The 57,671-nt window shown below is 34.2% G+C and carries 53 protein-coding genes and 2 pseudogenes; 35 read left to right on the forward strand and 20 right to left on the reverse strand.

All coding sequences use genetic code 11. The features are described 5' to 3' along the window. Positions 1 to 353 precede the first annotated feature (353 nt). Positions 354 to 512 (reverse strand): type II toxin-antitoxin system RelE family toxin, encoded by a 159-nt coding sequence (locus BBB02_RS06100; RefSeq protein ID WP_007302132.1) that lies wholly within the window; start codon positions 510 to 512, stop codon positions 354 to 356. Positions 513 to 650: 138 nt separating this feature from the next. Here BBB02_RS06100 and BBB02_RS02055 point away from each other — a divergent pair, with 138 nt between their 5' ends. Continuing rightward, the gene (locus BBB02_RS02055) at positions 651 to 1,052 is read left to right on the forward strand and encodes a hypothetical protein (protein WP_127463814.1); all 402 of its coding nucleotides are present in this window, start codon (positions 651 to 653) and stop codon (positions 1,050 to 1,052) included. On the opposite strand, the gene trhO is transcribed toward BBB02_RS02055, so the two are convergent. Further along, positions 1,049 to 1,897, reverse strand: a complete 849-nt coding sequence (trhO, locus tag BBB02_RS02060; protein ID WP_127463815.1) for an oxygen-dependent tRNA uridine(34) hydroxylase TrhO — start codon at positions 1,895 to 1,897, stop codon at positions 1,049 to 1,051. The genes BBB02_RS02055 and trhO overlap by 4 nt on opposite strands. A gap of 130 nt (positions 1,898 to 2,027) precedes the next feature. On the opposite strand from trhO, the gene BBB02_RS02065 reads away from it, so the two are divergent. Continuing rightward, a complete protein-coding gene (locus tag BBB02_RS02065; protein WP_127463816.1) occupies positions 2,028 to 3,626 on the forward strand; it encodes an ABC transporter permease in 1,599 nt (532 codons plus the stop codon). Between the two features lie 202 nt (positions 3,627 to 3,828). On the opposite strand, the gene apaG is transcribed toward BBB02_RS02065, so the two are convergent. Beyond that, positions 3,829 to 4,233, reverse strand: coding sequence for a Co2+/Mg2+ efflux protein ApaG (apaG, locus tag BBB02_RS02070; RefSeq protein WP_010402892.1), 405 nt, complete (start codon positions 4,231 to 4,233; stop codon positions 3,829 to 3,831). A 106-nt stretch (positions 4,234 to 4,339) separates the two neighbouring features. Between apaG and BBB02_RS02075 the strand changes: the two genes are divergently transcribed. After that, complete coding sequence (locus BBB02_RS02075) at positions 4,340 to 5,416, forward strand: 5-(carboxyamino)imidazole ribonucleotide synthase (RefSeq protein ID WP_127464292.1); 1,077 nt, start codon at positions 4,340 to 4,342, stop codon at positions 5,414 to 5,416. Between the two features lies 1 nt (position 5,417). On the opposite strand, the gene BBB02_RS02080 is transcribed toward BBB02_RS02075, so the two are convergent. Beyond that, positions 5,418 to 6,440, reverse strand: a complete 1,023-nt coding sequence (locus tag BBB02_RS02080; RefSeq protein WP_127463817.1) for an aspartate-semialdehyde dehydrogenase — start codon at positions 6,438 to 6,440, stop codon at positions 5,418 to 5,420. Positions 6,441 to 6,578: 138 nt separating this feature from the next. Between BBB02_RS02080 and BBB02_RS02085 the strand changes: the two genes are divergently transcribed. After that, positions 6,579 to 7,004: a hypothetical protein gene (locus BBB02_RS02085; RefSeq protein WP_015587974.1), complete on the forward strand. Its 426-nt coding sequence runs from the start codon at positions 6,579 to 6,581 to the stop codon at positions 7,002 to 7,004. 28 nt (positions 7,005 to 7,032) lie between these two features. Here the strand turns inward: BBB02_RS02085 and BBB02_RS02090 are convergent, their stop codons facing one another. Then, complete coding sequence (locus BBB02_RS02090; protein ID WP_127463818.1) at positions 7,033 to 8,319, reverse strand: APC family permease; 1,287 nt, start codon at positions 8,317 to 8,319, stop codon at positions 7,033 to 7,035. A 70-nt stretch (positions 8,320 to 8,389) separates the two neighbouring features. Then, positions 8,390 to 9,664: an APC family permease gene (locus BBB02_RS02095; protein WP_127463819.1), complete on the reverse strand. Its 1,275-nt coding sequence runs from the start codon at positions 9,662 to 9,664 to the stop codon at positions 8,390 to 8,392. Positions 9,665 to 9,809: 145 nt separating this feature from the next. Here BBB02_RS02095 and BBB02_RS06360 point away from each other — a divergent pair, with 145 nt between their 5' ends. From BBB02_RS06360 to surE, 3 genes are all read left to right on the forward strand, one after another. Beyond that, complete coding sequence (locus BBB02_RS06360; RefSeq protein WP_245970166.1) at positions 9,810 to 10,247, forward strand: hypothetical protein; 438 nt, start codon at positions 9,810 to 9,812, stop codon at positions 10,245 to 10,247. A 38-nt stretch (positions 10,248 to 10,285) separates the two neighbouring features. Continuing rightward, positions 10,286 to 11,239 (forward strand): hypothetical protein, encoded by a 954-nt coding sequence (locus BBB02_RS02100; protein WP_245970167.1) that lies wholly within the window; start codon positions 10,286 to 10,288, stop codon positions 11,237 to 11,239. A 103-nt stretch (positions 11,240 to 11,342) separates the two neighbouring features. Beyond that, positions 11,343 to 12,113, forward strand: a complete 771-nt coding sequence (gene surE / locus BBB02_RS02105; protein WP_127463820.1) for a 5'/3'-nucleotidase SurE — start codon at positions 11,343 to 11,345, stop codon at positions 12,111 to 12,113. On the opposite strand, the gene hisS is transcribed toward surE, so the two are convergent. Together hisS and BBB02_RS02115 are read right to left on the reverse strand one after the other, a co-directional pair. Continuing rightward, positions 12,110 to 13,333, reverse strand: coding sequence for a histidine--tRNA ligase (gene hisS / locus BBB02_RS02110; protein WP_127463821.1), 1,224 nt, complete (start codon positions 13,331 to 13,333; stop codon positions 12,110 to 12,112). The two genes, surE and hisS, sit on opposite strands and share 4 nt — an antisense overlap. Further along, the gene (locus BBB02_RS02115) at positions 13,330 to 13,902 is read right to left on the reverse strand and encodes a NifU family protein (RefSeq protein ID WP_006015115.1); all 573 of its coding nucleotides are present in this window, start codon (positions 13,900 to 13,902) and stop codon (positions 13,330 to 13,332) included. Before BBB02_RS02115 ends, hisS begins: the two co-directional genes overlap by 4 nt. A gap of 169 nt (positions 13,903 to 14,071) precedes the next feature. Here BBB02_RS02115 and BBB02_RS02120 point away from each other — a divergent pair, with 169 nt between their 5' ends. The 14 genes and pseudogenes from BBB02_RS02120 to BBB02_RS02190 all read left to right on the forward strand — a co-directional run bounded on the left by BBB02_RS02120 (position 14,072) and on the right by BBB02_RS02190 (position 30,240). Next, on the forward strand, positions 14,072 to 14,323 hold the full coding sequence (locus tag BBB02_RS02120; RefSeq protein WP_245970168.1) for a DnaJ domain-containing protein: 252 nt from the start codon (positions 14,072 to 14,074) through the stop codon (positions 14,321 to 14,323). Positions 14,324 to 14,414: 91 nt separating this feature from the next. Next, entirely contained in the window at positions 14,415 to 15,575 is a 1,161-nt protein-coding gene (locus tag BBB02_RS02125; protein WP_127463823.1) for an ankyrin repeat domain-containing protein, read from the forward strand. A 260-nt stretch (positions 15,576 to 15,835) separates the two neighbouring features. Next, a complete protein-coding gene (locus BBB02_RS02130) occupies positions 15,836 to 16,987 on the forward strand; it encodes an ankyrin repeat domain-containing protein (RefSeq protein ID WP_127463824.1) in 1,152 nt (383 codons plus the stop codon). Between the two features lie 278 nt (positions 16,988 to 17,265). Beyond that, entirely contained in the window at positions 17,266 to 18,447 is a 1,182-nt protein-coding gene (locus BBB02_RS02135) for an ankyrin repeat domain-containing protein (RefSeq protein WP_127464293.1), read from the forward strand. Positions 18,448 to 18,577: 130 nt separating this feature from the next. Next, positions 18,578 to 19,804, forward strand: coding sequence for a cytochrome b (locus BBB02_RS02140; RefSeq protein ID WP_127463825.1), 1,227 nt, complete (start codon positions 18,578 to 18,580; stop codon positions 19,802 to 19,804). After that, positions 19,804 to 20,565: a cytochrome c1 gene (locus BBB02_RS02145; RefSeq protein WP_127463826.1), complete on the forward strand. Its 762-nt coding sequence runs from the start codon at positions 19,804 to 19,806 to the stop codon at positions 20,563 to 20,565. Before BBB02_RS02140 ends, BBB02_RS02145 begins: the two co-directional genes overlap by 1 nt. 85 nt (positions 20,566 to 20,650) lie before the next feature. After that, entirely contained in the window at positions 20,651 to 22,585 is a 1,935-nt protein-coding gene (gene uvrB, locus BBB02_RS02150; protein ID WP_127463827.1) for an excinuclease ABC subunit UvrB, read from the forward strand. A 1,114-nt stretch (positions 22,586 to 23,699) separates the two neighbouring features. Further along, a complete protein-coding gene (locus tag BBB02_RS02160; RefSeq protein WP_127463828.1) occupies positions 23,700 to 24,899 on the forward strand; it encodes an MFS transporter in 1,200 nt (399 codons plus the stop codon). Positions 24,900 to 24,937: 38 nt separating this feature from the next. Next, on the forward strand, positions 24,938 to 25,237 hold the full coding sequence (locus tag BBB02_RS02165) for an integration host factor subunit alpha (protein WP_127463829.1): 300 nt from the start codon (positions 24,938 to 24,940) through the stop codon (positions 25,235 to 25,237). Then, the gene (locus BBB02_RS02170; protein ID WP_010402982.1) at positions 25,234 to 25,560 is read left to right on the forward strand and encodes a MerR family transcriptional regulator; all 327 of its coding nucleotides are present in this window, start codon (positions 25,234 to 25,236) and stop codon (positions 25,558 to 25,560) included. The genes BBB02_RS02165 and BBB02_RS02170 overlap by 4 nt, the downstream gene beginning before the upstream one ends. A 52-nt stretch (positions 25,561 to 25,612) precedes the next feature. Then, the gene (locus BBB02_RS02175; protein ID WP_127463830.1) at positions 25,613 to 26,203 is read left to right on the forward strand and encodes a murein hydrolase activator EnvC family protein; all 591 of its coding nucleotides are present in this window, start codon (positions 25,613 to 25,615) and stop codon (positions 26,201 to 26,203) included. A 4-nt stretch (positions 26,204 to 26,207) separates the two neighbouring features. Then, a pseudogene (gene leuS, locus BBB02_RS02180) lies at positions 26,208 to 28,673 on the forward strand (leucine--tRNA ligase). Positions 28,674 to 28,793: 120 nt separating this feature from the next. Beyond that, on the forward strand, positions 28,794 to 29,354 hold the full coding sequence (locus BBB02_RS02185; protein WP_127463831.1) for an outer membrane beta-barrel protein: 561 nt from the start codon (positions 28,794 to 28,796) through the stop codon (positions 29,352 to 29,354). Between the two features lie 151 nt (positions 29,355 to 29,505). Next, positions 29,506 to 30,240 (forward strand): porin family protein, encoded by a 735-nt coding sequence (locus tag BBB02_RS02190; protein WP_164741553.1) that lies wholly within the window; start codon positions 29,506 to 29,508, stop codon positions 30,238 to 30,240. A gap of 90 nt (positions 30,241 to 30,330) precedes the next feature. Here the strand turns inward: BBB02_RS02190 and folD are convergent, their stop codons facing one another. From folD to ndk, 6 genes are all read right to left on the reverse strand, one after another. After that, positions 30,331 to 31,218: a bifunctional methylenetetrahydrofolate dehydrogenase/methenyltetrahydrofolate cyclohydrolase FolD gene (gene folD / locus BBB02_RS02195; RefSeq protein ID WP_127463833.1), complete on the reverse strand. Its 888-nt coding sequence runs from the start codon at positions 31,216 to 31,218 to the stop codon at positions 30,331 to 30,333. Continuing rightward, positions 31,202 to 31,777 carry a UbiX family flavin prenyltransferase gene (locus tag BBB02_RS02200; protein ID WP_108784635.1) on the reverse strand — a complete coding sequence of 192 codons (576 nt, stop codon included), beginning with the start codon at positions 31,775 to 31,777 and terminating at the stop codon, positions 31,202 to 31,204. The genes folD and BBB02_RS02200 overlap by 17 nt, the downstream gene beginning before the upstream one ends. After that, entirely contained in the window at positions 31,770 to 32,027 is a 258-nt protein-coding gene (locus tag BBB02_RS02205) for a DUF2312 domain-containing protein (RefSeq protein ID WP_007302162.1), read from the reverse strand. The genes BBB02_RS02200 and BBB02_RS02205 overlap by 8 nt, the downstream gene beginning before the upstream one ends. Before the next feature lie 9 nt (positions 32,028 to 32,036). Beyond that, a complete protein-coding gene (locus BBB02_RS02210) occupies positions 32,037 to 33,317 on the reverse strand; it encodes an HlyC/CorC family transporter (RefSeq protein ID WP_127463834.1) in 1,281 nt (426 codons plus the stop codon). A 68-nt stretch (positions 33,318 to 33,385) separates the two neighbouring features. Next, complete coding sequence (locus BBB02_RS02215; RefSeq protein ID WP_127463835.1) at positions 33,386 to 34,564, reverse strand: aspartate aminotransferase family protein; 1,179 nt, start codon at positions 34,562 to 34,564, stop codon at positions 33,386 to 33,388. 122 nt (positions 34,565 to 34,686) lie between these two features. Continuing rightward, the gene (gene ndk / locus BBB02_RS02220) at positions 34,687 to 35,106 is read right to left on the reverse strand and encodes a nucleoside-diphosphate kinase (RefSeq protein ID WP_015587995.1); all 420 of its coding nucleotides are present in this window, start codon (positions 35,104 to 35,106) and stop codon (positions 34,687 to 34,689) included. 105 nt (positions 35,107 to 35,211) lie between these two features. On the opposite strand from ndk, the gene BBB02_RS02225 reads away from it, so the two are divergent. From BBB02_RS02225 to BBB02_RS02245, 5 genes and pseudogenes are all read left to right on the forward strand, one after another. Continuing rightward, positions 35,212 to 35,973: a hypothetical protein gene (locus tag BBB02_RS02225; protein ID WP_127463836.1), complete on the forward strand. Its 762-nt coding sequence runs from the start codon at positions 35,212 to 35,214 to the stop codon at positions 35,971 to 35,973. Next, positions 35,970 to 36,566: pseudogene (gene hemH, locus BBB02_RS02230) on the forward strand (ferrochelatase); the annotation flags it as partial. The gene BBB02_RS02225 and the pseudogene hemH (BBB02_RS02230), both read left to right, overlap by 4 nt. A gap of 23 nt (positions 36,567 to 36,589) precedes the next feature. Further along, complete coding sequence (locus tag BBB02_RS02235; RefSeq protein WP_127463838.1) at positions 36,590 to 37,351, forward strand: hypothetical protein; 762 nt, start codon at positions 36,590 to 36,592, stop codon at positions 37,349 to 37,351. Continuing rightward, the gene (gene hemH, locus BBB02_RS02240) at positions 37,348 to 38,304 is read left to right on the forward strand and encodes a ferrochelatase (protein ID WP_127463839.1); all 957 of its coding nucleotides are present in this window, start codon (positions 37,348 to 37,350) and stop codon (positions 38,302 to 38,304) included. Before BBB02_RS02235 ends, hemH (BBB02_RS02240) begins: the two co-directional genes overlap by 4 nt. 62 nt (positions 38,305 to 38,366) lie before the next feature. Beyond that, positions 38,367 to 39,152, forward strand: a complete 786-nt coding sequence (locus tag BBB02_RS02245) for a hypothetical protein (RefSeq protein WP_127463840.1) — start codon at positions 38,367 to 38,369, stop codon at positions 39,150 to 39,152. Here BBB02_RS02245 and gshA read toward each other — a convergent pair. Continuing rightward, on the reverse strand, positions 39,149 to 40,303 hold the full coding sequence (gene gshA / locus BBB02_RS02250) for a glutamate--cysteine ligase (protein WP_127463841.1): 1,155 nt from the start codon (positions 40,301 to 40,303) through the stop codon (positions 39,149 to 39,151). The two genes, BBB02_RS02245 and gshA, sit on opposite strands and share 4 nt — an antisense overlap. Before the next feature lie 81 nt (positions 40,304 to 40,384). On the opposite strand from gshA, the gene hslV reads away from it, so the two are divergent. Together hslV and hslU are read left to right on the forward strand one after the other, a co-directional pair. Then, positions 40,385 to 40,939 (forward strand): ATP-dependent protease subunit HslV, encoded by a 555-nt coding sequence (gene hslV / locus BBB02_RS02255; protein WP_026092657.1) that lies wholly within the window; start codon positions 40,385 to 40,387, stop codon positions 40,937 to 40,939. A 1-nt stretch (position 40,940) separates the two neighbouring features. Beyond that, a complete protein-coding gene (gene hslU, locus BBB02_RS02260; protein ID WP_127463842.1) occupies positions 40,941 to 42,392 on the forward strand; it encodes an ATP-dependent protease ATPase subunit HslU in 1,452 nt (483 codons plus the stop codon). Between the two features lie 70 nt (positions 42,393 to 42,462). On the opposite strand, the gene BBB02_RS02265 is transcribed toward hslU, so the two are convergent. Beyond that, entirely contained in the window at positions 42,463 to 43,335 is an 873-nt protein-coding gene (locus tag BBB02_RS02265) for an FKBP-type peptidyl-prolyl cis-trans isomerase (protein ID WP_127463843.1), read from the reverse strand. Beyond that, positions 43,328 to 44,110: a polyprenyl synthetase family protein gene (locus tag BBB02_RS02270; protein WP_127463844.1), complete on the reverse strand. Its 783-nt coding sequence runs from the start codon at positions 44,108 to 44,110 to the stop codon at positions 43,328 to 43,330. The genes BBB02_RS02265 and BBB02_RS02270 overlap by 8 nt, the downstream gene beginning before the upstream one ends. A 127-nt stretch (positions 44,111 to 44,237) precedes the next feature. Here BBB02_RS02270 and acpP point away from each other — a divergent pair, with 127 nt between their 5' ends. From acpP to thyX, 4 genes are all read left to right on the forward strand, one after another. Next, complete coding sequence (acpP, locus tag BBB02_RS02275) at positions 44,238 to 44,498, forward strand: acyl carrier protein (RefSeq protein WP_127463845.1); 261 nt, start codon at positions 44,238 to 44,240, stop codon at positions 44,496 to 44,498. A gap of 6 nt (positions 44,499 to 44,504) precedes the next feature. After that, positions 44,505 to 45,776 (forward strand): beta-ketoacyl-ACP synthase II, encoded by a 1,272-nt coding sequence (gene fabF, locus BBB02_RS02280; protein WP_127463846.1) that lies wholly within the window; start codon positions 44,505 to 44,507, stop codon positions 45,774 to 45,776. Positions 45,777 to 46,001: 225 nt separating this feature from the next. After that, a complete protein-coding gene (gene murA, locus BBB02_RS02285) occupies positions 46,002 to 47,279 on the forward strand; it encodes a UDP-N-acetylglucosamine 1-carboxyvinyltransferase (RefSeq protein WP_127463847.1) in 1,278 nt (425 codons plus the stop codon). Between the two features lie 9 nt (positions 47,280 to 47,288). Further along, positions 47,289 to 48,137, forward strand: a complete 849-nt coding sequence (thyX, locus tag BBB02_RS02290) for an FAD-dependent thymidylate synthase (RefSeq protein ID WP_127463848.1) — start codon at positions 47,289 to 47,291, stop codon at positions 48,135 to 48,137. Between the two features lie 24 nt (positions 48,138 to 48,161). Here the strand turns inward: thyX and BBB02_RS02295 are convergent, their stop codons facing one another. The 3 genes from BBB02_RS02295 to BBB02_RS02305 form a co-directional block, all read right to left on the reverse strand. Further along, positions 48,162 to 49,337: a hypothetical protein gene (locus tag BBB02_RS02295; protein ID WP_127463849.1), complete on the reverse strand. Its 1,176-nt coding sequence runs from the start codon at positions 49,335 to 49,337 to the stop codon at positions 48,162 to 48,164. 335 nt (positions 49,338 to 49,672) lie between these two features. Beyond that, positions 49,673 to 53,140, reverse strand: a complete 3,468-nt coding sequence (locus tag BBB02_RS02300; RefSeq protein WP_127463850.1) for an ankyrin repeat domain-containing protein — start codon at positions 53,138 to 53,140, stop codon at positions 49,673 to 49,675. Between the two features lie 9 nt (positions 53,141 to 53,149). Continuing rightward, a complete protein-coding gene (locus BBB02_RS02305; RefSeq protein WP_127463851.1) occupies positions 53,150 to 54,121 on the reverse strand; it encodes a hypothetical protein in 972 nt (323 codons plus the stop codon). A gap of 98 nt (positions 54,122 to 54,219) precedes the next feature. On the opposite strand from BBB02_RS02305, the gene BBB02_RS06365 reads away from it, so the two are divergent. The 3 genes from BBB02_RS06365 to BBB02_RS02315 all read left to right on the forward strand — a co-directional run bounded on the left by BBB02_RS06365 (position 54,220) and on the right by BBB02_RS02315 (position 57,383). After that, positions 54,220 to 54,603: a primosomal protein N' family DNA-binding protein gene (locus BBB02_RS06365; protein WP_245970171.1), complete on the forward strand. Its 384-nt coding sequence runs from the start codon at positions 54,220 to 54,222 to the stop codon at positions 54,601 to 54,603. Between the two features lie 62 nt (positions 54,604 to 54,665). Continuing rightward, a complete protein-coding gene (gene priA, locus BBB02_RS02310; protein WP_245970172.1) occupies positions 54,666 to 56,459 on the forward strand; it encodes a replication restart helicase PriA in 1,794 nt (597 codons plus the stop codon). 123 nt (positions 56,460 to 56,582) lie between these two features. Continuing rightward, positions 56,583 to 57,383: an ankyrin repeat domain-containing protein gene (locus BBB02_RS02315; protein ID WP_127463852.1), complete on the forward strand. Its 801-nt coding sequence runs from the start codon at positions 56,583 to 56,585 to the stop codon at positions 57,381 to 57,383. The last annotated feature ends 288 nt before the right edge of the window (positions 57,384 to 57,671 follow it).

Raw genomic sequence — 57,671 nt, forward strand, 5'->3', positions numbered from 1 at the left:
CAATTAGAACAAATAGTAACTATCACAGAGATAGGACATAGATGTGATATTTATAAAAAATAAATATAAATATTAAATATACATTATACAGCCCTCCTTCCTGATCCATTCTTCACCTTAGGTGGCTTTGCTCAGCTCAAAAATAACTCATTTTTGCTATCCCCTATAATTTTACTACTCTACAGAGACAGCTACTATAAAATAGGCTCTAATAACGAATTAGAGATCACCGTTACAAAGAATAGAAGGTTACAGTAAGTTAATACTGGAAGGATATTAGTATGGAGCCTCAGATTCGTAAATGTCTTTTCTGTGTTTTATTGAAACAATGGTTACTTCATACTTTGCAGCATTTATATGATACGATAATCGCCAGTTCTCAGTCTTCTGTATCCTTTGAGTTTGTAACAAAACGATTCACCAAAATCAATTGGATTAACTGTAAGTCGCTCTTTTACTATCTCTTCAACTCTTAACTTTATTGTTTTTGGAAAAGCTCTTCTTACTAACATTTTTCAGGAATTTAATCTTATAGCGCTTTAGTCTCACCTATAGTGGTAAGATTATCTACTTATTCTTGTATGGAAATTTACCAATTTTTAAGATGCTCAGTGTAATAAAAACATATTCTAATAGTATGGAAAAATAAAATGACATTTGAACAATCTATAAAAAATGGCGTTATAAATTTACATAATTTGCGTAGCAAAACAATAGGTGAGCTTATCGATTGTTTAAAAACAAGAGATGATATCAAAGAATTTGCTTTTCAAGATGATGATACTGATCATAGTATACAATATAGGAAAGGTAGAAATATTAGTAATAATATGAAACTTAGGTGTATAGGTGCAGCAATTGGTTTAGTTGCTGGTCTAGTTGCAGCATGTTATTTAGGGCAAGAAACTTTAACTCTTATCGGTGTTTCTGGTGTAGTGTTGATTGCATTTGCTATAGTTGGTGCATTACTTGGAGCTGGAGCGGGCTATGTCGTAGGTAAATGCCTTGACAAAATTAAGGTTACAAATATGCAAGGAGAAAGAAGTTGTTAAAGGTTCGTGTTGTATTCTGAATTTCTTTCAATACTTAAAGATTTACAATCAGAGCAAACCACTTGGCCACGTGGAACTGATTTTAGCTCATCAGTTGAAACTTTACTTGAGCAGAATATGCATTTTATTTTATCACTTGGGGCGAGTGAGTGATCAACAGCAATTCTATCATCAAAAACAAAACACTCGCCTTCCCAATTACCACTTTTATTACCAGTTTTTTCAAGATAGGAAAGAATACCGCCTTTAAGATGGTAAACATCTTTAAATCCAAGGCTTTTCATATATGCTGTAGATTTCTCACATCTGATTCCACCAGTACAGTACATAGCTACTCTCAGGTCTTTACTCTCAGAAAATGACTCTGCCCACTGAGGAAAATCGCGAAAACGCTGAGTGTGTGGATTAATTGCATTTTTAAACTTGCCTAGTTTTACTTCGTATTCATTTCGTGTGTCTATTACTAAAACGTTAGGTTGAGAGATAAAATCATCCCAATATTCTGAATCAATGTACTGACCTCTAACGGAAGTATCGAGATTACTTACACCAAGATTCACAATTTCTCTTTTTAATCTTACTTTCATCTTACTAAATGGTTGATATTCTGCCGAGCTCTCTTTCCACGTAAGACCTTTCAGCCTGTCATCAGAACGTAAAAAATCAAATATTTTATCAATTGCGCTTCTCTCTCCAGATACGGTTGCATTGATACCCTCTTCTGCAAGAAGGAGTATAGTGCCTTTTAATTCGACATTGTCGCATGCAACTTTTATTTCATCTTTCATGTCATAATAATTAGAGAGTTTTACAAAATGATAGAAAGTTGCAATGACAAAACTCATAATTAATTAGTTTATCGATTTAAAACATAATATATAAAATTATGAAGATATTCAATAGGACGGCTGTTAATTACTGGATATCTTTAGTTTTTGCATATAACATTTTAATATCAAATATAGATTCAAGTTAATGTTTCTGAGAGTATTTAAAAATATATTCTTGTTTTTAGTAAGTGTATTATTTGTCTGCCCTATACTATCGTTAATATCGATTCTATTTACAGAATCAGCAAACTCTGGATGGGTAATTAGTAGACTTTTTCCTGAATATATACTCAATACGTTGATTTTGATGGTAGGAGTAGGGTTAATATCCTTTATATTTGGAGTAATTCCAGCTTGGCTTACTACATTTTTTTCGTTTCCCGGAAGTAGAATTTTTGAGATTGCCTTATTCTTTCCGATATCAATTCCTGGATATATAGTATCGTTTGTTTATGTAAATACGCTAGAGTTTTCAGGTCCGATTCAGAGCTTGTTAAGAGATACTTTTCAATTGGGCAAAGGTGACTATTGGTTTCCCGAGATCAAATCCCTAGGTGGTGGAATATTAGTAATGGGATTTAGTCTATATCCATACGTTTATATGTTGGTCCGCTCAAGTCTAAAGAGCGTTAGTAACTCAGTCACTATTGCATCAACACTTGGGTTCTCCTCATTACAGAGTCTGCTTTCTGTCATCATACCCTCCATACGTCCATCAATTATAGCTGGGTTATCCTTGGTACTAATGGAAGTAATTACAGATTTCGGCACACCACAGTTTCTTGCTATCGATACTTTCACGACGGGAATATACCGTACTTGGTTTTTACTGCATGACAAATATTCAACTACTGTTTTGGCAGTTGCAGAACTGATTTTCGTTGCAACACTAATAGTTATCGAAAAAAAACTACAAAAAAGAGAAATATCTTACTCTTCAATCAATACTAATGCAGATTATCACAATAAACGTAGTATAAACGGTTCTATATCGTTGATCTTTTCTTATCTTATGTGTTTATTGCCGATATTAATAGGCTTTATTTTACCAATGATTCCACTTATATATTGGAGCATAGAGAAAGGCTTTTTCATATACGAAGCAAGATTTTATAATATAATAACAAACAGTATTAGTTTATCGTTTATTACCGCGCTAATCTCGATCAGCATTGCAATAATTATTGGATATACAGCACGTAAAAATAAGGTAATAAGCAATATAGCACGTCTCATTTCTCTTGGATATGCAATTCCAAATGCAATTATTGCAATTAGCATAATAATGTTTTTAAGCAGAATATCTTCTTTCATTACTCAATATATTGTAGAAATTAGCTTGGTAGGAACTATTGGCGCATTAGTTTACTCATATTTATTTCGTTTTTTTGCTATATCTTTCAAGGCGATAGAGTCGGGACTCAAAAAAACACCAAATGAAATTGAATGGACTGCATATACTATGGGTCATGGGCCTATTTCCACGTGCCTGAATATTCATATTCCCCTTATCAAGAAAAGCATACTATCGGGATTTCTGCTCGTGTTTATGGATACGGTAAAAGAACTCACGGCAACACTAATTATCAGACCATTTAATTTTGAAACTATATCAACTAGAGTATATGAACTTGTCAGCGATGAGCGTTACAGAGAAGCTGCCCCATTTTCGTTAATGATAGTTATTATAGGTTTAACCTCTACAATAATCTTATTCACACTTGATGATAAGAATCAAAAATAAACTATTTTGCATCTGTTCAGCAGAGTAACAAAATAAGATAGACGAAAAAAGACAACTATAGAAGCAAATGGTCAGTGCTTTCGTGTTTATCAACTTAGTTGGATCTCAGTATCAGCTACTCGGATGACATTATGGAAGCTCAAATGACAAAACAAGAAGCACTGGTTTCAGATGCACTTAAACAAATACACTATCTTGATGATCAATGAGGTCTAGTGTTAACGTATGGACTATCTAAGGAAAAGGGTGGTACCATAACATCAAAGGTTTTTATGCTCTCTTCGTTCAGAAATTCATATTTACCCTGCATTATTCCTGATGGTGTATTTAAGTATGTTCCACTTGTATATTTGAATACCTCTCCAGATTTTATTACAGGTTGTTCTCCAATAACACCAACTCCGGCAATTTCATTTATTTTGCCCTTATGATCTATTATTCGCCAATAGCGACTTAATAATTGAATGGTTGATGAGCTTTTATTTTTTATCTTAACATTATACATCCATACGTAACAATTTTCATAAGGAATGGATTGCTCTTCAATGTAAATTGGCAAAACTGTAACTTCAACAGAATTAGTAATAAGTGTGTATTTCATGGTCATCGTAAAGTGTTCATGATAAAAATTTAACACACTTCAATTATACACTTTTTTCATAGATTTTCCAAGCATATTATCGTACTCTAACTAGGAAATATTAATCTACATGATGAACAAAACAGATCCACTGGATAAAAAAGTGATAGGAATAATAGGAAGTGGGCAATTAGGTAAAATGACTGCTATCGCTGCAATAAAACTTGGGCACAAAACGCATATTTTTGCCAGTGCTAAAAACGATCCAGCTTGTTCTGTTGCTGATGATTTAACAATAGCAGACTTCTGTGATAAGAGGGCACTTGAATCTTTTGCACAGAGTGTGGATTTAGTCACTATTGAGTCTGAAAATATTCCATGTAGTGCAATTGATATTGTGTCGCTGCACGCAGATTTTTATCCAGGCAAAAAGGCGTTACACATTTCGCAAAATAGGCTGAGAGAGAAAGATTTTATTAGAGATTTAAGCATAAAAACTGCTGATTACAAAAGTATACAAAATTATAATCAGCTACTAGAAAGTAGTGAAACTTTTAGCTATCCAGTGAGGCTAAAAACAACAGAAATGGGTTATGATGGAAAAGGACAATATGTGATTGAAAATGATTCTGAACTGAAGCAATTTGCTTCCTTCGATTGGAATAAAGAGTACATTCTTGAAGCAAGTGTTGATTTACTGAAAGAGGTTTCAATAGTCGTTGCAAGAGATAAAAACGGTAAAGTAGCTTTTTTTCCTATAGCAGAAAATCACCACGTTGACGGAATACTTAATACTTCAATAGCACCAGCTAAAATAGATAATAAATTAGCCCAAGAGGTACAAAAAACTGCAGAGAAAATAGCAACTGCGCTTGATGTAGTAGGAATTCTATCTATTGAATTTTTCATCACTAAAAATCATGAATTACTAGTTAATGAACTGGCCCCAAGACCCCACAATTCTTGCCACTGGAGCTTGGATGCATGCAACGTTAGTCAATTCGAGCAGCTAGTTAGGATAATATGCGGGCTATCTATGCAGGAAGTAGTATTACGCTTTCCTTGCATGACAAAAAATATAATAGGTAATGATATATATAATTCTCACAAATATTTGAGCAACGAAAAAGCTAGTTTAACCATATATGGGAAAAAAGAGGTTAGGGACAAGCGTAAAATGGGACATGTCAATATAGATTTAAGTTATTGAGCTATAAATGCTCTTTGATCAAGATCTCCAAGATCTGCACTATATTTAGTGCTGCACCTTTGCGTAGATTGTCAGCTACTATCCACATATTTAATCCGTGTTTAACGGTATCGTCTTGTCTAATACGCGATATGTATACGGCATCCTCTTGCACAACATCAATCTGAGTCATATATCCACCATCTTCGCGCTTATCTTGTACTAAAATTCCATCGTCTTCACTGAGCATTTCACGAGCTTCTTCTTCAGTTATATGCTGATCAAATTCTACATTTACTGCTATAGCATGACCAACAAGAACAGGTACTCGTACACAAGTTGCAGTTACTTTTATATCCTCTTCTAAAATTTTTTTTGTCTCCTCTTGAATTTTCCACTCCTCTTTTGTAGAACCATCTTCCATGAACTCTCCTATATGAGGAATACAATTAAATGCTATTTGCTTAGGAAATATTTCAGGTTTTTTAGCTTCATTCATAAAGATTTTTTTTGTCTGATTGTAAAGCTCATCCATTGCTGCTTTACCTACACCAGAAGTTGATTGATAAGTTGAAGCAACGATTCTCTTTATTTTTGCTTTTTTGTGTAATAAATGTAATGCCAGCAACATTTGTATTGTAGTACAGTTTGGATTAGATATTATGTTATGGTTTTTATATTCCGTAATTTTATCTTTGTTGATCTCTGGAATAACTAGTGGCACGCCTTCTTTCATCCTAAAATAGGAAGTGTTATCTATCACAACGCACCCAGCCTCAGTTGCAATTGGTACGTATCTCTCAGAAACATGAGATTCTGCACAGAAAATGGCTATATTAGTTCCAACGAAATCATAATCCTCAAGGCATAAAACTGTTAACTCTTTGTCACCAAAACTCACCTTTTTTCCCTTTGATTTTTTCGATGCAAAAGCAACAACAGAATCTATTGAAATTTTTCCTTCGTCTTGAAACTCGGCAAGCGTGCTTAATACCTCACGCCCTACTCTTCCTGTTGCTCCAATAATAGCAATTTTATATCCCATATAGATAAACCTCTGACTTTAAAGCTATATTATATTTTTACTGATAAAATTTACAATTACTTTAATATTTTTACCTTGCAATTAACCATAATTTAGTTATAATTATAAGATACTAGTAATATTGCATGGTAGAATGAAATGAGTAAAAAACATGATGACACTAAGGTCAAACCTGCAGTATCTGAATTTCAAAAGCCTGAAAAAGTCAATAGATTAGAGATTCAAAATGTTCTTTCGAAAAAAAGCAAGCCAGCGATAAATTTTGATGATAAAAAGTATGGTGTGAAAATTTCTAAGATAGACCAGCATCTTTCAAACAAGAAGCAAGAATCTTTTGGATTAAGAGATTTTTTAAGTTCAATACCAATAATAGGAAGATTTTTAGTGAAAATTTTCACGCCTGAAAAAGAAGAGTATAAAAAACTGCAATCGCAAATAGGTCTTTCTAATAAAGCAAAAAATGAGATCTACATAGATAATAAACGCACAGAAGAAGTAGGTAGTAAACTTGAGAATGGTAATATTGAACAAGTAGATAAAGAGAAAAAAAATCTTGGCCCATAAATATTAACCATTTAAAGTGTATCTCTCACTACTGAATTTGTTGCACAGAAGTTTTGCAGTACCAAAATAAATAAATGGGTATGCCACTTGCAGTGAAAAGGCTCGAAATCAGCAGAGTACCTACAGGGGTTTCTAATATTACCCAACAACAAAAGGTTGTTGCTATACCACCAATTAAAAGCTTATAATAACTCCTCTCCTGTATAATAACCTTTAGAAAAGCAAAACAACACGCAAGATAAACGAACAAAAATGAAATTACAGAAAAGTCAATAATCGACGTAATCTGCTGGGCAAAATTGTTGTTTGAAGTGAGAATTAGTAAAATTGCAGTTCCAATTGAACTAACTGTTATTCCCCAAAAAGGAGAGCCATGCTTGTTCCTTTTAGCAAAGAATTTTGGCATAAGTCTATCTTCTGCAAGACCAAAAGCAACTTGTCCACTAGATAAAACCCAAGCATTTAGACTACCGATACAAAAAATGAATGCAACTATAGAAATAATTAAATGCCAATTACCAGAGAACATAATTTTTATCGCATCAACATATGGTGCTCTTGAACTTGCTAAATTATTGCCATTGATCAACCCCATAATCGCAAAATTGTTGATGAAATATATAACAGCAACACAAATTGTGCCAAGCACCACAGCTTTTGGTATAGTTTTAGCTGGATTATCAACTGAACCTGCAGGTGCTGTTGCCAATTCAAGTCCAATAAAACACCATAAAGTAAGGAGTGTAGAGCGGGCAAGAATTTGCGATGTTGTAAGACTTAGTATTTCTTCACTTATGATAAAATTATTTCTATCGAAAAAAAACAACGCTGCTACAGGTATTGCAAGCAATACAGCAACCTTCACAACCGTGAGTAAAAACTCAATTCGCCCTGCAGTAGCTATTCCCCTTAAATTTATTAATGTAATGATTGTAAATAACAACAGCTCTAAAAATAAACGCATGCTTTGGATATCCTCGTGGAAAAATGGTGTAAGATAGCCAACACCCACAACTATTAAAGCTGTTGTACTAACCCATGAGATTACCCAATATGTCCAACCAACAAAGAACGCTGCAGCAGGACCAAAAGTATGTTTCACATAAACGTGAGGACCTCCTGTTTCTGGAAACTTTGCACATAGCGTAGCAAAAACTAGCGCAAGAGACACAGCACCAGCTCCTGATATCATCCAGCTTATAAGGCTATAAGCGCCATATGGAGCAAGGCTAATTGGAAGCATAAAAACCCCAGAGCCGATCTGACTACTAATGACTAAAGCAAAAACAGCCCAAAAACCTATTTTATTTGACACAATACCTCTTAATTCTATTAATGTAAGCCAGTAGTATAGCTTAAGAATTTTAGCAAATAAAAAATTTAAGTTAAGTTTTTAGTTTATGATACCAAAGTAGATAAATAAGTGTTCCGCTTAAAGGGAATAGACTTGATATTAACAATGTTTTTATAGAAGTCTCGTATATTATCCAACAGCAAAAAGATACAGCCACACCTCCAATTAAAAATTTGCAGTAGCTTTTGTCTTGTATATTAACTTTGAGAAAAGCAAGGCTACATGCTAAGTAGATAAACAAAAATGACACCACAGAGATATCAATTATTGAAGTTACTTGCTCAGCAAAACTTTTGTTTGACGTTAGGATAAGTAAAACTAACACCCCCAAAGTACTGAGTATTATTCCCCATAATGGAGCATCACGCTTATTTTTTTTGCCAAAAAATTGCGGCATTAACTTGTCTTTTGCAAGGCCTAAGGTGACCTGTCCATCAGCTAAAAACCAAGCATTTAAATTACTTACAGAAACGATAAAGGCAACAACAGAAATAATTAAATGCCAATTACCTGGAAACATAATTTTGATCGCATCAACATATGGTGCTTTTGAACTAGCTAGGTCATTACAACTTATCAATCCCATAATTGAAAGACTATTGATGAAATATATCACAGCAACACAGACTGTTCCAAGCACTATAGCCCTTGGTATTGTTTTAGAGGGATTATTGACATATCCTGCAGGTGCCGTTGCTGATTCAAGTCCAATAAAACACCATAGAGTAAGGAGTGTAGAACGAGCAAGAGTTTGTGATATTGTAAAGTTTGATACTTCCTCGCTTACAATAAAATTATTTTTATCAAAGAAAAACAACCCTGCGATAGGTATTGCGAGAAGTGCAATAATTTTAACAATGGTCAGCAAAAGCTCAACATGCCCAGCAGTAGTTACTCCCCTTAAGTTTATTAGCATAATAGCTAAAATTAATGTTATTTCTAAAAGCAAACGTATATCTTGTATATCATTATGAAAAAGCGGGGCTAAATAACCGATACTTGCAATTGTCACAGCTGTTGAGCTTACCCACGAGCTTACCCAATATGTCCAGCCAACAAAAAAAGCTGCTGTAGAGCCAAAGGCATGTTTCACATAAATATGAGGACCACCCGTTTCTGGAAATTTTGCGCAGAGTGAAGCAAAAACTAAAGCAAGAGATATAGCACCAAATCCTGATATAACCCAGCTTATGAGGCTATAAGCGCCGTATGGTGCAAGGCTAATTGGGAGCATAAAAATTCCAGAGCCGATTTGGCTACTGATCACCAAGGCGAAAATAGCCAAAAAGCCTATTTTATTTGACACGACAATGTTTAATTTTTATCTGAATATATTAACAATATAGCTGAAGCTCGAAAATTTCAATCGATCTTTTTTGTATAAAAATTTGCATTTTTTTAATTTAAGCATATAATGAGAAGTATATTAATAGATTATTAAGAAGTGGTTTATGAATCCGAGGTTAAAAACATTTTTGGTTGTTTGTGGGTATGTTCTATTAGTTGGTGCTGCTATTGGAGCAATTCTTTTATTTGACTACTTACTTCAGATCGCGCTTTATGCATTCCTTCTTGCCAAAACTTCAAGTGAGGTGTTAGCTGTTTTTGGAACACTTGCAGTTTTACTTGCCACTTGTGTTTTGTGCTACGGACTGCATAAGCTCTGTTCTATTTTTACAGAAAAGATTACAAGTAGCTATCAATCTTTCAAAAATGAAAATAGTGATGATAACATTTTTTCTGAAGTATATAATGATCCGACAATAGGGTTGAAAGATAAGATTTTATTTTTTTCTATATACTCAATATATTGTATCCAATTACCATTTTTGTATTGTTCATCGAAGATATCAGAGCTTAGCAGAGCATTATCAAATAGTAGAGCTTGAGTCTTAGAATATGTTTAGTGCTTATTAATACTATATTATTGATCCCAGTAGCACTTCTTGAGTTAATAAAGTATCCATTAATAAAGCTCTTCTCGCCTCTGGGTTTAAGTGTAAAGCAAATAAGCTTTTTGTTTAATGTAAGTGATGTAGGTACTGGTAATCAGAATGTTCATACTAGAAGTTTTGAGCAAAGCGTTATTGAGTGTGCCAAAAAATTAAAGGAAGAATATGGTAGTCCGTCAAACGAGCTGAATGAAGAATTTAAAAGTTATATAAGAGGTTTGACAAATCCTCAGAAAGAACTGATAGCACCTTATTTGAAGGTAGATAATTATAGAGAAGGAGAATGGGTAAGATGGGTAAATTCTAAAACCGGACTGACATTAACACAAGCCATAAATTTAGTTTTAATTGCAGCAACAAAGCAAAATGCAGATGTAGAGCTGTTGAAATCCATATTGCTGGTTCGTTTTGAGGAAAGTAATCGCCAGTGTGGTCCTGGAATGCTTAATCGTATCATTTATGCATTAAGTGGCCTTGAAGCAGAAAATAATTTTGCAGCTCAACTAGAACCTCAGATAATAGGAGAATTGGCCGGTAATGCTACTAAAAGATTTCTTGAGAGATCTGTAGATAAGCACTACTTTAAAATAAAAATTTTAAAAGAAAATTTTGATAACTTATATTCGCCAGGTTCTGGAGTGGATTTGAGCAATGCAAATGATGAAGTAAAGGATGGGATTTCTCATATGAGAAGTGCTATAAAAGAATTTGTATTTAAAGAGTTATATGTGAAGTTTTATAATGACTATGGAGAACATATTCGTAGAGGACAGATAAAACAAAAACTAAGGGAATTAATCACAGGTGAAGTCGTAGATGCAGCAATATTTGGTAAGATAGATGAGGTAGCAATACCTGCAGAACCATCCACTTGCCTTGAAAGAGTAAAAGCATTTTTTGGAGGTCATGCAAGGTCTTCTGCTGCTTAGTAGCTCTTAATTTTTCCTTATTGATTTGTAGCAGATTCTTTGTTATGGTTATGAAAAGAAACTTTAAACCTCATTAGTATACTTCGATAGTCGAGTGCTGCATATGATAATACTGATAACAAATGATGACGGCTTTGAAAGTAAAGGAATAAGATTACTCAAAAAGATTGCACATAGTTTTGCATCAGAAATATGGATAGTGGCACCAGATACTGATAGGAGTGGAGCTGCAAGATCTCTTGATTATCCAGTGAAGCAATCTATTAAAATAAATCGGTATAGCGAAAGGGAGTTTAGTGTGTCTGGTACTCCCGCAGATTGTGTCATTATCGCGTTAAATAAAATTATGAATAAAAAACCAGACTTAATATTATCTGGAGTAAATATTGGATCAAATGTTGGAGATGATATTTGTTATTCAGGCACAATCGGTGCTGCAATGGAAGGTGCTGCAAGATCTATACCTTCTATTGCGCTGAGCCAAGTTTATCATGATAAAATAGACTGGAACAATACAAAAGTTTTTGCACCAAAGGTTATTGCCAAGCTAATGAAAGTTGGTTGGCCTAAAGATATAGTGATGAGTATAAATTTTCCTGCTACAGAAAAAGTGAAAGGGGTCGAATTTGCTGAACAAGGTGAATATAACATTGATGGGGATTTAACTTTTACTGAAAATTCGAATGGTTCTTTGAGCTTAAATTGGTCTCGGGAACACTCAGGCAGTGGTAGTGTAGATAAAATAAAAGGAGGTTTTATTACTATTACACCGATAAAATTAGATTTTACAGATTATGATATATTAAATGCTATGAAAAATTCTTGTGCAGAGAAATTTTCTTCTATAGCTAACACTCCTATTGCTTCTGATTAGATATTTTCTACGATTTTATCGCGAGCAATCATTTTTTCTTCACCCGTGTCCATGTTTTTAATTTTTAAAGTTTTACTGCTTAGCTCTTCATTACCAAAAATTAATGCAATTTTTGCATTTGCTTGATTTGCTTTTTTCATGCGGGTTTTTAGAGTTCCACTATATTCGTAAATCACATATAAACCATTTCTGCGTAATTCACTTGCAAGTGTTAGAGCATGTTCTTCAGCTTCTCCACCGATTGGAATTATATAAATAGGCCTCTCTTTTTTTTCAGCATAGTTGATTAATTCCATTATACGCTCAATCCCCCCTGCAAATCCTATTGCTGGAGTGTGTTTTCCACCTACTGAAGATACTAGATTATCGTATCTTCCACCGGCAAAAACTGCTCCTTGTGCGCCTAAATCCTCTGTAACAAATTCAAATACTGTGTGACAATAATAGTCTAGACCTCGAACTAATTTGCTATTTACAGTGTAAGGTATGCCAAGAGCTTGCAGTCCATTTAACACCTGGTCAAAGAAATATGAAGATTCTTTTGTATAATAATCACTGATTTTTGGTGCGTCAGAGATTATTTCTTTATCTGTCTTATCCTTAGAGTCTAATATTCTGAGTGGGTTTTTAATCAATCTATTTTGACTATCTTCTGATAGGTTATTTTGAAACTTTTTTAAATACGATATCAAAGCTTCTCTATACTTACTTGTTGTTTCACTATCACCCAAAGAGTTGATTTCCAGTCTTACATTCTCATTGATGTCAAATTTAGTGAGTAAATGCTGAGCAAGTGATATCAATTCAATATCAGCTTTTGGATTTTCTATGCCAAAAACTTCAAAATTTATCTGATGAAATTGCCTTTGTCGTCCCTTTTGTGGTCTCTCATAACGAAATGCAGGTCCTGTTGAGAATAATTTTATCGGTGTTTGCAGTTTTTTTTCAATGAGTAGCCTTACAATTGCTGCAGTGAATTCAGGACGTAAAGTTATGCTCTTTCCCCCTTTATCATTGAAGCTATACATCTCTTTAGTGATGATATCTGAGCTATCACCTAAGGTTTTTGTAAAAACCTCCGTATACTCAAATATCGGAGTTTGAGCAGGCAAAAAGCCGTATAAACTTGAGATTCTATTTGCTGTTTGCTCTATATATTTAAATTTATACCATTCATCAAACAAAAGATCTTTCGTTCCTCTAACTGTTTGACTAGTCATAGCATAGTCTCTATACCTGAAACTTCTGGTATGTGATAGCTTAGCATATTCTGCACTCCTTGTTTTAAGGTAATTGCAGCACTTGGGCACCCAGAGCAAGCTCCTTGCAGTTCAACGTAAACTATTCCGTCTTTATAGCCACGGAACTTGATATCACCACCATCTTGAGCAACTGCAGGTTTAATATAACTTTCCATCAATTCTTTTATTCTATTTACAATTTCTATATCATTTTCATTAAAGAATTCTTCCTCTAGCATTTTATTATCACTTACTCCTTCTTTATCAAATGCTTTTCCACCAGAAGTAAAGTGATCCATAATTGTAGTTAAAATTTCCACCTTTACTATATCCCAATTCATTCTATCTGATTTTGTTACTGAAATAAAATCATGACCAAAAAATACTCTTACAACATGTTCTATTTGAAAAAGATTTACTGCTAGTTTAGAGTTCTTTATTTCATCTGCATTTGAAAAATCAGCTGTTTCTCCTTCGCTCAGAATTTCAAAACCAGGAAGAAATTTCAGCGTGTTTGGGTTTGGTGTTTCTTCAATCTGGATAAACATGTTATTTACCATGACAATTATAATTGTTACTATTTAATCATAAAATGATAAAAAAATATACATGTCATTCATCTTCTTCCTTTTTTTGATATTCACAATAATCACGTTTGTTTTACCTAGCGTTGTTGTATTTTTTCTCTTTTTGGCAAAGAGAAATAACATAAGTTTTATGATGAACTCTATATTCAGTAAGTTTTTGAACGAATTTAACAGTAGTAAAAGTTACACCAAAAATTACACTGGTGATAATATGTCCAAAGATGAAGCATTAAAAATACTGGGGCTGAATTCCGAGGCAAGCCAAAATGAAATCAATAAGGCATACCAAAATTTAATGAAACTGGTCCATCCAGACAAGGGAGGATCGGAATATTTTGCACAAAAGTTAAACGCAGCACGTGATAAGTTGCTGAAGACCTAATTTTTAACCATTGTTTTCTCTGTAAATTTTGCTTGTACATATTAAGTTGCATGATATAAAGCCGGAAACATTATTCTTTAGGAGGTATTTGATGAAAAAACTTGAGAGATTGAGAAAGAATTTATTTGCGGCTATAGATGAGCTTAATATTAAGAAAGTTAAAAGATATGTTAAAAAGGCAAGATATATAAATAAAGAAAAAGAGATTATTAATGGTAAAAAAGATGGTATGGCACCTATACATCTTGCTGTTTATAAAGCTAGCTTAGAGATAGTGCGGTTTTTGCTTAAAAATAATGCTAATATTAATGCTGTTAGTGATGGATGTCTTGTTCCTTACTCGTACGTTACTGCCATGAATAGCAAAACAGAAATAAAAGAAATGATATATCATTGTACTAGTAGTACCAATTCCCAAGTAATGCAAGGTTTTACAGCTTTACACTTAGCCTTTTTTTATTGTCGATTAGATATCGCGAATCTTCTGCTCAATAATAACACTATTAATATTAAAAATGCAAATGGCAAAAAAATAGCATTTGAGGTTATTCCAGATTATGAAAGTCTTTGCAGTGATGGCTGTGACATAGGAAAAATATTCTTAGCTGTGTTAAGATTTCATAAAAATAATTGTACAGAACTATTACTTTCTGCTAGAATTAATACTAAGTTAGAATTAGAAGCTGGTGATACTTCAGATGCAACAAGTAGTACAGCGAACCCTTTCTCAACCTCCACCAGGGCAGATACTAAGATAGGATTGGAAGTTAGTAGTACCGAAGACCCGTCAAGTAGCACAGTGAATTCTTTCTTTACTCCTACCAGAGCAGATTTTAAAGAAGCTAGCAGCATCATAAGCGGCTCAGTAAAACCTTCTTCTTTTATTAATAATATATTTAGTTGGGTAACCACTGCCACATTTAGTGGCTTATTCAGCAGTGTTCCTGCTTTACCTTCTGCACAGCAATCTGTTGACCACTTAGATGGTAGCCCAACTGGTTCTTCACAAGTTGATTTTAATGGGACAGCTCTACTAACTGATGTAATGATCAGAAAGTTCACAGGGAAAAAATACTCAAGCCCACTAGAAGATTCACTTCTCACAATAGAAGAAATTAGAGAAAGAAAGCTTAACACTATAGAAAAAAACTTCGAGACAGCACTGAGTAAGTGTGAAAAACTTTATCAATGTCCTGAAAGTTCATTAAGCAATTTAACGATATCTAAAGGTATGCATCAAAAGTCCCTTTAAATCAGTTAAAATAAGCACTCTAATTCGAGTGCTTATATTTACAAAACTTATCCCTTATTTCCTTTTCTAAAGCAGATTGCTTCTTATTAAGAGCAAAAAAATTTAAATAAGGAAGCTCAGCATGTCTTGTACGAAAGTTAAAGTGATAGATTGCTGAAGACTTAATTTTTAACTATTGAAATTTTTCTCTGCAAATTTTGCTTGCACATATTAAGTTGCATGATATAAAGCCGGGAGCATTCTCTTTTAGGAGGTATTTGATGGAAAAACAAAAAATAATTGAGATTTTAGGAAGAAATTTATTTTCTGCTATAAGCAGAAGTGATTTTCAGAAAGTTAAAGAATGTATTAAAGAGATAGAGTATAAACAAATAAAAAATGAGGTTGTGAATTATGAAAAATACTATATGAAACCTATACATCATGCTACTCTCTTGGGTGATTTAAAGATATTAGAGTTTTTATGTAACAGTGGTGCTGATGTTAATACTACTAATCGATATTTGAGTACTCCCTTGCACATTGCTGCTATACATAACAGATTAGAAATAGCAAAGTTTCTACTTGATCGTGGTGCTAACGTCAATGCTACAGATTATAAAGGCCTTACACCTTTGTACTTAGCATCTAACCACTGTCATTTAGATATGGTAAAACTCCTACTCTGTAGAGGTGCTGATGCTAGTATTCAAAGTCATTACGGCAAAACAGCATTAGATGTTGTTGGAAATGCTAGGAAAGATGAATGTAGTAGTAGTGAAATTCAAAAAATAGAATCTGTATTGAGCAGTGCTACTGAAGCCGACTGTGAAGCAAAATTAACTTCTATAAAAGCAGGTATTAAAGACGCTAACGACAGCACAGATTTTGTAAGTAGTGCAGCGAGTCTTCAATTATCCCCTACCAAAGCAATTAAGATAGAATTGGAAGTTAGTAATACCAAAAACTTGGCAAGTAGCACAGTGAACTCTTCCTCCACTCTTATCAGAGAAAATTTTGAAGAAGTTAGCAGCACTGCAAGCAATGCTGTAAAACCTTCCTCTTTTATTAATAGTATATTTAGTGGGATAACTACTACCATCAGTAGCTTGTTCAGCAGTGCTCCTGCCTTACCTCCTGCACAGCAATCTGTTGATCACTTGGCTGGTAGCACAATTAGTTCTTCACAAGTTGATTGTAATGGAATAATTCTACTAACTGCTGCAGCAATAAGTAAGTTCACAGGAAAAAAATATTCAAGGCCACTGGACAATTCACTTCTCACAATAGAAGAAATTAGAGAAAGAAAGCTTAACACTATAGAAAAAAACTTCGAGACAGCACTTAGTAAGTGTGAAAAACTTTATCAATGTCCTGAAAGTTCATTAAGCAATTTAACGATATCTAAAGGTATGCATCAAAAGTCCCTTTAAATCAGTTAAAATAAGCACTCTAATTCGAGTGCTTATTTTCGTATAATCCTCTTTAAGTTAAAGCTCTTATATGTTGGGAATAAGCTGCTACGAAATTTAAGTAAATTAAGGAGGCTTATGGTATTTTGTACAAAAACTAAATGTAGCACGTGATGAAATAACAATCTCTTACGTTGTAAATTTTTTTTAATTTTACATATAAATTCCACTAGCATATGCCCAAATTATGTGGTATAAGGGCAAAAATTTTATCCTTTAGGAGGGTTATGGTTACAAAAATGGTTACAAAAACAGAAGTTGAAAAATGGAGAGATGGGCTACGTTCTGCAGTAAAGGAACGTGATTTTCAAAAAGCTGAGGAGTATATTAGAGAAGGAAAGAAACATACTACTAACGTTATTAACTCTAAAGATAGAAATGGTAACTCACCCTTATCGATTGCTGTTAGTAAACAAGATTTAGAAATGATGGGTTTTTTAATTGAGAATGGCGCAGATGTTAATATTGAGGACTTTTTTCGTGTGCCTCCTATATACTATGCTGTTACAAAGGGCACCACAGAAATGATAGAGCTTCTAATCGATAAAAAGGCTAGCATTAGTGGTTATTTTTCATATGCTGGTGAAAGACGCACTCTTGTAGGCTGGGCTATAGATGAAAATAGTCCGAAAAAAGTTGAGGTCCTGCTTAAGCATGGTGCTAGTCCAAATAGCAAATTTGACTTTTACGACGATTCACAAGATTCGTGTCTACATGCTGCTATCCGAAGAGATTACAAAAAAATAGTTGAACTTCTCGTTAAATATAAAGCTGATGTCAATGTTCAAAACGAACGGGGGGAAACACCTATATATTTGGCTATTAGTTCAAAACGTCCAAAAATAATTAAGCTGTTATATGATAATGGTGCCGACATTGATAATGTTAAGAATATAAGGAACGAGACACCATCAGATTATGTTAAGTTATTTTATTCCGGCAAAACGATAAAAGAAATTGCTGCAGAAGCAGAGAGTGCCAATGTAAACTCAGAAGATATTACTCCTGCACCAAGTAGTGCAGTAAGACCTTCTTCTTTTATTAATAGTGTATTTAGTTGGATGGGAACTTCAACAACTGCTGCACTCAGTAGCTTATTTCAGAGTGCCCCTGCTTTACCTTCTGCACAGCAATCTGTTGCACATTTGACTGGAAGCCCAATTGATTTTTCGCAAGTTGATTTTAATGGAACAGCTCTGCTAGCTGACGTGGTAATCAGAAAGTTTATCGGGAGGAAATATTCAAGACCATTGGATGATTCACTTTTGACATTGGAGCAAATTAGAGAAAGAAAGGTTAGTGCTATAGAAAGGGATATCAAGATGGTAATTAGTGAGTTTGAAAAACTTGATCAATGTCCTCGAAGTTTATTAAGCAATTCAACAATATCTAAAGGTGTATGTCATCAAAAATCCCTCTAAATCAGTTAAAACAAGCACTCAAGTCTGAGTGCTTGTTTTCGTGAAATCTATTATTTAAATTAAACTTTTTATTGTGCGTTGTAGGTAAGTTGTTACAATAAAATGAGTTAAGATGAAAAAACTTTAAGTTATGGAAGATGATAGCAAGAAAGAAATAACAGAAGAAAAAGGTATATTAGGTTGGATAGAGTATAGACTGCCTATATTTTCTTTTCTAAAACATACTGCTTCTTATCAAGTACCAAAAAATTTAAATTATGCTTGGAATTTTGGTTCTTTGGCTGGTATAGCACTAATTTTGCAGATAATAACAGGTATATTTCTTGCTATGCACTACACTCCGCATGTTGATCATGCATTTAATAGTGTGGAGCGTATAATGCGTGACGTAAGTTATGGGTGGCTGATACGTTACACTCATGCTGTTGGGGCGTCACTCTTCTTTATGGTGGTCTATGTTCATATCATGCGTGGATTATATTACGGATCTTATAAGAGGCCGCGAGAAATGGTGTGGTTTGTTGGCATATTTATATTTTTTGCAATGATGGCAACTGCCTTTATGGGATATGTTCTTCCATGGGGACAAATGAGCTTTTGGGGTGCAACAGTTATAACTCAATTATTTTCAGCCATACCTTTAATTGGCGATAAAGTAGTTATATGGTTGTGGGGTAGTTTTTCCGTTGATAACCCAACACTTAATCGTTTTTTTGCACTTCATTATCTTCTGCCCTTCATTATTATTGCTTTAGCTATGTTGCATGTTGTTGCTCTGCATAGATTTGGCTCTAATAACCCAAGTGGAATAGAAGTAAGATCAGGTAAGGACACTATTCCTTTTTACCCTTATTATATAGCAAAGGACTGCATAACTTTTGGTTTATTTTTTATAATTTTGTTTGGATTTGTTTTTTATGCCCCTAATTATCTTGGGCATCCTGATAATTATATAGAAGCTGATCCTATGGTAACTCCAGTACACATAGTACCAGAGTGGTATTTCCTACCTTTTTATGCGATGTTGCGCTCAATTCCAAATAAGCTTATTGGTGTACTTACCATGTTTGGATCTATTTTAGTGTGGTTTCTTTTGCCTTGGCTTGATAAATCAAAGGTTAAAAGTGGCGCTTATCGCCCATTATTTAAGAAATTTTTTTGGATTTTTGCAATAAATTTTGCATTTCTTGCTTGGCTTGGAGGGCAGGAAGTTAAAGAGCCTTACATTACCTTAAGTAGGCTCTCAACTCTTTATTATTTTTCATATTTTGTGATAATTTTACCTTTACTTAGTAAGTATGAGAAACCAAAAAAATTACCAAAAACAATAAGCGATTCCGTGCCGGAGATGAAGTGATGCTATTGGTTAAAGTTGCTGTGTTTTGTGTATTATTTTTCGCTAATTCTCTATCTGCAGAGGAGTTTAAACCTTTACCAAATAAGAAAATTGACTGGAGTTTTAATGGAATCACCGGATCTTTCGATAGAAAGTCAATTCAGCGTGGCTATAAAGTATACAAGGAAGTCTGTGCTGCTTGCCATTCAATGAATAGAATAGCGTTTCGTAACTTGCAAGATGTTGGTTTTTCCGAAGAGGATGTAAAACAAATTGCAGCCTCTTACCAAGTTAAAGATGGTCCGAATGATCTAGGTGAAATGTTTGATAGGCCTGGAACACCTTCAGATTACTTTATTGCACCTTTTGATACAAAGGAAGCAGCTGCAGCAAGCAACAATGGTGCAGTTCCACCAGATTTATCACTAATTGTTAAAGCAAGGCACGATGGTGCAAACTATGTCTATTCACTTTTGACAGGCTATCAAAACGGTGAACATGATGAGAACGGTTTATATTTTAATCCATATTTTTCAACAGGTAGGTTAGCTATGGCCCCACCTCTTTCTGAAGGAATGGTAGAATATGATGGTGCAAGACAAGCCACAGTTGAAAATATGTCATATGACGTGGTAAATTTTTTACAATGGGCAGCGGAGCCAGAACTGGAGCGCCGACATAAACTTGGGCTAAAAATAGTGACATATTTTATAATTTTGACGGTGTTTTTTGTATTAACCAACAACAGGATTTGGAGCAGGCTCTATAAAAAGAAAAAATAGAGTTTTTTATGTTCATTCTTTTATACCTTATTTACACTAGCAAATGTATTATATAATAACAAATACATTATGAAAATATAAAGGCATGGAATTTCAAATAGTTACACATTTCCAGCCAGCTGGAGATCAACCACAGGCAATAGATAGTTTAGTTGAAGGGCTAAATAACAACAAAAGAGATCAGGTTTTGCTTGGAGTTACTGGCTCTGGAAAAACTTTTACTATGGCAAATGTTATCGCAAGAACAAATAGGCCTGCACTAATTATGGCGCATAATAAAACTTTAGCGGCGCAGCTTTATGAGGAGATGAGAGGATTTTTCCCCCACAATGCTGTTGGATACTTCATTTCTTATTATGATTATTATCAGCCTGAGGCTTATTCGCCACAAACAGACACTTATATTGAAAAAGACTCTTTAATAAATGAAAGAATTGATATGCTACGTTATTCTGCTGTATGCTCTCTTTTGGAGCGTAGGGACACAATTGTAGTTGCCAGTGTTTCTTGTATATATGGTCTTGGTTCGCCTGAGAGCTATCTCAGCATGACCTTAACTTTAAGTGCTGGAGATAAGATTAATGTTAATGATTTCCTGAATAATTTGGCTAATCTTCAATATAAGCGTTCTGATGTCAGATTTGAGCGAGGATATTTCAGAGTGCGCGGCGATATTATTGATATATTTCCTGCCTATTATGAAAATAAAGCTTGGCGTTTATCATTGTTTGGTGATGAAATAGAGGAAATTTCTGAGATTGATGCCATGAACGGCAATATTATCAGACGCATAGATAAAGTCACCATTTTTCCAAATAGCTATTACACTACATCACGTGAAACTCTATTGCAGGCGATCCAGATGATCAAAAAAGAACTGCATGAACGCTTGGATTATTACTATTCACAGAACAAAATCGTCGAAGCAAAGCGACTTGAGCAGCGTACTAATTTTGATATTGAAATGATGATGGCAACGGGAGTGTGTAAAGGTATTGAAAATTATTCGCGCTATCTTTACGGAATGAAAGCTGGGGATCCACCGCCTACATTGTTTGAGTATTTACCTAAAGATGTAATTTTATTTGTTGATGAAAGCCATGTAACCGTTCCCCAGATAGGTGCAATGTATAGTGGTAATGAAGCACGTAAAAAGAAGTTGATAGATTATGGTTTTAGGCTCCCTTCTGCTTTTGACAACCGTCCATTAAAGTTTGAAGAATGGGAGGCAATACGGCCCCAGACCATTTACATTTCGGCTACTCCAGGAAAATATGAGTTAGAAAAGACTAACCACGCATTTATAGAGCAAGTTATCCGCCCAACAGGACTGACAGATCCCATCTGCACCATAAAACCAACAGAGAGTCAGGTTGATGATGTGATTCATGAGGCACAAGTGACGATAAAAAAAGGGTTTTGTATTCTAATTACCACATTGACAAAAAAAATGGCTGAAAAGCTAGCTGAGCATATGAGTGAGCTCAGTATGAAAGTAACTTACCTACATTCAGATATTGGTGCACTGGAAAGAATTGAAATTATATGCAAATTAAGATCTAAAGAAATAGATGTTCTTGTTGGCGTGAACTTGTTGCGGGAAGGTCTTGATATTCCCGAGTGTGGGCTGGTTGCAATTTTAGATGCTGACAAAGAAGGGTTTTTACGATCAGAGACTTCGCTCATTCAAACGATAGGTCGTGCTGCACGCAATGTTGAAGGCAGAGTAATTTTATATGCAGACAAAATTACTAATTCTATGGATCGTGCACTGAAAGAAACTAAAAGGAGAAGAAAGAAACAGACAGAGCATAATACACTGAATAATATTGTACCAAAAACTATAATAAAGCCTATATCAAATACTTTACAGGAAAAAGTGGTAGTTGAGAATTTTAGTAAGAATGATCTAAACAGTTTGAAAAAGCAAATGTTGAAGCATGCTGAAAATTTAGAGTTTGAAGAGGCGGCAAAAATAAAAGGTATTATTGAAAAATTTAATAATAGGCCCGTTACATAACTAGAAAAAAGATAAATAATTAATAGTTAAGCTGACTTTGATTTACTAAAGATTTGAAAAACTATTATCTAAGAACATATCTTGAAAGGACTTAAGTGGTTAAATATTAAAGAGTTCTTGAAGTAAGGAGAGCACACTCATACGTCAAGCAAACAACGTTTACCTAAAATTCTGTGACATTAGCAGCTTTCTTGGCCCGTTTTCAGTAAACAGTGATTTTGTAATTCTTCTATATATTAGAAAAATTTTTATTTTAATTAGCCATAGGCGCCTATTGTTTTTTAGCTAAAGTAAAGATCAAGTATCTGGAATTCTGGACATAAAATCCCCCTGTGTAAAAAAGATTAGAAAAAAATGCAGTGCACATACGACAGAGATTAAGTATACGTGTATACACTGAAGAAGACACACTACATTTAATGAGTTTGATTGTTTAATAGAAAAAGTCTGCAGACAAAGATAGATTTTGAGCTCTTAAAATATCTCTAACTGTGATTATAATCAGATTTAAAATATATGGAAGCAATTTTTTACGTTAATATTTTAAATTAGGCCTCTTGCATAACTATATTAAAGGTTAGCACCGGCAACTACTCCTCATTACATATTTTATCGCATTAATAATTGTTATGTTTTTGCTCTTCCTATTGCTCCTTGTGCAACATTTGGCCTTGTCACTTATATCACTTGTTACCCTCCTATTTCTTGCTTTATTCTTTTTTTTCCCTTTCAAGACAGGTTCTGAGTGGCAAAACATAGGTCCACTTTAATGTGTATTAAACAAGATTTTATAACTCTAATTGTCTTTGCTTGTGCTGTTCAACTGTGACATCAACCATTACATTCAATGGAAGATGATCTGAAGGGTATCTCTCTTGTTGGAATTATATCATCTTTACCCAGGCCTTTCACCGCACGCTGTATACTCCTTTATAACAGGGGATAAAAAGCAAAAATCTATTCTTTTTTTGAGATCATATACAGATTCTAACAATTAAAATCTCACAACAAATTTGTTGTTTCATAGCTTTTATATAATCTATAATTGCAACTGTTTTAACATTAATCAGAACCTAAAAGAGGCTTGTTATTAATGGATTACTTATAAAATCTTATGGAAAGTAGAGCTTGGTTCATTTGGCTGATCAGCAACTTAATTGTTATATTCAGCAATATGCAAATAATCTACACCTTTATAAGTGTGGATCTTGAAAAAGAACTTGGGATCACGATTGCGCAAGTTGCACTGGCTAATTCAGCATATACTTGGACTTTTGCTATCTCACAATTTTTTAGTGGGGCAATGTTTAATGTTTTTTCCAGCAAAAAAATTTATTTTCTCTCATTATCGATTATGATCTTTGGGTTTTTTATCCTTATTAGTAGTGACAGTTTTGTCCATCTAATTTTATCTCAATTCTTGATTGCAATTGGAGCATCGTTTGGTTTTATTGGCGCCGCTCATATAATAAGTAGCACATATTTTCCCATTACCCAATTTGGACTGATGTTCTCACTAGTGCAGACAATTTCAAGTCTTTCTGCTTTGATGATTCAAATGTGCTTCTCTAGCTTGCTTGCCGAAGGTGCAGATTGGAAAAATCTTATTGTATGCGTAATATTATTTGGCGTATCGATATTTGTACTTATGTTTTTTTATCCGAAAGGACTTTCAAAAAAAAATTTGGGGGAATACACAATAAAGAGCTCTATAAAAACAGTAATATGTTCTGTACTAACAGTGCTAAAATTAAGAGATATCTGGATAACTTCAATAGTGGGTGCTATCACTTTTGGAACATTTTTAGCGCTTAATATGCTGTGGGCACCAAGGTTACTAAGCAACTTAGAACTCAATACAATGGAGTTAGGTGTGGCAACTGCAATATTGTGGCTTGGTCTTGCAGTTGGTGCTCCAATTGCAGATCTAATCTCAAATCTATTTAAAAATAGAAGGCACGTAATATCTGCTTTTGCCACATTGCAAAGTATTTCAGCTATTATTTTACTATGCGGTAATTTAACAGTTCATATTATATACTTTTGTATGTTAATGTTTGGTTTTTTTGCAGGAGGACATATGCTTAATTTTACTGTTGGCAGTGAGATTGTTGAGCAGAAGTATATTAGCACATCATCATCCATTATCAATGGATTTATGTTTGTTATGAGTGGAATTTTAGTGTCAATTTTAGCACTTTTTTCAGATCATCAAATGGCGCTTTTCACGATATTTGCAATGTTAACATTTGCTAGTATTTTTAATTACGCTACAAAAGAAACATACTATAAAAATAAAGTAGCTGAATCTTGAGTCGATTGTTATACTATATTAACATACTGTAATAAATTATGACAACAAAAGACACAACAGTAACTAAGGCAACAATAGCTGAATGTATAAACCAGGAAATTGGATTATCGAAAGAAGACTCTATTGCAATAATAGATGATATATTGGATGAGATAAAAACGAGCTTAGCAAAGGATGGAATAGTAAAAATATCTTCATTTGGAACATTTTTGGTTAAAAACAAGAAAGAAAGACCAGGAAATATACCAAAGACATCGGAAAGGGTAGTAATTAAAGAGAGAAAATCAATTTCTTTTAGACCTTCAAAAATGACAAAGAAATTAATAAACAACCGATGAATAAGGAAAAATTATTTTACACAATTGGAGAAGTAGCTGAAGAACTACATTTGGAGCAGCATGTTTTAAGATTCTGGGAAAGTCAATTCCATCAAATTAAACCCATAAAACGGAAGGGAAGAAGACTATATGATCATAAGTGTATAGAGGCAATAAAGAAAATAAAATATATGCTATATGACAAAGGATATACAATAAAAGGAGTACAAAAGGAATTTGGTAACGATGTAAGAATTGATCATTATTCAAGAAATTTGTTGCAAGAACTTACCGATTTAAGAGACTATTTGACTGATAAAATAAATGAAGAAAGTAATAAATAGACGAAAAACACTATAAAGTTTTGTGAAAGTTGATATATCTAGAGATAAGTGTATGTGTCGTATAGCCTTGTTCTTTATATTATCAGCAATACTGATAAGCTGTGGCCTGCAAAAACCTGCACCTGTACTACTTAAAGGCGAAGAATTTTATGGGAAAAGAGACCTAGAGTACACAAGGGAGTATCATTTGATTAAAGAAAATGTTGATTCTTCGCTGCGAAAAGAAAGTAGAAAAGCCTTTGTAGATAAGGTATATAACAATAATGCACAAAGCATGTGTAAATTTGTAATACCGGTTAAAGGTGCAGTTACCTCTTCTAATAAAATATGTCAAGATGGCATAAAAATTACTGCTCAAAGTGGAACAAAGGTTATTGCTTCTGCACCTGGCAAAGTAATATACGTAGGCAAAGGCCTGAGGTGGTACGGAAATTTAATTATAGTGGAACATAAAGATAATTACATGACTATGTACTCCTATTTAAAAAACATACAAGTTGAAATTGGTGATAAAGTAAAACAAGGTCAAGTAATTGGATCTGCAGGTAAATCAAGCACGCAAGATAAAGATCCGCAGATGTGTTTCACAATAAGGCATAATGGTCAAGCAGTCGATCCTTTAGTACATATAAACTGTGATTGAATTTATGAAATATGATTTTAAAAACGTTGAAAAATTCTACCAAAATAAGTGGGATTTTTCTGTAAGCAAAGATAGTAAAAAGAAGAAATGTTACGTGTTGGAAATGTTTCCATATCCATCTGGTAAGATTCATATGGGGCACCTGCGTAACTATGCAATAGGAGATGTTATAGCACGTTACAAGAGAGCTCGTGGATTTGAGGTTTTGCACCCAATTGGCTGGGATGCGTTTGGACTACCAGCTGAAAATGCAGCAAGAGACAACAAGATTAACCCTGCGGCGTGGACAAAAGAGAATATAGACAATATGCGTGCACAGCTAAAATCTATAGGTCTTTCCTACAATTGGAATTGCGAGCTTTCCACATGTGAGCCTGATTATTACAAACACGAACAGAAATTTTTTCTGGATTTTTTAAAGCATGGTCTTGCCTATCGAAAAGAGTCGTGGGTTAATTGGGATCCAGTAGATCAAACAGTGCTTGCAAATGAGCAAGTGGTTGATGGAAAAGGATGGCGATCAGGTGCAGTTGTTGAAAAACGTAAGTTATCTCAGTGGTTTTTAAAGATTACTGATTTTGCTGAAGATTTGCTTCATTGTTTGCAAAGTTTAAAAAATTGGCCAGAAAAAGTCAAAACTATGCAAGAGCGCTGGATAGGAAAATCTGAAGGGGCAACTATAGATTTTGAAATAGTTGGCCTGAATAAGAAATTAAAGATTTTTACAACTTCTCCTCATACTTTATTTGGAGCTTCTTTTTTTCTTGCAATAGCAGCAGAGCATCCTATTGTGCGAGACCTTAAGGACGAAGACATACAAGGCTTTATCGACAGTGTGAAGGCAAAGGGGGAGAATGATGAAAAAATCGGGATTTACACAAGATTAAATGTCAAACATCCATTTCTTGATAAAGAGTTGCCACTGTACATAGCGAATTTTGTGTTGATGGAGTATGGAGAAGGTGCGATTTTTGGTTGCCCTGCACATGATCAGCGTGATTTTGAATTTGCACAGAAGTATGGTTTACCGATTATTCCTGTAGTTTGTGAAGAGACCAAAGAGATCTTAAAAGAACCGTACTTCGGTGATGGAGTGATGTTCAATTCTGAATTCTTAAACGGACTAATGATTAATGAGGCAAAGGAAGTAATCATTAAAAAGCTTGAAGAAAAAGGAATAAGCAAAAAAACAGTAAACTACCGTTTGCATGATTGGGGAATTTCAAGGCAACGTTATTGGGGATGTCCTATACCTGTTATATATTGTAAAGATTGTGGAATTGTTCCAGTTCCAGAAAAAGACCTCCCTGTTGTTCTACCAACGTATGTAGAATTTACAAGTGGTGGTAATCCCCTGGATAAGCACCCAACTTGGAGATTTGTTGATTGTCCAAAGTGCGGAAAGCAAGCAGAACGTGAAACTGATACATTTGACACTTTTTTTGAATCTTCTTGGTATTTTGCTGCATTTTGCAGTGAAAATAAATCGATTAATAAAGATACTTGTAATCGTTTTATGCCTGTTGATTATTACATAGGTGGAATAGAACATGCAATTCTACATTTGCTTTACTCAAGGTTTTTCTGCCGTGCTTTAACTAAATGTGGCTATTTTGACGTTAAAGAGCCTTTCTCTACTTTAATCACTCAAGGAATGGTCTGCCATATAACTTATAAAGATGAGAATGGCAAATGGCTCTTTCCCGAAAAAGCAAAAGAGTTGATTGCGAAGGGTGCTAAGATCCAAGTTGGAAAAGTCGAAAAGATGAGTAAGTCAAAGAAGAATACAGTTGACCCAAACTTTATCATAGAAAAATACGGTGCTGATACTGCTCGCTTGTTTGTATTGTCTGACACTCCTCCAGAAAAAGATATGGAATAATGGTCTGATGATGGCGTGGAAGGTTGTTTTCGCTACATAAATAAATTGTGGCGTATGGTAGTGCAATTTAGGCCCGTAAACATACACTATGATAATGAAAACATTGTAGGTAAACTCCTAGAGTACAGAAAAAAAATCCATAAACTATTGCAAGGGCTTACAGATGACTTGGAAAACTGCAGATTAAACTGTGTGGTAGCGAAATTCCGTGAAATGACAAATTTAATAGCTGAAATAGACGTAAAAACTGGAAAATCTCTTGTTGATGAAGGTATATGTATACTAATCAGAGTAATTGAGCCATTCATGCCACACCTGGCTGAAAATTTATGGCAAAAAATAGGAGGCGAAGGCATGCTATATATGCAACCTTGGCCAAAAGCTGATGAATCACTACTAATTGATAATATGGTGACTGTAGCAGTGCAGATCAATGGAAAGTTACGTGCGACCATTGAAGTGGCAACTGATTTACCTCAAGAAAAATTGAAGAAAATAGCAACAGATTCTGTATCTAACAAAATCGATCAAAGCAAAATTCGCACTATATATGCTGTACCAAATAAGGTAGTAAACATAGTTATATAAAAATTTTGAGTAGCATGCCCCTAATTTTAGGGCTATACTTTTTTTGATATGAGGTTATATCTTTTTTAATATAAAGGATATATACTTATGCATTATATATTTTTTTGTATGGGTAGTTATATGAAAATAAAAGGATTGTGTGTTTTAGCTGTTTTGCTCACTTCATCTCTAGCAGATGCAGCTAGCAACAAAGCTAGTAACAGTACAAAAGATCAGTACTACGCAGGTTTAAACTTTGGTGGTGGATGGGGTGGTGGCTTTAAAATGAAGCCTAGCGTTGTTTTTGGTTATAATTATGACAAAAATTCTAAATTTGAACTTGAGGCTCTCACTGACATGAGTAATTTAACTGAGAAAGCAAAAAGGAAAGTAGGAGTTAGCTTATTAGCAAATTATCGTTATTACCCTAATCTTGATATCGATCCTGTTAAACTATACTTAAGTGCAGGTTTAGGAGGATACCTAAAAGTAATGGGGCCTAATCCCATTCCACCTCTTACTAAGACAGTAGATAAAATACTGAATGCTATTTCGTACAAACTGAAGGTTGGTGTTGATTACGAAATTGCTTCACAAATAGTTGGTACAGCTGCTATCAGCGCAGGCGGGCAACTGCTTGGTTTAAAAGCAATAAACATACCGGATATGATGATGGAGGTAGGAGTACGTTATAGTTTTTAATGATGGTTTATTAAGCTATAAAATTGTGTCCGTGTTTAATAACTAAATATAACCACAAAATGTTTGACAATGCTCAAGACAATTAAATTTGCTGCTAGCATGTTTGGACACTTATTTTAGTATGTTTTAAGGAATGGTATATATGAGTAATATGAAAATGAAAAAATTGTTTGCTATATTGCTTGCTTCATCTTTAGCAAATACAGCTAGTAGTAGTGCAAGTGAGTTAGAAGATCGGTACGAAGATCAGTACTATGTAGGTTTAAACTTTGGTGCTGGATGGGGTGATACTTTTAAAACGAAACCTAGCGTTGTTTTTGGTTATAATTATGACAAAAATTCTAAATTTGAACTTGAGGTTCTTGCCAACGTAAGTGATATAACTGATAAACAAAAAAGGAAAGCAGGAGCTAGCTTGTTGGTGAATTACCGTTACTATCCTGATCTTGAAATTGATCCCATTAAATTATATGCTAGTATAGGACTAAGTGGATATATCCAAGTATTGCCTTCTTTTGGCTTCGGTGGCAGTAGTACAGGTGAAACTACAGGCGAAAATGTTTCAGGTAACGGTGGTTCAAGCAAAAATGTTTCAGATAACGATGATTCAGGTACAGGGGTGAATCCAAGTGTTGGAGAAAACGTTAAAGAAGTGGAAGAAGAGACTCAAAAAATTACATCTGCTGCTGAAACGTCTAATCCATCTTTAGCAGATAAAGTACTGAGTTCTGTTTCGTATAAAGTAAAGTTGGGTGTTGATTATGAATTTACTCCGCAGATAGTTGGCACAGTTGCTATTGATGCAAATGGGCAATTAAGTGCCTTCAAGCCACCAGTACAAATACCAGATGCAATCATAGAAGTAGGTATACGTTATAACTTTTAAGCTATGAATCCTTATACACAGTTGTATGCTCGGTGCTATATATGTTCTATTTGCAAAGGTATTCTGTTTATGCTAACATTAGGCTAAACCTTAAGCAATCAAATCAGAAGGATTAACTTCCCGCTGTAAGCAAGCAGCAACTACAGTGTTTATCATAAGAAATGCTATTGTCATCGGGCCAACTCCACCAGGCACTGGAGTAATAGCCTTGACTTTTTCTTTTACTCCCTCAAAGTCAACATCACCCACAAGCTTACTTTGATTTCCTATGTTAATGCTATTTATGCCAACATCAATCACTATTGCACCTTTTTTTATCCAATCTGGTTGAACAAAATTTGGCTTTCCAACTGCTGCAACTACTATATCCGCCTTAGAGCAATAATCAGCTAAATCCCTACTTTGTGAATGCAAGATGGTAACAGTGCAATTTTCTTGCAATAATAGGTGAAACATTGGCTTACCCACAATATTTGATCTGCCAATGATTACTGCATTTTTACCGGACAGATTATTTTCAACTGACTTAATTAAATGCAAAGAACCTTTGGGAGTACAAGGTATCAGACAATTTTTTTCACCTTTAACTAACCTGCCAACATTCTCATCATGAAAGCCATCTACATCTTTTTCAACACTTACTGTATTAATTATTCTGCTTGCACTGATGTGCTTTGGTAAAGGTAACTGAACTAAAATTCCATGCACAGATGGATCTTCATTTAATGTATTAACTTTTTCAATCAATTCATATTCTGAGATACTATCAGGCAAAACAATAGTTTCAGAACTTATGCCTATTGATTCTGCTTTTCTTTGTTTATTACGAACGTAGACCTGACTTGCTGGATTGCTACCCACAAGAATTACTTTAAGGCAAGGAAAAATATTATGCTCTCTCTTTAAAACATCAATTTTTTGTGATAGCTCCTCACAGAGATCATTTGCTATTTTTTTACCGTTAATAATAATTGACATTTCCTTGCCACTCCTTGAAATCAGGTAATGCGATATCAAACAAATTCAATACTTTACCAACAGAATGATTTACAATATCATCCAAAGATTTTGGTTTAATATAAAAAGCAGGCATTGGCGGAGCAATAATTGCTCCCATCTCCGTTAGTTTTAACATATTTCGTAGATGCCCAAGATGTAGTGGCGATTCTCGCACCATAAGAACTAATTTTTTTCTTTCTTTTAGAGTTACATCTGCAGCTCTTGTTAATAGATTGGAAGTCACCCCCGATGCTATTTCAGACATTGTTTTCATAGAACACGGAGCAATAACCATACCTGAGGTTTTAAATGAGCCGCTTGCTATTTTTTCTCCTATTTTTTCTTCAGAATAGTAAAAATCTGCAAGCGATATAATATCTTCAAGTTTTTCTTTAATCTCATGAGCTATAGTTATTTTTCCAGCACTGCTGATCACTAAATGAGTTTCATGATTGGTATTTTTTAGTGCCTCTAGAATCCGTACACCGTAAATAGAACCAGATGCTCCACTTATTCCAATTACAATCCTACTATTCACCTTCGTAATTCATTCCCAATGCACGTTTGTAGGTATCAAGTAATATTTCCTGTTCCTCCCTGTCATCATCATCCATCTTTCTTAGCCTAATAATCTGTTTCATCACTTTTATATCCCAACCTTCATCTGCAGCTTTTGCATATACATCACGAATGTGATCTTGCACATCCCTCTTTTCTTGTTCAAGTTTTTCTATTCTCTCTATATAGTTCTTCAAATCTTCAGCCGTTATTTTTAATGTATCTTCCATAGAACCCAACTAATTAATTGCTACTACAGTATTATCAGTTTTTACTTGTACTTCAATCATAGTAATAATATTTTTATCTTTTTTTAAAATCTTAAAGTAAAAACCGTACATGGAAAACTCTTCATTTTCTTCAGGAATGCGCTCTATTTCGTTTACAATCATACCTGCTAGAGTTGTAGCTTCTTCATCAGGAAGATCCCAATTTAACTGTCTATTAATATCCCTAATAGTAGATTTTCCTTCTATGTGGTACATATTATCGGATATCTTTTTTATAAAATTCTCTGTGATCAAATCATGTTCATCTGAAATTTCTCCAACTATTTCTTCCAGTATGTCCTCAAGAGTTACGATTCCCTGAAGGGCTCCGTACTCATCAATAACAAATGCAAGGTGTTTCCTATTTTTACGAAAGTTGTGAAGTTGCACACTAAGCGGTGTACTTTCTGGTATAAACCAAGGCTTTGACATAACTTGGGTAATATCTATTTTATCACCCTTTTCACGTAAGGCATTTATTAGATTTTTTACGTGAACCACTCCGACAACGTTATCTGGTTCTTTTTGCCATAAAGGTACCCTACTATGACTACTAGTCAAAATCTCTTTTATTAACTCTTCTTTGTTTCGATCTATATCAAGAGAAAATAAGTTTCTCCTGTGGGTAATAATTTGCGATATCTCCGTCTCAGCCAAATCAAGTATACTACTTAGCATATCTAAATCCTGTTGTAACATAGTTCCTTCACTGCGATGAAGAGTAATCATATTACGCATTGCATCTGCTGCAGATATTACCTCCCTATTCTTATGAAGCCCACATAACTTCAGAATGAGATTGACAATAAACTGAATGCCTAATGTCAATGGAGAAAGAATCTTGACAAAAAACAGCATAAAATAAGCAGAAAGTAATGTAAATTTTTCAGGATTTTGCATGGCGTAAGTTTTTGGTAACACCTCGCAAAACAGCAAAATACAAAACGTCATCATAGCTGTTGAGAAAAAGATGCCCTCACTTTCAAAGAAATTTATAAATATTGCTGTAAATAAAGCGGAACAAGTAATGTTAATAATTGTATTGCACAGTAGTATTGTTCCTATTGTTAATTCTTTTGTATTCAATAAGCGTTCTATTATCTTAGCTGCTCTTTTGTTACCTTCTAGCTTTAGTTTATTCACTCGGGATCGGCTAATTGAAGTTAACCCTATTTCTGCTCCTGAAAACAAAAACGATAAAATCAATAAGAAAAAAATTGCTGACAATACTGAAATCAATAACCAATCCATTAAAGTATGATGTTATTGCGATATAGAAACAGAGTTGATTTTATATGTTGTAAGAAGCATTTGCAAGTCTATATATCTTTAATATAAAAAAATAAATCATGAAATACATCACACACTGCATTCACATGCATATTCTCAACAACAAGTGGAGGAGTTATTCTTATTACTCTATTATTTAAAATTTTAGTCATTATTAAGCCTTTGTCAAGAGATTGTTTAACAATTTTATCAGCCAAAGGTAATCTAAGCTCTATCCCTATCAATAAACCCTCCCCACGAACTTCTGAAACGATCTTCGGAAATTCTTCAGTCAAAGGCAACAACTTTTCTTTTAGATATTTACTGACCTTCTTAACATGGTCAAAAAAGCCTTCCTTTAGCATTACATCGAGTACTGCATTACCAACAGTCATGGCAAGTGGATTACCTCCATAAGTTGACCCATGAGTTCCTGGAGTGATTGCTTCTGCTATATAATCTTTTACTAAACATGCAGCCAGAGGAAATCCATTACCCATAGCCTTCGCACAAGTGAGCATATCAGGTTCAACTCCTATATTTTGATAGTAAAATAGAGAGCCAATCCTTCCATATCCGCATTGCACTTCATCAAAGCATAAAATTATTCCTTGAGCTTTTGTTATCTCTCTTACTTTTTTAAGATACTCTACGTCCAATGGATGTACTCCGCCTTCACTTTGTATGGGCTCTAAAAATATGGCAGCTGTTTCGCTATTGATTTTCTTTTCTAATGCTTCAATGTTATTTCTTGGAACTTTATCAAAACCAGAAAGGAGTGGAGCAAAACCTTCGCGTGATTTTTCATTTCCCCCAGCTGAAATTGCAGCAATACTGCGGCCATGAAAACCTCCTTCAATTGTAATGATGTGACTGCGCTTTTCTTGTCCATTTAAGTAGAAATAGCGGCGAATAAATTTAATTGCAGCTTCTGTTGCTTCAAGTCCACTTGAGCAGAAAAAAACTTTATCGGCAAAGGTAAGTTCTGTTAAACGCTGAGCAAGCCTTTCCTGCTGGGGAATAGTAAAAATATTAGAGCAGTGCCATAATGAATCCAGTTGCTCCTTCAGTTTATCTGTAATGTATGGATGACAATGCCCTAGAGAGGTTGTAGAAATTCCTGCAGCAAAGTCTAAATATTTTTTACCATCCTTATCGAAGAGATATACTCCTTCTCCTCTAACTATAGAAGCTTCAGATCTATTATAAGCATTAACAACATGATCCATTTTAAATATTATCTATACTGTGCATGAAAAAGCTTTCCCTTAATATTGCTTAAACTAAAAATTGGGCTAATATTATACAGTTCAACATAAAATTCAGAAATTTAATATGTAAAAAAGTAAAACTACACCAATTCACATTCAGCAAAAAAGAAAGCTATTTCTCTATGAGCATTCTCTAGACTATCAGAACCATGCACTCTATTTTCACTAATATCATTAGCAAAATCACCCCTAATTGTACCTTTATCTGCCTGTTTTGGATCTGTAGCACCCATGATTTGTCTGTATTTACTGACTGCATTTTCACCAATTAAAACTTGAACTATCACAGACCCAGAAGTCATAAATTCCACCAACTCTTCAAAAAAAGGCCTATCCTTATGAATTTCATAAAACAGCTCTGCTTGTTTTTTTGTCAGCAGCATCTTTCTCTGTGCTATAATTTTTAGTCCAGATTTTTCAATGTAAGAATTTATACTGCCTGTAATATTATTTTTTACTGCATCAGGTTTTAATATCGAAAGTGTTCTCTCAATTGCCATATCATTTCCTTATGTTAAGATCGTATATTTACTTTATTGTGAATTTTTGTTCCATCAAAGAGATTTTTTATTTATAGTCAAGAATAAAACATCAAGGGGTAGTTTATGGTTTACCGTCGTAAGAAACTAGTGAATAATCTTAAATCATCAATTTTCTGCGGAACAAAAGGTTTTTTAACCTTTAGTTTGGCACTTTTAAGTTATTTAGAGTATAGCTTACACAATAATACAAAATTAAAAGAAGGTGCCGCTTTTGCGATGAAAAGGAACGTTGTTCCATTTGGTGAAATGATTGTCATACCGCTGCTTGTTTGCTTTGTATTACCAGCTATGGTAGGCAACATAAGCCTTATCGAATGCGCACTTATATGTGCTGCACTGATGGTTGCAACATGTTTTGTTGTAAGAACCTTTCACTTGCGTGAAAAGTTATTGAAAAAAATGACTAATAATGAAAATTATACCGAGAAACAAATAGAGCAGGAATTTAAGAAAGACATTATAAAATTTCCTATCTTTGATAAAAACAGACAGCATATTGAGTATAATTCTCCTAATCCAGGACAACTAATGAATGAAAGTCCTCCCTCTCTCTTTGTTAGAGTTTTACTTTTTCCCCTTACGATTTTTCTGAAGGCTCTACAAAGCTGCATAATGATATCTTTGGCTGCTGTTGAACTTTTTGAAGCAGTGCCAAGTTTTTGTGTTGATGTGGTTTTTGATAGAAACTTTGTATCTACACAGAGTAACGTGAAGAGATCTGGCCATCTATTGTATGCTAGTGTGAGAAATTTAGTGCCTGTAACTAAACTTGATGAGTGTGTAGCTGATTTTATAGGCAAACCTGAAGCAAGGTGTTGTCAGTGAAGAAGGCAGTAATCTTATTTAACCTTGGTGGACCTGATTCACTAAGTGCAGTACGTCCTTTCTTGTTTAATCTATTTTATGATAGAAGAATAGTCAATCTACCCAATCCTTTCCGCTTTCTTTTAGCAAAGTTTATCTCCAAAAGGCGAGAAAGTACTGCACAAGAAATATATGAGTACATTGGAGGTAAATCGCCAATTTTGGAGAATACGAAAGCACAAGCTGATGCTTTAGAACTAAAATTAAATCAAAATAGAAATCATGTATATAAGATATTCATCTGCATGCGTTATTGGCATCCATTTGCTGATGAAGTTGTTAAAAACGTAAAGCAATTCGAACCTGACGAAATCATTTTGTTACCACTATATCCGCAATATTCAACCACCACAACTCTATCATCCATAGAGAATTGGCAAAAAAATGCCAAACTGGAATGTAACACAAAAACAATTCACCATTATTATGACAATGAAGACTTTATTGAAGCTCATGTTAATCTGACGTCTAAATATTATAAATTAGCTAGCAAAATCGGTAAGCCAAGAGTCCTATTCTCGGCTCATAGCTTGCCTCTTAGTATCATAGTCAAGAATAAAACATCAAGGGGTAGTTTATGGTTTACCGTCGTAAGAAACTAGTGAATAATCTTAAATCATCAATTTTCTGCGGAACAAAAGGTTTTTTAACCTTTAGTTTGGCACTTTTAAGTTATTTAGAGTATAGCTTACACAATAATACAAAATTAAAAGAAGGTGCCGCTTTTGCGATGAAAAGGAACGTTGTTCCATTTGGTGAAATGATTGTCATACCGCTGCTTGTTTGCTTTGTATTACCAGCTATGGTAGGCAACATAAGCCTTATCGAATGCGCACTTATATGTGCTGCACTGATGGTTGCAACATGTTTTGTTGTAAGAACCTTTCACTTGCGTGAAAAGTTATTGAAAAAAATGACTAATAATGAAAATTATACCGAGAAACAAATAGAGCAGGAATTTAAGAAAGACATTATAAAATTTCCTATCTTTGATAAAAACAGACAGCATATTGAGTATAATTCTCCTAATCCAGGACAACTAATGAATGAAAGTCCTCCCTCTCTCTTTGTTAGAGTTTTACTTTTTCCCCTTACGATTTTTCTGAAGGCTCTACAAAGCTGCATAATGATATCTTTGTCTGCTGTTGAACTTTTTGAAGCAGTGCCAAGTTTTTGTGTTGATGTGGTTTTTGATAGAAACTTTGTATCTACACAGAGTAACGTGAAGAGATCTGGCCATCTATTGTATGCTAGTGTGAGAAATTTAGTGCCTGTAACTAAACTTGATGAGTGTGTAGCTGATTTTATAGGCAAACCTGAAGCAAGGTGTTGTCAGTGAAGAAGGCAGTAATCTTATTTAACCTAGGCGGGCCTGATTCACTGAGTGCAGTAGTACGTCCTTTCTTGTTTAATCTATTTTATGATAGAAGAATAGTCAATCTACCCAATCCTTTCCGCTTTCTTTTAGCAAAGTTTATCTCCAAAAGGCGAGAAAATACTGCACAAGAAATATATGAGTACATTGGAGGTAAATCGCCAATTTTGGAGAATACGAAAGCACAAGCTGATGCTTTAGAACTAAAATTAAATCAAAATAGAAATCATGTATATAAGATATTCATCTGCATGCGTTATTGGCATCCATTTGCTGATGAAGTTGTTAAAAACGTAAAGCAATTCGAACCTGACGAAATCATTTTGTTACCACTATATCCGCAATATTCAACCACCACAACTCTATCATCCATAGAGAATTGGCAAAAAAATGCCAAACTGGAATGTAACACAAAAACAATTCACCATTATTATGACAATGAAGACTTTATTGAAGCTCATGTTAATCTGACGTCTAAATATTATAAATTAGCTAGCAAAATCGGTAAGCCAAGAGTCCTATTCTCGGCTCATAGCTTGCCTCTTAGTATCATTAAAAAAGGCGACCCTTACGCTTCACAGATAGAAAAAACAGTAAAATTAATAGTAAAAAAATTGAATATTGAAGATCTTGATTGGGGAATATGTTATCAGAGTAAGGTTGGCCCTGTAAAATGGTTGGAGCCTAGCACTGAAAGTGAGCTATCACGCGCGAAAGACGATAATATACCTGTAGTTTTATCACCTATATCTTTTGTTTCTGAGCATTCGGAAACACTGGTTGAACTTGATATAGAGTATAAAGCAATTATCAAAGACGGATATTATTTTCGCGTACCAACTCTCAGTACTGATCTCTTATTTATCAAATGCTTGGCAGATTTATGTTTAGATCACTCTCAAGGTCCTGATTTATAGCACTTTATCTTTTAAGATTTTTATAGTATAATATTAAAAAGTTATTATTTTATTATCTACTTATGCCAAAAGGTAAGCCAAATACATTTATAGAAAGTATACATGATGTTCACAATCATGATATTAGAAAGATGTATTGTATTGCAGTAGGTTTAACAGGCATATTGTGTAAAATTTCATTGCAATTCTGTTGCGAGTTTATTGATAACAACAGATCCAATATTTGTACTATATTAGATATTGCCAAGTTCATAAAATTACCAACATCAACATTACTCATTCTTCATTCTGGACTCAAGTTAGCTGGATATAAATCTCAGGACGATAAAGATGAGCCTAAAAAACCAGCACAGGTTATAGGTAGCTTAGCCTTCTTGGCAAATTGTACAATAGGAATATTGATGCAGACAAAAATCATTCATTTCTTAGCTAGAAACAACAAGGATGTAATAAGTTATATTAGCTTAACATCAGCAGTTCTATTTCTATTTTCAGAATGCATAAACTGTTATTATACATGGAAGAAGTATCTAGATAATAAGGATTCTGAAAAGTCTGCTAAATATGGCAAAGAAGTTATTTTTAGCACATTCGCTTTGTCATTGGGCTTGTTAAGCTTCATATTAAAAAGAATGGAACTTCCAACCATACCAATAGACTTGGGTGGTGGCATAATCTATAATTTCAACTTAACTGTTACGGTCAGTTTGATACTAAGCATAGCATATCTAGTATCAAACATCGATAAGTTTGTCAATCAACCTAATAATGGTACTGATCCTTCTACTGGACTTGATGACGCTCACCATATTCAGCATAATGACAGCATTGTAGAAATTAATTATTAGAGATGAAAAGACTTAATTTCTACTGCCAATGCTAGCACTGCTAATTTGCTAACAATATTCCAAAGTGGCAAAGTTTTATTTTCTTGGCTGATGTCATAAAATTCACAGTCAGTGGAATTCAAGCTAGAATATGTGTCTTTTCTACTATTGCATCGATATAAGTAACATGTAGGTGTATTTCCTATATAGTAAATTAGCGGCTCTGCAGGACTGCACTTAAATACATCGATAGTTGGTACACCTTCTTGTATAATAACACTACTTACTTCTATACCTTCCTTTACCTTTTTCATTTTACTGCGCTTTTTTTTGTTGAGGTTTAACACTTCTTCACCACTTGTTGCTGTTATAATGCCCATTCCATATGTGCCATTGCTTGCTTTAATAAAAACGTAAGGTTGTGTTTTTATTTTATATTCCTGATATTTACTTTGTATTAGAGACAATACTCGATCAACTTTAATTGCTATTGCTTTTAGTGATGAATCATCATTAAAATCTACTTCATTACAATTTTCTGTAAATACAGAAATGAGCCATGGGTCCATTTTAAACTCGCTACAAAATTCGGACGCTAATTCTTGATAAATTTTAAAATATTGAAATTTCTGCCTACTGTGCCATCCATATAATGGACTTGGCACTATCTCTTGTTTTACGTTTTCTAGCGTGTCTGGAATGTGGCTCGTCATATCACGGTTCAGTATAATCACATCAGGCACAAATCCTGAAATTGTCTTCAGCAAAGAGTTTTCTTTCACAACAGTTTCATACTGTTCTATTAAATTGTACGTTTCATTATGAAAGAGGCCAATTCTAGTTTCAAAACCTGCGAGTTGCAGTACTTTCTCTATAACAAATACGTTTTCTATATACATTTTATTTCGTGTGTAATTCTCCGGTATTATAAGAGTCTTTTTATATTGTTTTGTTTCAAAATAACTTTTTATTAGTTTTGCTGCTGTTGCTCTTGATGTCTCACTTAGATTGTTGAAACCTGCAGGAAATAAATTAGCGTCTACTGGAGCAATTTTGCAGCCTGAATTCCTAAGATCTATGGAGCTATAAAATGGTAATGAAAAACCATTAAATTTTGTTTTGAACCAATTATTTATATCTTTTTCCAGATTTGGATGAATTATGTTTTGCATCTACACTTTAAATGTTATAAGAAAAGTACTATATTATAAGTTATAATCTTAATATAATATAACGAATTAAAATAACAAAAAATGATTCATCATGACAGCAGTAAAATGTATGGTACTACTATACTGTCAATTAGAAGAGACAAAAATGTAGTAGTAATAGGTGATGGGCAAGTCTCGCTAGGCCATACCGTTATAAAATCTGGAGCAAAAAAAGTTAGGCGTCTTTCTGGTGATTCCGTAATTGCCGGTTTTGCTGGAGCAACAGCTGATGCATTTACTCTCTTCGAAAGGCTAGAATCTAAACTTGATAAGCACCCAGGACAGTTAATGAGGGCATGTGTTGAACTTGCAAAAGACTGGAGAATGGATAAATATCTAAGAAAATTAGAAGCTATGATGATCGTGGCAGACAAGTCCATTTCATTGGTCATTACAGGAACGGGTGATGTTCTTGAACCTGAAGATGGCATTGCAGCCATTGGCTCTGGAGGAAATTTTGCTTTATCTGCAGCAAAAGCTTTGATTGACGTTGAAGGAATATCAATAGAGGAGATTGCAAAAAAGGCTATGAAGATAGCTGCCGATATATGTGTTTATACAAACCATAATCTAATTATTGAAAAAATAAAGGAGTAATATGTCAAGAACTTTGTGTACCAATTCTTCTGGTCAACCTGTAGTAGGTCAATCTGATAATAATGATGACTGCAATGAGAAAAATAGCCTCTATGAAAATGAAGGTACAGGAAGTAGCAGCATTCAAAGCTCACAAGCTTTATTAGATGATCTACCACCACAGAAGATAGTTAAAGAGTTGGATAGATTTATAATCGGACAGAATGACGCAAAGCGCGCTGTTGCTATTGCACTCAGAAATCGTTGGCGTCGAAATAAAGTCCCACTTCCACTACGTGAAGAGATTATACCTAAGAATATACTCATGATAGGCCATACGGGAGTTGGTAAAACTGAAATAGCTCGCCGTTTAGCAAAGCTTGCTGGTGCACCTTTTATAAAAGTTGAAGCAACGAAATTTACTGAAATAGGATATGTTGGACGTGATGTTGACTCGATAATACGTGATTTAGTTGATACAGCAATAGTTTTAGTTAAGGAAAAAGCACGTAAAGCCTTAACTAAAAAAGCTTTAGGTTTGGCTGAAAAGATAATAGTCAACTCCATGGTTGGTGAAGATGCAACCGAGGAAAGCAAAAAAGTTTTCAGAGAAAGACTGAGAAATAAGGAATTTGAAGATGGAGAAGTTTCTATTAACGTCAGGGAGAGCAAGGGTATGCTACCCACTTTTGATATACCTGGCATGCCAGGTGGGCAAATTGGCGTGATGAACGTAACAGAAATAGTGGGTAAGATGTTTAATGGGAACAAAAAAACAAAAACTATTACAGTTAAAGTGAAAGAAGCGCGTGAAATATTGATTAATGAAGAAAGCGAAAGGTTAATGGATGAAGACAAGATAATCAAAAAAGCGATTGATCTTGTTAGCAATGAAGGCATAGTGTTTTTAGATGAAATAGATAAAATTGCAGCACGTACAGAAATAAAAGGTGAAGTCAACAGAGAAGGAGTGCAGCGCGATCTGTTACCATTACTTGAGGGAACAACTGTTTCAACTAAGTATGGCCCCGTAAAAACAGACTATATATTATTTATTGCATCTGGTGCTTTTCATTTATCTAAGCCATCTGATCTTTTACCAGAATTACAGGGTAGATTGCCAATCAGAGTGGAACTTAAGGCGCTTACTCAAGAGGATCTAATAAAAATATTAAAGGAACCAGAATCTAGTTTGTTAAAACAGTATATAGCGTTAATGAAAACGGAAAATGTAACACTTGAGTTTACTGATGATGGTATAGAGACTATAGCTGAAATAGCATTTACAGTTAATAGAGAAGTGGAAAATATAGGTGCAAGAAGACTTCATACTGTCATGGAGAAGCTTTTGGATGAAATAAGTTTTATCGCTTCTGAAAAAAATAGTGAAAAATTTGTTATAGATAGCAAATATGTAAGAGATAAACTAGAGTCAATTTCAAAGCAGCTTGATTTATCTAAATTTATACTTTAGAGGAAGCCTACTTTAAGTAATATAGAGCATTCAAGAGGTTTTATTTTTTCTTACTTTGTAATTCTTTAAGCTATTTTTCAATAGTAGAATTCAAGCTTAAATCAATTATTGCAATATCACAATCTATGCCTTTTGTTAACACATCAGTTAAAAGATCAGGTGGAGAAAGAACTGTTCTTTTATTACCAGCTCTCATTCCCACAACTCCAAGTTCTATAGCAAGTGGTATTTTTTTGTCACCAACCTTAAACTGCACTATTTGATCTTTGATTATATACTCACCATTATGTCTCTTTATGCTATATTGAACTGATATCTCATCGCCACATTTTACTCGTTTTCCAGTTTTGTTAATTAAGTCATTAAAAATCATTAGGTTATTTACTGAATCAGGATATTTATCTTTTACTTCAATCAGTTTGATGTAATAAGAGTTAAAACTCATTTTGTTGTCATCAGCGGCAATAGTAACTACACGCTCTCCACCTTCTTTCATACCTATTACCCCTAAACTCACTTCTTTTAAGTAATCCTGACCTGTTTTCAAATTGACATCAATCGGAAGTAGCGTTGCTAGGTTGTTGGAGACTTTGTACATTTGTAGCAGAACTTCTTGGCCACAGAAAACTTTACTGCCACTGCCTTCAGTAATTTCATAAAAGTTTATCATCTCTTCTTCTTTTTGCTGTGTTATTTCTTCTAAATATTCTGCTAACCCATGCTTTTCAATATAACGATCAAGAGCTGATTCAAGTATCGGCCTGACCAAATAACTTGCTATCATCTGTGTCAAACCACCATGTGTAGCATTTATTTCGTAAAGCTTTTCCCTTTTCTCTGGTTTATCTTTGTTTATATAAACAATCGTAATTATAAAAGCAGAAGCTAAAGTGAGAATCATTACTACAGAGATAAACATTTGTAATATAATTTTTCTAACCATCTTTTTTTACTTGATTCAATAAATCATATAAGTCATTAGTATTACCTGAAAGCGTACTTAAATTATCTGAGGCCTGTTTAAAGAGACTATCTATATAGTTTTCCATTTCATTTTTGCCAAGCACGGACATTAAATTGTTTGTTTTATCTTGCTCATAATCTTCGATATCATCCTTGGCTTGAAAAATAAGCCCTAGATTTATTCCATAGTTATATAATGCTTCCCGCTCCTTGTCTGTAGCGCCTCCTATTATAGCCCCTATTTCACATGAAGCTGCAAATAGTTTTGCAGTTTTCATCAAATGAATTTCTTTTATTTTGTCAAAATCTGCACCTATATCTAAAATCTGCCCTCCCACCATTCCCTTCATTCCTATTGCTTGAGAGAGCACTTTTATGATCTCACAATTTAACAAAGATAATACCTCAAAAGCCAGGGTAAGTAATGCATCTCCGGCCAGTACTGCTGTTGCTTCACCAAATTTTTTGTGGCAGCTTGGCTGGCCTCTGCGGGTGTCACTGTTATCCATACATGGCAGATCATCGTGAATTAGGGAGTAAGCATGAATAAATTCAATTGCTGCTGCTGCTGTTATTGCTTTTTCAACCTTTATGTTGAATATCGACGAAGATGCTATAACTAAAAAAGAACGTATATGTTTTGCAGGAGCAAGAAGCACATAACGCATAGCTGATATAAGTCTATTCTCGCTATTTTCAGGTAAGAGCTTATTCACTTCTACAACAAGCAAATTTTTTGTTGTTTCGTCTAGCATTTTTAAATTTATTAACTATCGAGTGCTAAGAGATAGGAAGTTTTTAATAGTTTATATAATCATAAAAGCTATTGCAAACATCAAAATTTCTTATAACATCAGAGAATAGGTTATTTTTTAGTAAGAAATGAGCGAATTGGCAAAAAGCACTAGGGAAGATATAGAAGAAAAAGTAAAGAAGATTATACTAGGGCACATCAGTAAGGATGTAGAGGGATTTGGTAATTCTTCAAAGCTGTCAGATCATGGCACAGATAGTTTAGATGCAGTTGAAATAATCATGGCAGCTGAAGAAGAATTTGGTATAGAGATTCCTGATGAAGATGCGCAAAAAATGGAAACTATGGAACAGATAGTTGAATATATAGTAAACAAAGTAAACAATTGATATTGAATGATCAGAAGAGTAGTAGTTACCGGTGTTGGCTTAATTACTCCACTAGCAGCAGATGTTAATAACACCTGGTCAAAGCTGAAAGAAGGTAAATCTGGCATTAAAGCAATCAATACAGATAGGTTCGACTCTTCTGATCTTGCTTGTCAAGTTGCAGGGCAGGTGCCTGTGCAATCCGATAACATTGAGCATTATTTTAATCCACCAGATTATATTTTTGAAAAAGACCTAAAAAGAACAGATCGTTTTATTCACTACGGAATTGCAGCAGCTATTCAGGCAGTAGAAGATTCACTAATTTTGGAAAATAAAAATATTAATAAAGAGCGAATAGGTGTAGCTATTGGTTCTGGTATAGGTGGTCTTCCGTCAATTCAGGAAAATGTAATTACCATGCAGGAGAAGGGGCCTAGACGTGTTAGCCCATTTTTTGTTCCTGCAAGTCTAATAAATTTGATATCTGGTCATATTTCTATTAAATACGAATTTATAGGTCCAAATGACTCAGCGGTTACTGCATGTGCAACAGGTGCGCATGCGATTATAAACTCAGCAAGAGCTATAAAACTCGGTGAAGCTGACATTATGATTGCAGGCGGAGCAGAAAGTGCGTTATGCAGAGTTGGAATTGCAGGTTTTGCATCGATGAAGGCGCTATCAACTAAATTCAATGATAAGCCTGAAGAGGCCTCAAGGCCATGGGACGAAGAACGCGATGGATTTGTCATGGGCGAAGGGGCAGGTATATTAGTTCTGGAAGAATATGAACATGCAAAAAAAAGGGAAGCAAAAATATATGCAGAACTCACTGGATATGGACTCACAGGAGATGCGCACCACATCACAGCACCACATCCAGAAGGAAGAGGCGCACTGAAGGCAATGGAACTTGCTTTAAGGAGTGCACAAGTAAGCCCAAGTCAAATTGGGTATATCAATGCACATGGGACTTCAACAACACTTGGGGATAAAGTTGAAGTAATAGCAATGAAGCAGTTATTCGGTGACTATGCCTATAAAATACCTGTTTCCTCGACTAAATCTTCTATAGGACATTTACTTGGTGCCGCAGGAAGTGTTGAAGCAATATTTAGTATCCTTGCATTAAACAATGGAATTGTTCCACCAACTTTAAACCTACACAAACCTTCAGAAGGGTGTGATTTAAATTTTGTACCACTTAAAGCTCAAGAGCATAAAATTCAATATGCGCTTTCTAATTCATTTGGTTTTGGTGGTACCAACGCGTCTCTCATCTTTGGAAAGGTGTAGTTAATTATGCTATTTTGAATCGACTACGAAAATGTTATTCGAGTAGCTGAAACTGGTATCCAGTTAAATTGGTCAGCATAAAAGTAATGTTGAAATATAATATTTTGATGATGAAGAAATGGATCCCAGTGTCAGCTACTTGAATGACAGAAGAAGAAAAAGCAAAATTTTGCCTTTTACCGCTAACCTATTATACTTACTTGATAAGTTCTATCGCTTGATTAAATGCATAAAATATTAGTAAGAAGTAACCATAAGCCCTTGATTGGAAAAATCAAGATTAATGGTTCAAAGAATGCCGTCTTACCAATAATGGCGGCAAGCTTGTTTAGTAATTCTTCAATAACTTTGCATAACGTACCTGATTTAATTGACGTGCATTTGATGTCTGAGCTGCTTAAGAGTCTTGGTGCAGAAGTAAATTTTATATGCAATAAAGACTATAAAGCAAATCATACTTTGGAAATTGACTGTAGCAATATCAATAACCATTTAATATCACATGAAATTGCAAGCAGACTGCGAGCATCTTTTTTAATGCTAGGTCCAATGCTCAGCAGATTTGGTAGAGTTTCAACAGTATTTCCTGGTGGATGTAATATTGGAAAACGTCCTGTTGACATTCATATCAAGGCACTTGAAGCAATGGGAGCTAAAATTGAAATTGATAGCTGTAATATAACTGCAACAACAAAGGGAAAATTGCAAGGCAAAGAAATAACATTTGAAAAAGTAAGTGTTGGCGCAACAGAAAACATAATCATGGCAGCAACACTTGCAGAAGGAGTAACAACAATAAACAATGCCGCAACGGAGCCGGAAGTTCTTGATTTAATAGAGTTTCTAAAAAAAATGGGTGCCAATATTGAAGTTAACAACACAAAAATCACAATAGAAGGCGTTGATGAATTAAACGGATGTGTCCACACAATCATACCAGATCGGATAGAGGCCGGTACTTATGCTTTGGCTGCTGTCATTACCGACGGCGAGCTAAAGTTAGAAGGAGTAAGTTTGTCTGATATAGAATGTATTGCAAATGAATTGAAGACTATAGGAGCCAGAGTTGAGTTACATGATGATGGTATTATTATTTCTAGAAAAAATGGCTCTATTAAATCTGCTCACGTTGCAACAAATCCATATCCCAACTTTCCCAGTGATATGCAACCACAACTAATGTCTGCTATGTCAATTGCAGGTGGAATATCAATCATTGAAGAGAACGTTTTTGAAAGTAGATTTGCACATGCAAATGAGCTAAGAAAATTAGGTGCTAATATCAGCATCGAAAAAAATAAAGCTACTATAAGTGGAATAAAGAGCTTATCTGGAGCTAATCTATATGCTAATGACTTAAGATCAACGGCAGCTTTGGTGCTTGCTTCTTTGTTGGCTAAAGGAGAAACTACAATAAATAACTCACATCATTTATGGAGAGGATATGAGGCCATGGATGAAAAACTCAATTCATGTGGGGCTGATATCTCTGTTTCATCTTGAGAATATATTATGAATGAGACAACTAAGCGAACTACAGTAAAAGAGATAGATGAAATTCTATACGAAGAACATAAGGTGTTAGATCATGGATTTGTTCGAGTGATTGATTATATGGGCTCTGATAGCGCCATAGTTCAAGCTGCTCGCGTTTCTTATGGAAAGGGAACGAAACAGATAAATCAAGATGAGGCGCTTATAAAATATTTGATGAGAAATCATCATACAACTCCATTTGAAATGTGTGAAATTAAGTTTCACGTGAAACTTCCAATTTTTATTGCAAGACAGTGGATAAGACACAGAACTGCAAATGTGAATGAATATTCTGGAAGGTATTCGATACTTGATAATGAATTTTATATGCCAAAACCAGAACAGGTTGCAAAACAATCTGATAATAATAAACAAGGCAGTGGTGAAGCTTTTGATTCAAATACTTCAAAAGAAATAATAGATTCTCTGACAAATGATTCTAATTTAGTATATTCTCATTATGAGAAATTTATTGAGCAGGGCCTTGCAAGAGAAGTTGCCCGAACTAATCTAACACTTAATTACTATACCCAATTTTATTGGAAAATAGATCTACATAACCTTCTTCACTTTTTAAGACTTAGAGCTGATAAGCACGCCCAATATGAAATTAGAGTCTATGCAGAAGTTATGTTGGACATAGTGAAGAAATGGGTCCCGCTGGCCTATAATGCTTTTGTTGAATACTCGCTAAAATCAGCCTGCATTTCAAAAACTGGTCTTGAAATAATTCGCAAGCTAATAAAAGGAGAAAATGTTACGAGAGAAGAAAGTGGCATTGGTAAAAGAGAATGGAATGAGCTGATGTCTATACTTGGTAAATAACCAAAAAGATCAAGTTATGTCCATTTAGAGACTTGCAGGTGTGAACAACAATTGATTCATACCTTTATCAATTGATATATCAATTATTTTTGAATTTGTTCTTTCCGTTGTTTCATAAAACTTTTCAACTTTCTTTGAAATCAGTGTTGCATTTCTAAGTCCAATATGAACTTCGCAATAATCTGCAAAATTTTTAATATACATATCATATGAATAATGGTTTACAGCAAGTTCCATTGCCCTACAAACTTCCTCTAATGTAAAATTAGCAGCTCCTGTATCAGGACAAAAGCCAACCGCTCCTTTATTAGGGTCAAAAAATATGTATTTATCACTCTCTGCTTTATACACCAACATAGAATGTCCATCTCTCTCGATGACATCATCTGCTCTATTATAAGCAGAGCAAAAATAATTAAATTCTAAGTAGCATCCTATCTTCACATCATTTAACGCACATTTGATTTGTTCTTGCTCAGTATAGATCCATACCTCTGCTGAAGATAATTCATTACATAATTGCTTATATATTGTCTCATTATAATAAAATTGCTCTCCTTCTCGCCTTTCAATGCTCTGAATATCAAGAATAGGTAAGAATTGCGATAAAAACTGCATCATTAATAACTTTTTCGTTTGTTCTTTTTTTCCATCAATATAATTCATAAAATCTTGTTCAGATATAATATTATCAGACTCGAGAAATGCAACAAAATCTTGCCTATTCTCTAATTTTACAAAAGTAATAAAGTAACTTAATGAGTGACATAGCCCTTTTTTGGGATCAAAATCTAAAATTTCTTCAAATCTATCTTTTAATTGTGCAATTTGTAATATACTATCTGATATGCAATCATTTAAGTTAAATTGAATAGCTTGCTCACTTTCAAATAATTTATTATATTGTTCTTCAGCTGATAAATCCAGTGCTTTGTATACATATCTACCATTTTCTCTACGTATACCTTCTATATCTTTAATTATACCTTGTTCTACATTTTTACTTATAGAAATTTGGTGCTTTCCTTTATTGGCAAATTGATTTAAAAAATCCGCAATTTCCTGTTTTGAGAGTCTTGTTTCAACTTGTCCATCTTCTCTATCTTCAGTTTTATAAAACACTTTAACTCTAGGATGTTCCTTATCAGTATAGACTTTTAATACAATAGATTGAGCAATGCGATTAACATATTTTGGCATATTAATTATTAAGATATTAACTATATATCTTAATAATAGTATAACCCACGCCACCTGTCAATTAATATATTAGTAAATTAGTATTATTTATTATATAAAAAAGTAAATTACATAGTGGATGGTCAGTGCTTATCTAGGAATTTTGATTCTAAATTGGGTATTGGTCTTAAATTAAAATAAACGTTTGTGATGAGATTATATGAACACTGGATCCCAGTGTCGGGGCACTGGGATGACAGGAGAAGGAAATGCCGGAATGGCAGGAGAAAGAAACACTGGGATGACAGTGGAAGATCTAATTCCTTATATCAATTAATTCTCATCCACCTTTTATGTTACATAAACTCATCACTTTTATAGAACATCTCATTAAAATCATTCAAAATTCCAAAATCTTGATTTTTAATAAATAGATGCCCATCTGCAATATAGGACTCAGCAAGAGTAAATGGTTCATCATGATGCTGTGATGCTGGCCTAACAATTTCATTGTACAAAACCATTACTTTCTCATAATTGTATCCACTACCATCATGATATTTACCACGTATAGTGTCATAAAAATTTCTTACATCATCATACGTAACTTGCAGTTCTACCTTATATTTCCCTATTTCAACAGCCTCACCCACTTTGATTTTTAAAGGATGTTGTGATTCTTCTTTCACATTATCTATAACAATTGTTTCCTCTTGCTTCTCTTCGTCTCCTATTAGCGACCTTTTATTCCTTTCTTCACTTGCAGGTTGATCTGCTGGCATTTGGTCTATATCGTTTTCTTGCGTAGTAATTTTTTTGAGATAGCTAAGCATATCCTTTCCAGCTTTTTCCCAAGTTGCAGCCTCTTTTGAAAGCTCACGATAATAAGAATCATTATCGCCTTTGCTATGTATTACATCTCTTTCTAGCCCTTTCCCTTCTGCCCATAACTCAGCATGTTCAATAAGTGTCCTGCCATCTTTGCCTACAACGTCAACGTCAGCTTTGTTTTTTATTAGATATTCTATTGTATCTAACTTTCCATGCCTCACTGCATGAACTAAAGGTGTCCAACCATCATTATCCTGAGCATTAATATTCGCACCTTTTTCAACTAACTGCTCTATCATCTTCTTATTCCCAAGATCAACAGCAAGATGCAAAGGTGTTAAGCCGTAGCTATCCTGAATATCAATATCCGCATTATACTCTATGAGATATTTAACTACTTCCATATTTTTCATGTGCATGGCAAAATGTAGTGGAGATTTACCAGAGCCAATATCACGGGTATCAACATCTATACCATGATCTATTAAGTATTTAGCAATTTCCGTATGTTTTAGCTCAATTGCATAGTGCAACAGTGTTTGAGCTGACGTGTTCTTGATACCAAAATCTGCGCCATACTCAATTAAACTCTTAACTATTTCCACATTCCCTAGCTTAATAGCAGCAAGTAACGGAAAAGTATAATAACTTTTACTATTAGGATCTGCGTTATGATCTAATAGATACTTCACTATTTCTGTATTACCTGAATAAATAGCACTGTATAATGGCGTTTTGGAATAAGCATCTTGAATATTAGTATTTGCACCACGATCTATTAAGTATTTAGCTATCTCTATATTTCCAGACTCAATAGCATAGTGTAAAGGTGTCTTATAATACACATATTTAGTATTAGTTTTCTGATAATAATTGTCATGAACATTAAGATTTGCTCCATGATCAATAAGATATTTTGCTACTTCCGTATTTCCTGACTGAATGGCATAATGTAGTGGCGTTTGTCCATTATGGTCTCTTGTATCAATATATGAATTGTGTTTTAGTAGCGTTGCTACTTTGCTTAAATCTCCCAATGAAGCAGCAAAATGTAAACTAGTCGCACCTGTTACCTTATTTATCTCGTTTACTTTTCCTATAGTGTTTTCTACATTATTGTCATCAATATTCACCTTTAAGAAAGGCTGTTTATTATACTTCATAACTTTTGTTGTAACAGCTTTTCCTTGTTCGTCTTCACTCGCTTTTTTAGCAGGTTGCATAGAATCTTCTCTACTGATACTTTCTGCCTTAGTTTTAGCATTACCTACATGATTTACTGGACTATAACCATACAGACCCTTGCCAGCACTTTGTTGGCTTGTTGAATTTTCAACACTGTTAGATTCAACAACATTATATTCCATATGTTGTTCACCATTCAGCTCAGCCTTGACCCACTGTTTAAACTCCTGAGTATAACCTTTTAGCTCAGCCAAAAAATCTTCAAATAATTTATTACCTTTAGACCCATTCGTATCAGATTTAGAAAGGCTCTTGAGCAAATTATCAATCATATCTGGGTGTTTATCTTCAAGAAATTTGATCACTTGTTCAGCATCTGAGTGATAATGTTCACCTTTATTGCTTATAATATTATTGCGCAGTATCTCATCTGGTTTGAGATCTTTATTTCTTATTGCAATCAAGGCCTCTTTATCTCCATGGTCATTGACATGCTGACCATCTTCCAAACTTGCCATATAGTTAGCAATTCCTTCATGCATAGCCTTAGACAAAACTTCACCTGTACCATAATAGGAATTAATGATAGTTAAGGCGTGCCCCAATTCGTGTTTTAAAGTTTTACACGAGTCATCAAATTGGTCTTGTAGATAAAAATAAACATGAACTTCTGAGCCACGCCCTTGAACTGTCCCTTGAACTGTTAAGCCAGAAGCGTCTTTATAGTTAACGTTCAACTCCTTAAGATAATTTTCGTAGTCACTCTTTGCATTAAATACGAAAACATTAACTTTATTTGGTATGTTGTGCCAAGGCTGAGAATTATTAATGCCAAATGCTGAATCAAAATCTTTTATAGTACTCTCGATGGCATTTTTTACACTACTCAATTTGCTCTGAGTTAATTCATCATCATCATGTTTTATGTTTATTTGAAGCTTGTGTTCGCCGAAAGTCATAACTTCACTATCTGGCACAAGATCTGCTACAATTTTATTGCCACTTTTTACATCCATCCACTGCTTAAATTCTTTTTCAACTTCTGAGTTATTCAAAAGATGCTTGAATTTTGATATCGCTTCTACTCTATTGAAGGACATCTCAGTAAGCAATTGCTTTATGAATTGAGGATGTTTTTCTTGTAGGAATGTCACTAAGCAATCTGATATTCTATAGTCGTTAGACATACTTGCTATTTTATATGGTGTATCATGCCCAGATTCATGCATTTTATTGTATGCTTCTTTTGTATAATGAATATCGCGAGTACTTTCTTTTTTAGCTGCATCATAACTCCACATGAAAAGCTTCATACCGGTACGTAAAACTTCAGGTACTGTCTCCATATTACCGGTAGAGTACTCAAGAAATGCATCGCTCATTTTTTCCATTAAAATTTTAGATTTTGCACAAAGTAAGCCATTTACATCTCCAACAATAAAAGTCTTTGCTATCGTGCCGTCAGCTTCGTGTGCTCTTACTGTTCCACCACCCCATAATTCTCTATGGTCTTTACCACCTGAAAGTTCCTTGATGTGAGCTTTGTAATCATCGTAATTTTTCAGCACATAAAGCTTCAATTTTACTGGACCAGAATGAACGCTTTTTTGTGAATAGAAATTATCAGACCAGGCTCCGTAAGCATCTTTTACAGTTTGTTTTATATACTCAGGGGTATAACTAGCTAATCCCCCATATTTTACTTCTATTGTAAGCTGATCGTTTATTACTATACTCTCTGTATTTGGAAATAATTTTTTAATCAAAGTTTGTGATTTATCATATTCAGAATTTGTTTTAAATTTCATATTCACCTCTTAAAAATTTTCACTATAAATAAGTCTTGAGAAAAATGCGTTAACTGTAGATTCAGCCTTTACCTTGTTTTTACACAACTGCTTAGATAGTTGATCATCGCGAAAAAGCACATTCTTAGTATCGAGATATTTAGCATAGCTGCCAGCAGCAGGTATTGAGTAAAAACCGCTTGCAAGTTCAAGATAAGAGCTGCTATTCAGAACAAAAAATAAATCGCTCTGGTCAAGCAGTATGTCATAACCAGAGCTCGTGCAATGTAAGTATTCATTGCCTTCATACTCTGCTATGTAGTATTTACTTGCATCAAGATCACCATTAAGCTGTAAAATTGCCGCTGAACGTCCATTCCCAATACTATGGCCTTTTATTACTTTAAGTACTTTAATCTCATCATTTCCTATGAGTTCTCTTAACTTTTCATTCTTTTGATTTAATTCTTCCTCTGCTTTTCTTCTGTCTTCTTCTAATTTTGTTTCTTTTTCGACAAGCTCATTTCGTATTTGCAAAAACATATCTTGAATGGTTAAGCCATTTAGAAAGTAATCCAATACACTTGACACAAATGGCTGCAATTCACCGTTATCTACGAAGCTCTTTTCCTGCTTTTTATCATATTGATTAGGGTTATAGATTGCATAGAGAGGATAAAAACCATAATTCACCTCATCGAATGATAACTCTATCGAAAATCCGTTGTGATCAAGTGGAAGTTTAGTAGCTAAATATCTACCATTATCATCTCTGACATATAGCTCATTTATACCATAGTGCCCACTATATTTGTTGTAATAAATATAAAAATTCTCAGGATTAAGATTAAAGTAATCATCTAATTTGTTAAGTTTACCGAGCTTTTCACATAGAAGACTCTTGCTCTTATCTGTAAGTTTGATGCGTGTAGAGAAGTAACACCGATCTATTCGGTCACCTTTTTCTATTTCAAAATCTAGAACTATTTTATCGCTAAACATACAGAATTTCCTCACATTTCCAGTATTTATGATTATAAATTGTGTACTATGAAAAAAGCATTAAGGCTTCTTTATGTATCTAAAAACAGCGCTAACTTATGACAAAAACAGTTGACGTATTACTGCCACTTCCAATTGATCAGCTATTTTCCTATATAGTTGAAGAAAACACTGAAATTTCAATTGGAGATTACGTAGTAGTACCGTTTGGTAAAAAGCGTTTGATTGGAATAGTTTGGAAATATAGCGGCAAGAGTGATCGAGAATTAAAATGCATTGAACAAAAGAGCGATTTACCGAGCATCAGACCAAAACTGATCGAATTTGCAGAGTGGGTTGCGCAGTATAATGTAATACCTATTGGTATGCTTGCCAAAGTGATAATGGGAGGAGTGTTAAAGGTAAATCAAATAGATAAGTTAGTTTGCACTAAGGAAAAGCAAGAAATAAGCAAAATAGACTACCAATTAAGCAGGAAATAAGTGAAATAGACTACCAATTAAACCCTGAGCAGCAAGCAGCTCGAGATAAAATAATAAGTAATTTGAATGAGTATTCAGTAACTTTACTTGACGGTGAAACCGGGTCTGGAAAAACGGAAGTTTATCTCTCTGTGATTGAACATTTAATTAAGAATATTCCAGCGTTCAATACACAACTAGACGAATGTTACAATATAAGAGTAATTTTTACCAAAAAGGATGTCATCCCAGTGCCCCGACACTGGGATCCAGAAAACTTAATTTCAAATCAGTACACTAATCATTTGTACGATAAAGACTGGATTCCAGTGTCAAGCACTGGAATGACATCATCTACTACTCAAACTACCTGCAAATGTTCAAACACCAAAAGGTTACACACTGGAATGACAACAGAAGGAGATAATGTACAAGTCCTTATCCTTCTGCCAGAAATTGTCCTAACTTCACAATTGGTAAATCGTGTTCACAGTCAGATATCTGGAAATATAGCTGAGTGGCATTCAGGACTTACTCCCAAAGCTCGCCGAAATAATTGGCTCAGTATCGCAAATGGAAGTGCGCAGATAATTATTGGGGCAAGGTCAGCACTTTTTTTGCCTTATAAAAACCTAAAATTAATTATCGTCGATGAAGAGCATGACTCATCCTTTAAACAAGAACAGGGGATTATATATAATGCTCGAGATATGGCCATTATCTTAGCCAAACTCGAAAATATTCCGATTATTTTGTCATCCGCCACTCCGCTACTTGAAACAATTTATCATGTTAAAAAAGGGAATTACAATCATGTAAAGTTGACTAGACGATTCGGTGGTGCAGAGTTGCCACAAATAAAAGTAGTGAATAATAAGCAATGGATTTCCAATGAACTTTTCGAAGGAATAAAACAAACCATAGAGAAAAAACAGCAAGGTATGCTCTTTCTAAACCGCAGGGGGTATGCGCAACTTGCAGTTTGTAAAAAATGTGGATATAAAATTTCCTGCTCAAATTGTGCTGTTTGGCTTACGTATCACAAGAAAAAGAACGTCCTTTTGTGTCACCATTGTTCTTACCAATCAAAACTTCCAGAAAAATGCTCGAATTGTCAAAGTGAGCAGTCATTATCCCTTTGTGGTATAGGAATTGAGAGGTTACTTGAAGAGATAGTAAAACTATTACCAAATGCAAAAACTGCAATTATCAGCAGCGATCAGAAATCGCTTGGTAGCGTCATTGACTCAGTGCTCAAGGAAGAGGTGAATATTATAATCGGTACACAAGTGATTGCTAAAGGGCATAATTTCCCTAAGTTAACTTTGGTTGGAGTGATAAACGCAGATTTAGGCCTTGAAAATTCTGACCTCAGGGCAGCAGAAAAGACGTATCAATTATTGCATCAAGTTGCGGGTAGATCTGGGAGGTTCAACGAAAAAGGAACGGTAATAGTGCAAACCAATAATCCTGAAAGTTTGATAATAAAAGCATTGCAGCAGCAAAAAAGGGATTTGTTTTATGAAATTGAACTTGAGTCAAGAAGCAAAGCTAAAATGCCCCCATTTAGTAGACTAATAGCGCTTATAGTTTGTGGTAAGGATCAATTTGCAACGCAGAAAGCAGCAAATGAGATAACAAACTTTTTGCATAATCAATTTTCAACTACCTCTCAGCACTTGACATTGAAAGAATTTGAAATTTTTGGCCCATCACCAGCAGCAATAAATTTTTTAAACAATAAATATCGTTATAGAGTGTTACTCAAAATACACAATAAACATAGTCTATTCATAAAGAAAAAGCTGAAACATTGCTGTAACTTGAGTTCAAACATTGCAATAACAATAGATGTTGATCCTGTGAGTTTCTTTTGATGTTGTTGGAATTTGTTTGACGTTTCTATAAATTAATAATAAACTATACTAATTTTTTAATTAAAAATTTGACTTTTATTAGGATTTATTATATTATTGATATAATTAGAATAAGGAGATAATATGACTGCTTTGCTTAAAATCATTAATAATCGAGACAAGGATTATGATAAAAAAGTTATAGAATTGCAAAAGTATCTTAATGATAATAAGGAAATTGTGATTAACAAGGAGTTATTCAAACTGGCTATTTCAAATAGAGCCCCTGTAAATGGAAATCTTATCAATAAGGAAGGAGGAAAGATAGTATACTCTATCTTGCATCACTGTATTAAACACGATAGAGCAAGGTCTGAGAAAGGAGAGAGATTATCATTTCAAAATGTAATGAATATCTTAGATAAAGCAGTGCATCAATTTGTTACTCCTCAGTATTTCTACAAATTGATCAATTTTCGAGATCAAAGTGGAAATACATTATTACACCAAGCTGTTATAATCAATAACACTGACGCAATAAAAGTTCTTTTTCAGAAGAATGCAAATCCTTTGTTAAAGAATAAAGGAAATAAAATTCCATTAGATTTAGCTCAAGGAGATACAAAAAAAGTACTCATCGAATGTATGAAAGACCAAGCTAAATCGAAAAAAGAAAGTGCTAGATGTAATAGTTTGATTGGCATTATACCTGGCGTTTTTCTTGGCATTGGACTCGGTGTTGGTAGTGCTTTAGTCCCTTCAATGACTATTATATTATGCACACTCGCAGTATCTGCTCTTGTTGCTGGAATAGCAGTTGGAGTGGCTATATATTTCCTAAGTCAAGACTATAAACAGGCTAAATCGATAGAAGAAGCTGTTAATCCTCAACTCTCTTCTGTCGAGCATGAAAAGACTGCAGATAATAAAGCAGTACTAGGATAACTGTGAGTTTTTTAACATTAGATTTCTTGCATAACTAGAATTCGAAAGTTCCAGCGCATTTTTCTTATTGGATCCCAGTGTCAAGCACTTGGATGACATCTTATTATGCAAGAAATCTATTCATTTAAAACTTGTTTGAGAAAACGTAGCTATAAAAACCGCAGGTACCAGTTGGTTTTTATTAGCTAAAGTAAAGGTCAAGTATCTGGAATTCTGAACATAAGATCCCCCTGTATAAAAAAGATTAGAAAAAATGCAGTGAACATACGACAGATATGCTCTGAAGAG

Source organism: Wolbachia endosymbiont of Bemisia tabaci, assembly GCF_003999585.1.
Taxonomy (GTDB): Bacteria; Pseudomonadota; Alphaproteobacteria; order Rickettsiales; family Anaplasmataceae; genus Wolbachia.

Excerpts from the sequence above, each read along its gene's own strand:
- surE (WP_127463820.1), top strand. The coding sequence starts at position 11,343 with ATGATAATACTGATAACAAATGATGACGGCTTTGAAAGTAAAGGAATA.
- BBB02_RS02305 (WP_127463851.1), bottom strand. The coding sequence starts at position 54,121 with ATGTTTAGCGATAAAATAGTTCTAGATTTTGAAATAGAAAAAGGTGAC.
- BBB02_RS02140 (WP_127463825.1), top strand. The coding sequence starts at position 18,578 with ATGGAAGATGATAGCAAGAAAGAAATAACAGAAGAAAAAGGTATATTA.
- BBB02_RS02270 (WP_127463844.1), bottom strand. The coding sequence starts at position 44,110 with ATGCTAGACGAAACAACAAAAAATTTGCTTGTTGTAGAAGTGAATAAG.
- BBB02_RS02185 (WP_127463831.1), top strand. The coding sequence starts at position 28,794 with ATGAAAATAAAAGGATTGTGTGTTTTAGCTGTTTTGCTCACTTCATCT.
- BBB02_RS02245 (WP_127463840.1), top strand. The coding sequence starts at position 38,367 with ATGCCAAAAGGTAAGCCAAATACATTTATAGAAAGTATACATGATGTT.
- BBB02_RS02130 (WP_127463824.1), top strand. The coding sequence starts at position 15,836 with ATGGAAAAACAAAAAATAATTGAGATTTTAGGAAGAAATTTATTTTCT.
- hslU (WP_127463842.1), top strand. The coding sequence starts at position 40,941 with ATGTCAAGAACTTTGTGTACCAATTCTTCTGGTCAACCTGTAGTAGGT.
- apaG (WP_010402892.1), bottom strand. The coding sequence starts at position 4,233 with ATGACCATGAAATACACACTTATTACTAATTCTGTTGAAGTTACAGTT.
- BBB02_RS02225 (WP_127463836.1), top strand. The coding sequence starts at position 35,212 with ATGGTTTACCGTCGTAAGAAACTAGTGAATAATCTTAAATCATCAATT.
- fabF (WP_127463846.1), top strand. The coding sequence starts at position 44,505 with ATGATCAGAAGAGTAGTAGTTACCGGTGTTGGCTTAATTACTCCACTA.
- BBB02_RS02065 (WP_127463816.1), top strand. The coding sequence starts at position 2,028 with ATGTTTCTGAGAGTATTTAAAAATATATTCTTGTTTTTAGTAAGTGTA.
- BBB02_RS02295 (WP_127463849.1), bottom strand. The coding sequence starts at position 49,337 with ATGCCAAAATATGTTAATCGCATTGCTCAATCTATTGTATTAAAAGTC.
- BBB02_RS02190 (WP_164741553.1), top strand. The coding sequence starts at position 29,506 with ATGAAAATGAAAAAATTGTTTGCTATATTGCTTGCTTCATCTTTAGCA.
- uvrB (WP_127463827.1), top strand. The coding sequence starts at position 20,651 with ATGGAATTTCAAATAGTTACACATTTCCAGCCAGCTGGAGATCAACCA.
- BBB02_RS02300 (WP_127463850.1), bottom strand. The coding sequence starts at position 53,140 with ATGAAATTTAAAACAAATTCTGAATATGATAAATCACAAACTTTGATT.
- BBB02_RS02175 (WP_127463830.1), top strand. The coding sequence starts at position 25,613 with ATGTGTCGTATAGCCTTGTTCTTTATATTATCAGCAATACTGATAAGC.
- acpP (WP_127463845.1), top strand. The coding sequence starts at position 44,238 with ATGAGCGAATTGGCAAAAAGCACTAGGGAAGATATAGAAGAAAAAGTA.
- gshA (WP_127463841.1), bottom strand. The coding sequence starts at position 40,303 with ATGCAAAACATAATTCATCCAAATCTGGAAAAAGATATAAATAATTGG.
- BBB02_RS02125 (WP_127463823.1), top strand. The coding sequence starts at position 14,415 with ATGAAAAAACTTGAGAGATTGAGAAAGAATTTATTTGCGGCTATAGAT.
- ndk (WP_015587995.1), bottom strand. The coding sequence starts at position 35,106 with ATGGCAATTGAGAGAACACTTTCGATATTAAAACCTGATGCAGTAAAA.
- BBB02_RS06365 (WP_245970171.1), top strand. The coding sequence starts at position 54,220 with ATGACAAAAACAGTTGACGTATTACTGCCACTTCCAATTGATCAGCTA.
- hslV (WP_026092657.1), top strand. The coding sequence starts at position 40,385 with ATGATTCATCATGACAGCAGTAAAATGTATGGTACTACTATACTGTCA.
- BBB02_RS02075 (WP_127464292.1), top strand. The coding sequence starts at position 4,340 with ATGAACAAAACAGATCCACTGGATAAAAAAGTGATAGGAATAATAGGA.
- hisS (WP_127463821.1), bottom strand. The coding sequence starts at position 13,333 with ATGACTAGTCAAACAGTTAGAGGAACGAAAGATCTTTTGTTTGATGAA.
- BBB02_RS02210 (WP_127463834.1), bottom strand. The coding sequence starts at position 33,317 with ATGGATTGGTTATTGATTTCAGTATTGTCAGCAATTTTTTTCTTATTG.
- BBB02_RS06100 (WP_007302132.1), bottom strand. The coding sequence starts at position 512 with ATGTTAGTAAGAAGAGCTTTTCCAAAAACAATAAAGTTAAGAGTTGAA.
- BBB02_RS02080 (WP_127463817.1), bottom strand. The coding sequence starts at position 6,440 with ATGGGATATAAAATTGCTATTATTGGAGCAACAGGAAGAGTAGGGCGT.
- BBB02_RS02205 (WP_007302162.1), bottom strand. The coding sequence starts at position 32,027 with ATGGAAGATACATTAAAAATAACGGCTGAAGATTTGAAGAACTATATA.
- BBB02_RS02120 (WP_245970168.1), top strand. The coding sequence starts at position 14,072 with ATGATGAACTCTATATTCAGTAAGTTTTTGAACGAATTTAACAGTAGT.
- BBB02_RS02115 (WP_006015115.1), bottom strand. The coding sequence starts at position 13,902 with ATGTTTATCCAGATTGAAGAAACACCAAACCCAAACACGCTGAAATTT.
- BBB02_RS02215 (WP_127463835.1), bottom strand. The coding sequence starts at position 34,564 with ATGGATCATGTTGTTAATGCTTATAATAGATCTGAAGCTTCTATAGTT.
- BBB02_RS02170 (WP_010402982.1), top strand. The coding sequence starts at position 25,234 with ATGAATAAGGAAAAATTATTTTACACAATTGGAGAAGTAGCTGAAGAA.
- BBB02_RS02085 (WP_015587974.1), top strand. The coding sequence starts at position 6,579 with ATGAGTAAAAAACATGATGACACTAAGGTCAAACCTGCAGTATCTGAA.
- BBB02_RS02160 (WP_127463828.1), top strand. The coding sequence starts at position 23,700 with ATGGAAAGTAGAGCTTGGTTCATTTGGCTGATCAGCAACTTAATTGTT.
- BBB02_RS02055 (WP_127463814.1), top strand. The coding sequence starts at position 651 with ATGACATTTGAACAATCTATAAAAAATGGCGTTATAAATTTACATAAT.
- BBB02_RS02135 (WP_127464293.1), top strand. The coding sequence starts at position 17,266 with ATGGTTACAAAAACAGAAGTTGAAAAATGGAGAGATGGGCTACGTTCT.
- BBB02_RS02145 (WP_127463826.1), top strand. The coding sequence starts at position 19,804 with ATGCTATTGGTTAAAGTTGCTGTGTTTTGTGTATTATTTTTCGCTAAT.
- BBB02_RS02165 (WP_127463829.1), top strand. The coding sequence starts at position 24,938 with ATGACAACAAAAGACACAACAGTAACTAAGGCAACAATAGCTGAATGT.
- BBB02_RS02235 (WP_127463838.1), top strand. The coding sequence starts at position 36,590 with ATGGTTTACCGTCGTAAGAAACTAGTGAATAATCTTAAATCATCAATT.
- BBB02_RS06360 (WP_245970166.1), top strand. The coding sequence starts at position 9,810 with ATGAATCCGAGGTTAAAAACATTTTTGGTTGTTTGTGGGTATGTTCTA.
- BBB02_RS02315 (WP_127463852.1), top strand. The coding sequence starts at position 56,583 with ATGACTGCTTTGCTTAAAATCATTAATAATCGAGACAAGGATTATGAT.
- murA (WP_127463847.1), top strand. The coding sequence starts at position 46,002 with ATGCATAAAATATTAGTAAGAAGTAACCATAAGCCCTTGATTGGAAAA.
- trhO (WP_127463815.1), bottom strand. The coding sequence starts at position 1,897 with ATGAGTTTTGTCATTGCAACTTTCTATCATTTTGTAAAACTCTCTAAT.
- thyX (WP_127463848.1), top strand. The coding sequence starts at position 47,289 with ATGAATGAGACAACTAAGCGAACTACAGTAAAAGAGATAGATGAAATT.
- BBB02_RS02265 (WP_127463843.1), bottom strand. The coding sequence starts at position 43,335 with ATGGTTAGAAAAATTATATTACAAATGTTTATCTCTGTAGTAATGATT.
- folD (WP_127463833.1), bottom strand. The coding sequence starts at position 31,218 with ATGTCAATTATTATTAACGGTAAAAAAATAGCAAATGATCTCTGTGAG.